The organism is Arthrobacter sp. AZCC_0090, assembly GCF_014207375.1.
Lineage (GTDB): Bacteria > Actinomycetota > Actinomycetes > Actinomycetales > Micrococcaceae > Arthrobacter.
Map to the genome: position 1 here is coordinate 1 of NZ_JACHEE010000006.1, position 57,671 is coordinate 57,671.

Here is a 57,671-nt window from a genome sequence, read left to right on the forward strand (position 1 = left end):
TGGTAGCGGCGGGTCCATTCGGGGTCTTCCACGGTGGTGACCTTGTGCCAGAGTTCCACGGTGTCCGGGCGTGCGGCGCGTTCGGGTGCGTAGGAGTCGACGTGGTGCCAGGTGCCGTCCTGGAGGGCGACGGTGAAGATGTACGGGATGGAGTGGTCCAGGGTCTCGCGCGAAGCGGTGGGGGAGTATTTCTGGGGGTCGTTGGCGCCGGAGCCGATCACGTAGTGGGTGTGGTGGCTGGTCTTGATCAGGACGGATTCCACGTTGGCCGGATCGGCGGTTTCGGGGTGTTCCTTGTGGAGTTTGCGGGCGAGGTCGATCCAGGCCTGGGCCTGGTATTCGGCGGAGTGTTCCTTGGTGTAGGTGTCCAGGATGGCGCGCTTGGGCTCCCCGGCTTCGGGCAGCGGGACCTCGTAGGAGGCGTCCGGGCCGTCCAGCATCCAGGCGATGACGCCGTCTTCGCCTTCGTAGATGGGCACGGGGGAGGTCTGGCCGCGCATGGCCCGGTCGGCTGCTTCGACGGCCATTTTGCCGGCGAACGCGGGGGCGTGGGCCTTCCAGGTGGAGATTTCGCCCTTGCGGGACTGCCGCGTGGCGGTGGTGGTGTGCAGGGCCTGGCCGACGGACTGGAAGATCGTTTCGACGTCCAGGCCCAGGAGGGTGCCGATCCCGGCGGCGGCGGAGGGGCCGAGGTGGGCCACGTGGTCGATCTTGTGCTGGTGCAGGCAGATGGCCTTGACCAGGTTCACCTGGATCTCATAACCGGTGGCGATACCGCGGATCAGGTCCTTGCCGCCGGCACCGGTGTGCTGGGCAACGGCGAGGATCGGGGGAATGTTGTCTCCCGGGTGGGAGTAGTCCGCGGCCAGGAAGGTGTCGTGGTAGTCGAGTTCACGCACGGCGACGCCGTTGGCCCAGGCTGCCCATTCGGGGGAGACCTTGTCGCTGATTCCGAAGACGGAGGAGCCTTTGCCGTTGGTGGTCGGGGCGTGGGTCAGGGCCTGGGCCCGGGCGGCGATGATCGGGGCCCGGTTCAATGACGCGACGGCAACGGAGGCATTGTCGATGATCCGGTTGATGATCATCTCCGTGACCTCGGGGGTCACCTCGACGGGGTCGGCGGCAACCGTGGCGATCTTATGCGCCAGCTGCTCTTCGCGGGCAAGGTTCTCTTCGCTCTTGCAGACGCGGACGTGGTTGTTCTTCACCATGGTGCTCCTTCAGTGAGGTGTGTGGGTGGCTTTGACGTGGGAAAGACTGCGGTGCAGATGGAGGGTGGTGGCGGCTTCGGCGAGCCTGGGGTTGCCTGCCGCGATGGCTTCGGCGATCGCGGCGTGCTCGGCCGCGGCAGCATGGAGGCGTTCGGCGTCGTCGGCAGCGAGGCGGCGGACCCGCACCAGGTGGACGCGCAGGCTGCGCATGGCCTGGGCGAGGTAGGAATTGGAGATGGCTTCGTCGATCGCTTCGTCGAGCCTTCCCACCAAGGCGTAGTAGTCGTGCCGGGCGGGATCGCTGTCGTTGAGCAACTCCGGAGCCCGGAGGAGTTCGGCGTGGAGTTGGGCGAACACCGGGCGTTCGCCGCGTTCCGCGGCGAGGGCGGCGGCTTTGCCTTCCAGGGTTTCGCGCAGCTCGAACAGTTCGTCAATGTCGTCGAGGGAGATGTCGGTGACGACGACGCCGCGGCCGCCTGCCGCCGTCGTCAGCCCTTCCGCGTTGAGCCGGCTCAGCGCCTCCCGGACGGGCGTGCGGGACACGCCCAGGCGTTCGGATTGTTCCACTTCCGCGAGGACGGTGCCGGGGGCGAGCCGCCACTCAATGATGTCTTCACGCAGGGCCGCATAGGCTCTGTCGCTGGCACGCATGGGCCCTCCTTCGCTGGGCGGATGTCCTCAGTGTATACATAAACTGCGATCAAGCCTAGCTTTACTTGATTAATAGGCTAAATGTTCGATCTGTGTATACATCGCGCTCATTGCACGCCCTGCGGGTGGGGGGCTAGCTCCGGTTCCAGCGGTACTCATTTTCGGGTCGTCCTGGAGTGCCGTAGCGCGGATTCCTGGTCACCAACCCGGCGTCGGCCAAGTACTCGAGGTAGCGGCGCACAGTGACCCGGGACATACCAAGGGCTTCTGTTGCCTCACTGGCGGAGACGGCGCGGCCGAGGCCCGCCAGAAGGTCTTTGACGGAGTCCAGGCTGTGGGCGGAAAGACCTTTGGGCAATGGGAGCTCGGTGGGTGCGCGGAGGCTCGCGAACGCCTGGTCAACATCGCTTTGCGACGCTCCACTGGCACGCGCACCCGACGCCGGCGCCGCAAGTTGCTCGCGGAACGTGCGGTAGCTGGCGAGCTTGTCCGCAAACGTTGCGAAGGTGAACGGCTTGATCAGGTATTGCACCACGCCGATCGACACGGCGCTGCGGACAATGTTCACTTCCCGGACGGCGGTGATGGCGATGATGTCGGCAAGCAGCCCCGAAGCGCGCATCCGGCGCGCAACATCCAGTCCGTGGAGGTCCGGTAGGTTCATGTCGAGTAGCACAAGATCCACCGGCTGTCCGGCGGCGGCGAAATCGTTGAGTAGCCGCAGTGCCGATTGCCCGTCCAGGGCTGTTCCAACGACCGTGAAGCCGTCAATTCGGCCGACGTAGACGCCATGGGCATCGGCGGCGATGGGTTCGTCCTCGACAACGAGGACGCGGATATCGGTCATTCGGCTTCTTTCCTGGAGTCCGGCGCGGGGAGCACCACACGGAACAACGCACCGCCCAATGCGCTGGTGGATTCGCTGATGGACAGCGTACCGCCCAGCCGCTGCACCGCTTGCCGCACCAGGGCCAGGCCAACGCCGCGGGAAGGAGCTCCCGGTCCCGCGCTTTGTCCAATTCCGGCTGCTTTGGTGCTGTATCCGTACTGCCAGACGTCGTCCACGATGCCAGGATCGATGCCGTGGCCGGAATCGACAACCGTGAACGTGGTTCCTCCAGGTCCGGACTCGATGCCCAGTTCCACTTTCCGCGGCGGGGGAGCAGCGGCCGCGGCATCGAGCGCGTTGTCCAACAGATTGCCCAAGATCGTCACCAAGTCTTGGACGGCCAAGCCCTGAAGGCCGTCCCCGCCGGACACCGTGACCGTGAGCTCGGCTCCGCGTTCGTGTGCCTCGGCAGACTTCCCCATGATGAGTGCACTCAGGACAGGTTCGTCCACTGATGCCACCAGATGGTCGGTCAACTGTTGGCTTAGCTCGAGATCCTTGGTAGCAAAGTCCAAGGCGTCAGTGGTGCGCCCGAGCTCCATCAGGGAAACGATCGTGTGCAACCGGTTGGCGTGTTCATGGGTCTGGGCCCGCAAGGCGTCGGACAAGGTCTTCATGGTCTCCAGTTCACTGCCCAAGGACTCGATTTCCGTGCGGTCCCGGAGCGTGGCTACGGTACCGAACACCGCAGGGCGCTGCCGGCCCCTCATGCTCGGCGGCCCCACCGCTGGCGCCTGGTTGACCACCAGGATTCGTGAGCCAGTGAGGTGGATTTCGTCGTGCGCCGTGCGGCCGGATTCGAAGAGACCGTGGAGGCTGGCATCCAGGGGCAGATCGGAAAGCCGAGGGGCGGCCCCCGCGGCGGGATCGACGTCGGACCGTTCCAGTCCCAGCAGCTCCGCGGCCTGGTCGTTGTACATGACCACCCTGCCGCCCGTGTCGATCAGCACTACACCTTCGCGGACCGAATGCAGAACGGACTCGTAGTACGCGAACAGCTGTGCCAATTGCTCGGGTCCCCAACCTCGCGTGACCGAACGCAGGTAGCGGCCCAGCAACCAGGAGGCCAGGGAGCCCCCTCCGAGCATGGCGAGGGAGATGGCGATGATTGCCGTGAGTCGCGCTGAGACGGCGATGTCCACCGTTCGCACCGTGACACCTGCGGCCACGAGGGCCCGGACTGTTCCGGATGAATCCTCCACGGGGACGATGGTGCGTACCGACGGGCCGAGGGTGCCGGCGGTGACTTCGGTGAAGGTTTGGCCGTGCAATGCCGGGTCAATGGTGCCGATGTAGGGTTTGCCGATTTCGTCGGGGTTCGCGTGGGTCCAGCGGGTCCGATCCGGCGCCATGATGGTGATGAAGTCGGCATGGGCATTGGCCATCACCAGCAGGGCGTATGGCTGCAGGGTAGCGGACGGGTTCGGAGTGCCGGCGGCTTGAAGCACGAGGGGATTGGCTGCAATCGCGGCGGCCACGGCCTGCATACGCTGCCCGGCGTCGTTGTAGGCACGGTCCCTGGCGTCCACGAATGCCGCCGTCCCAACGATCGCGGTGAGCGCAAGGACAAACAGAAGGTTTGCCACAAAGAGCCGCCGGGCAATGCTCCAGCGTCGGATCACGCGCCCCTCCTTTTGACTAGTCCTGCGACCAATATGAACGCAACAGTGATACATGTCACTCTGCCCCTAATGATGGATATCACAGCAGAGCGACGCAGGGACATTGCAGGAACCACGGCGCTTTCCAGAGTATCTAAAAGGAGCAAAGCCATGACCTCTCAAAGAGGAGAGATTGCACCCGCGAAGGCCGGGCGCAAAGGGCTGGACAAGTCGCATTACCTCTACATCGCCGTGATCGCCGCAGTTGTGCTGGGCGCCATCGTCGGCCTGCTTTTCCCCGAAGTCGGTAAGTCCCTCAAGCCCTTGGGTGACGGATTCATCAAGCTCATCAAGATGATGATCGCCCCGGTCATCTTCTGCACCATCGTCTTGGGGATCGGATCGATTGCCAAGGCGGCTACCGTTGGCAAGGTCGGCGGGCTTGCCTTGATCTACTTCTTGGTCATGTCTACCTTCGCGCTCGCCATCGGTTTGGTAGTGGGCAATATCATCCATCCGGGCGAGGGCCTGAAGTTGATCCCCTACGACCCCAACGCGAAAGCTGCCACGAACAGCACCGCTGACTTCCTGCTGGGCATCATCCCCGGCGACATCCCCGTCCTGCCGACGCTCCTGGCCGCCATCCTGGTGGGCTTCGCGTTGCAGCGCATGGGTTCTCAGGGCCAGCCGGTACTCAAGGCCATCCAGCATGGACAGGCCCTCGTCTTCCGCATCCTCATCATGATCATGTGGTTGGCACCCGTCGGCGCCTTCGGTGCAATCGCCGCCGTGGTTGGCGCCACCGGAGTGAAGGCTATCTTCGGCATGGTCACCCTGATGGTCGCGTTCTACATCACGTGTGCGTTGTTCATCGTCGTTGTGCTCGGCACCCTGCTCCGGGTTGTGGCAGGCGTCAGCATTTTCCAGTTGATGAAGTACCTCGCCCGTGAGTACCTGCTCATCTTCTCCACGTCCTCCTCCGAAGCGGCGCTGCCAAGGCTCATCGCCAAGATGGAACACCTAGGTGTTTCCAAGCCGGTTGTCGGTGTCACGGTGCCCACGGGTTACTCCTTCAACCTGGATGGAACCGCGATCTACCTGACCATGGCCTCGCTGTTCGTCGCCAACGCCATGGGAATCCCGCTGGACCTCGGCGCCCAGGTATCGCTGCTGGTCTTTATGATCATCGCGTCCAAGGGAGCGGCAGGCGTTTCCGGTGCCGGCTTGGCCACACTCGCAGCAGGCCTTCAGGCGCACCGGCCCGAACTGCTGGGTGGTGTCGGCATGATCGTGGGTATCGACCGCTTTATGTCCGAGGCCCGCGCGCTCACCAACTTCACAGGTAATGCTGTTGCCACCGTGCTAATCGGCACCTGGGTCAAGGAAATCGACCGCAGCCAGGTCACTAACGTCCTGTCCGGCGCGATCCCGTTCGACGAGCTGACCATGATCAGCAACCATGGCGAAGTCGAGGCGAAGGAGCCCGTGGCGGCATAGCGAGACGCGCAGTCTGGAAGCATCAACGCAGGCAAGGCAGGCCCCTCCAGCGGGACCTGCCTTGCCTGCGTTCTGGTGGGGCGGGAGGCCAACCTTATACCTCAGCTAGAAGGTAAAGGCTCAAATTGCGGACAATGTCAAGTTCCGAAGAATGCCGTGTCGGGCGCTGTAGCCTAGGTGGGGAGCAGTGCTTCGCTGGAGACAGCCGCAGGAAATGACCGTCGTGGAGAGAGTGGATAAATACGTGAGCAGCGAACGGGGAGCAACTACGCTGGAGGGCACGGATTTCGATCTGGAAGACGCTGTCATGGGGCCAACGGGCCGCCCGTACCGCGACTTCCCCGAGCCCGCGCCACTGGCCTCCCACGGTCCGGCCCGGGTCATCGCCATGGTCAACCAAAAGGGCGGCGTGGGCAAGACCACGTCAACCATTAACCTTGCCGCTGCGCTCGCAGAGTTCGGCCGGCGCGTCCTGCTCGTTGACTTCGATCCGCAGGGAGCTCTTTCCGCGGGCCTCGGCGCGAACCCCCACGAGCTTGACCTCACCGTTTATAACGTCCTGATGGACCGCAAAGTGGACATCCGCGACGCCATCCAGCAGACCGGCGTCGAAGGCATCGATCTCCTGCCGGCAAACATCGACCTTTCCGCCGCCGAAGTCCAATTGGTCAACGAGGTGGCCCGCGAGCAAGTACTGGACCGCGCGCTCAAAAGCGTCGAGGACGACTACGACGTTGTCCTTATCGACTGCCAGCCGTCCCTGGGCCTCCTGACAGTCAATGCCCTGACGGCCGCACACGGAGTCATCATTCCGCTGATCTGCGAATTCTTTGCCCTCCGCGCCGTGGCCTTGCTCGTCGAAACGATCGAAAAGGTCCAGGACCGGCTGAACCCACGCCTGCAGGTGGACGGCGTGCTTGCCACGATGTACGACGCCCGCACCCTGCACAGCCGTGAAGTCATCTCGCGGCTCGTGGAGGCGTTCGGAGACAAAGTCTTCGAAACCGTCATCAAGCGATCCATCAAGTTCGCCGACGCCACGGTTGCCGCTGAACCCATCACCAGCTATGCCGGAAACCACATCGGTGCCGATGCCTACCGTCGTTTGGCCAAGGAACTGATCTCGCGCGGCGGCGCACCCTAGCCAGCGTGGCAGAGCCACTCGCTCCTTTGGACGGATTAGTCGCGCCCGTCCTGATCGCTCCGTTCGACCCGCCCGGTGACGCCCCGTCGTCGTCCCCTACTGCAAGCGGCGCGGACGACGGCGGTGCCTCGCCCTCCGCGCGGAAGCCCGGCTTCGAGGTCCGGCTAGCGAACTTCACCGGGCCTTTCGATCTCCTGCTCGGCTTGATTTCGAAGCACAAGCTGGACATCACCGAAGTTGCGCTCGCTACCGTCACCGACGAGTTCATCAAGTACATCCGGCGCCTGCAGGAACTGGGGGAGGACTGGGCACTGGACGAAGCCAGCGAATTTCTGGTCATCGCCGCGACCCTGCTGGACCTCAAAGCCGCGAGGCTCCTGCCAGCAGGCGAAGTCGAGGACGCTGAGGATATCGCCTTGCTGGAAGCCCGGGATCTCCTCTTCGCCAGACTCCTGCAGTACAAGGCTTTCAAGCAGGTGGCCGCTATTATGTCCGGCACCTTGGAATCCGAAGCCCGACGCTTCCCGCGGCAAGTCGCCCTGGAAGGGCATTTCGCGGCGATGCTACCCGAACTGATCTGGCGTCACACGCCCGAACAGTTCGCGGCCTTGGCGGCCAAGACCCTGGCGCCGAAGGACAAGACTCCAGAGGAAGTCGGGCTCGACCACCTCCATGGAACCCCTGTCAGTGTCAAGGAACAGGCCGAGATCATTGGGTACCGCCTGCAGCGGGGCCTGCCGCAGTCCTTCCGGGCGCTCATTGCGGACGCGGAATCCACACTGGTTGTCGTGGCCCGGTTCCTGGCGCTCTTGGAACTGTTCCGGGACCGAGTGGTGGCTTTCGAACAGCCTGGGCCTCTCGCCGAACTGACGGTGCGATGGACCGGACGCCCAGAAGGCTGGAGCAGCGACAACCTGAGAGACGAGTACGAGTCCGTCGCTGTCCCCGCTGAAACAGACACCGACAAGATCGACAAGGCAGAGGAGTCGCTGTGAGCGAGCAGGAAACTGACGGGGACGGCCTCGCCGAGCTTGAGGCCTTACCCGGTGGCGCCCGTGCGGCTCTCGAAGCCGTCCTCATGGTGATCGACGAACCGGCCACCGCCGAAGAGCTCGCTGCCGGGCTCAACGTGACGGTCGCCGTCGTCGAGGATTTGCTGGCGGGACTGCGGCAGGAGTATAGCGGCTATACTGTTAAAGCCCCGGGCAGGGACGCTGATGACTTGCATGGTGAATTGAACATTGATGCAAGCGCCAGCGCTGCACCCCGGGGTTTTGAGTTGCGGAACGTTGCCGGAGGGTGGCGAATCTATTCACGGGCGGAATTTGCCGACGTCGTGGGCAGGTTCGTTCTCGAAGGCCAGACCGCGCGGCTGACGCAGGCAGCCCTTGAAACCATGGCGGTCATCGCGTACCGCCAGCCGGTCTCCAGGGCCAGGGTGTCGGCTATCCGCGGCGTCAATGTCGATTCGGTCGTCCGGACCCTTGTCCAACGCGGTCTGATCGAGAACTCAGGTACCGATTCTGAATCGGGGGCTGTCCTTTACCGGACTACCTCGTACTTCCTGGAGCGCATGGGCATTGGCTCGGTGGCGGAACTGCCTCAATTGTCCCCACACCTTCCGGGGCTGGAGGGGATCGAGGAGTTCTTGGACGCCGAACGCATGTAATCGCGGGACACGGACAGTGCCGCAGGCATGGCGAAACAACTCAATATTGCAAGGATCTACAAAACGCCCGGCTAGTAGCGGGCAGAGTTCACACAGGGCAGATATCCTCTGCCCGGCTGGCTAATGTTGAGAAAGAACAAGCCGGCCACCATAACAAAAGGACGGGTCATGACACAGGCGGGACGCCAGGGTTCACCACGTAACAGTTCGGGACGAAACGGTTCCGGACGCAACGAGTCGCAAGACTCAGGCCGCAGCAATGCAGGCCGTAGCGGCGCTGGCCGGACAGGAGGCAGCGGCTTCGGCGCCGGCCGCGGAGGCGCAAGCCGTGCAGGCGGCGCCTCCGGAGGCAGCAAGCGCAGCTTCTCCCCGGGCGGAGACCGCCCCTTCAAGCCAACCCGTCCGCGTGAAGAGCGCCCCTTCGATCCGGACAACCCCACCACGGCGGGCGGCTACGGGCGTCGTGAAGACACTGGCCGCCAAGATCCCAGGCCGGCGAAGGCGCCCCGCAAGCCCGGTTCCAACAAGCCCGGCTTCGGTAAGGCCCCGGGCACGCCCGGCGCTTTGAAGCCCAAGGCCAGCAACAAGAAACAGTACGCTTCCCGCGCCTTCGGCAGTGAGCGCTTCGGCCAGAACCTTGGCCCGATCCGCAAGCCCCGAGGACGCCGCGGAGAAGTGGCGCAGTCCGAGCAGCACGATGCCGATGGCGTGCGACTGCAGAAGGTCATGGCCCAGGCCGGCGTGGCTTCCCGCCGCGTGTGCGAGGAAATGATCCAGGAAGGCCGCGTCGAGGTCAACGGCCAGCTCACCACCGAGCTTGGCATGCGCGTGGACCCCACGTCGGCTGTGATCCACGTCGACGGCATCCGCATCCAGCTCGATGACACCATGCTCTACATGGTGTTCAACAAGCCCAAGGGCGTTGTCTCCACGATGGAGGATCCCGAGGGCCGTCCCTGCATTAGCGACTTCCTCAAGTCCGCCAAGAACAAGGGCGAGCGTCTCTTCCACGTCGGCCGTCTTGACGTCGCCACCGAGGGCCTGCTTCTGCTGACCAACGACGGCGAACTCGCCAACCGCTTGACGCACCCTTCCTATGAGGTGCCCAAGACGTACCTGGTACAGGTACGCGGTCCGTTCCCGCAGGGCGTCGGCGCGCAGTTGAAGGCCGGCATCGAGCTCGAAGACGGCATCGCTTCTGTCGACTCCTTCAAGCTCGTGGATTCCACTCCAGGCCACGTGCTGATCGAGGTTGTGCTGCACTCCGGCAAGAACCGTATTGTCCGCCGCTTGTTCGAAGCCGTCGGTTTCCCCGTGCTGCGCCTCGTGCGCGTCAAGATCGGTCCCATCGGCCTGGGTGACCAGCGCCAGGGCAGCATCCGCAACCTCGGGAAGCAGGAAGTCGGACACCTCCTGGCCTCCGTAGGACTGTAGGGCATGTCGGCATTCCACTCGCACGGCCGGGGCCACCTTGACGGCCCGGTGGTCGTTTTCGGCACCGGCCTGCTCGGCGCCAGCATCGGTCTCGGCCTGCGTGGCCGGGGTGTCTCCGTGTTCCTTTCAGACCCCTCGCCGACCAACCAGGCCGTGGCCGTGGATATCGGTGCGGGCCGGCCTCTGTCCGAGCTCGAGGGCTCTCCCCAGCTGGTGGTTGTTGCCGCGCCGCCGGACGTAACGGCCGACGTCGTTCAGCGTGCCCTGGGTGAATACCCAGAGGCCGTTGTAGTGGATATTGCCAGCGTCAAGCTGGCAATCCAGGCTGATCTCCGGGGTCGTGGAGTGGACATGTCCCGTTACGTCGGGACACACCCGATGGCGGGGCGCGAGAAGTCGGGGCCAGTTGCGGCCCGTGGCGAGCTCTTCACGTCCATGCCCTGGGTCCTGTGTCCGTCCGAGGAGACCAGCGCCGACGCGCTTCAGACCGCACGTTCCCTCGCCGGTGATCTAGGGGCAATAGTCTCCCAATTTACGGCGGAGGAGCACGATGAAGCCGTTGCTTTGGTATCGCATTTGCCGCAGGTGATGTCGTCGCTTCTCGCCAGCCGTCTGCAGGGAACGCCGCTTCACGCGCTGTCCCTGGCCGGCAACGGGCTGCGGGACACCACCAGGATTGCTGCCAGCGATCCCACCCTCTGGGTGCAGATCCTAGGCAACAACGCGGCCAAGATGGTGGACATCCTCCATGGGGTCCGCGAGGACCTCAACCGTTTGATCGGTACCTTGGAAGATCCCAGCGCCCCGGGTGCCCGCCTGGACCTTGCCCAGCTCATCAGCGAGGGCAACGCCGGGCAGGCCAGGATCCCGGGCAAGCATGGCGGACCCCCGCAGGCATATTCATGGCTTACAGTTCTGGTAGACGACAGGCCCGGGCAGATCGCTAGGCTACTGACGGAGATCGGTGAGATCGGCGTCAATGTCGAAGACCTCCGCCTGGATCACTCGTCCGGGCAGAACGTTGGCATGGTGGAACTTTCCGTTATGCCCAACAAGCATGACCTCCTTGTTGAAGCCTTGACCGACCGTGGATGGCGGGTACTCCAGTAATGACACGTGACCTCTTCGGCCCGGAGACCGTAGTACGCCCGGGCAAGCCACTCGTGGTCGCCATCGACGGGCCGTCCGGCTCCGGCAAATCCAGCGTCAGCAAGGAAGTTGCCCGACGCTTGAAACTCGCCTATCTGGACACGGGCGCGATGTACCGTGCGTTGACCTGGTATTGCCTCAAGACCGGCATCGACCTCACGGACGGTGCCGCCGTCGAGCAAGCCTCAAAGGACCTGCCGCTGGAACTTAGCACCAGTTCCAACGCCGAATACGTGAGCGTGGCCGGCGTGGACATCACGGAGGAAATCCGCGAGCCCAGGATTTCGTCGTCCGTTAGTGCAGTGGCCACCACCTTGGGTGCTCGCAACGAACTGATTCGTCGCCAGCGCCAGCTGATCGAACAGCACCACCGCCGCATGGTGGTGGAAGGCCGGGACATCACCACCGTCGTCGCGCCCAATGCGGAGGTCCGCATGCTGCTGACCGCCAGCGAGGAAGCCCGGCTGCGGCGCCGCGGCCTCCAGCTCGGCGGAACGCAGAGCAAAGAGCAATTGGCGGCCCAAGTGATCCACCGCGACGCCAAGGACTCAACTGTGGTGAACTTCACCCAAGCGGCCGACGGCGTCGTCACTCTGGATTCCTCTTATCTTGACTTCGAGGAAACGGTCGAAACGGCCCTGAGCATTGTGGGCAAGGTCATCTACGGTGACTGAAACCCGACTCCCGGCACGGTGGACCAAAATCTGGAGCCGGCCAGTTGGCTGGCTGTTGGACCATGTCCTGTACCGGACTGCGGTAACCGGGCGCTCCAACGTTCCTAAGTCGGGTCCGGTCATTTTCGCGGGCAACCACATCAGCTTCCTGGATGGGCCGGTGATGTTCGGCGCTGCTCCGCGGCCCATGCACATCCTGGTCAAGAAGGAGATGTTCAAGGGATTCCTGGGGCGGGTGCTTCGTGCATCGGGGCAGATTTCCGTCGACCGTTCCGGCGACCGTGCGGCGCTCCAGCTCGGAAAGCAAGTGCTCGACGCCGGCCGTTGCGTCGGGATTCTCCCTGAAGGAACGCGGGGGAGCGGCACAGCCGGCACCATCAGTAACGGAGTAGCGTGGCTCGCGCTGATGTCCGGAGCCACGGTCATTCCCGTGGCAATCCTCGGAACCCGGATCGGAGACGAACACCGCGACTCCATCCCGAGGCTGCGCCGCCGTCTGCACGTCAGTTTCGGGGCTCCCTTCAATGTGACCCGCAGAAATGGCGAGTCGGGGCGTGTTTCAATGGACAGGGCGGCTGCGGAGATCCGCGCTGCGCTGGCTGGACACGTCCAGGATGCCGTCAAGACCACCGGTCAGTCCCTTCCGGGGGACTAATACACCGGCCCACAGCCAATGCAGCACCGCCAAGAAGAAGTAGCCGGGACGCCGGCAGATCACCACTAAGGAAAGTGCAATGAGCGATACGACTCAAAAATCCGGCAACATCGGAGCCGGCGACGACGAATACACGCCCACCGGCACCGACCAGGTGGCTGAAAACCTCGCCGCCCTGGACGACGATGAAGCCGAACTCCGCGCGGCCTCCCTCCGGGCAGGCCTGGAAGACTACGATCTCGACGAGGACGACGCCGCCCTGCTGAGCGGGCTCTACGACGATGAAGGCGAAGACGGTCCGCTCAAGCTGGACCCGGTGCTGGCCATCATTGGTCGACCCAACGTCGGCAAGTCCACACTGGTGAACCGAATCCTCGGACGCCGCGAGGCCGTCGTCGAGGACACCCCGGGCGTTACCCGTGACCGTGTCATGTACTCGGCACACTGGAACGGCCGCAACTTCACGCTGGTGGACACCGGCGGCTGGGAGCACGACGCCAGGGGCATTCACGCCCGTGTCGCAGAGCAGGCCGAGATGGCCGTGGAACTCGCTGACGCCGTGCTCTTCGTGGTGGACTCCGCCGTCGGCGCCACTGCCACGGACGAAGGCGTCATGAAGATGCTGCGCAGGTCCAAGAAGCCGGTCATCATGGTGGCCAACAAGGTGGATGACTTTGCGCAGGAAGCCGACTCGGCTGCGCTCTGGGGCCTTGGCTTCGGCGAACCGTACCCGGTGTCCGCCCTGCACGGCCGTGGCGTTGCCGACCTCCTGGACCACGTCATGGACACCCTGCCCGAGTTTTCCACGGTAGAAGGTGTTGAGCGCTCCGGCGGCCCCCGCCGCATTGCCCTCATCGGGCGTCCGAACGTCGGCAAGTCCTCCTTGCTGAACAAGCTGGCGGGCTCTGAGCGCGTTGTGGTGGATACTCTCGCCGGGACCACCCGCGACCCCGTGGACGAGTTCATCGAACTCGGTGGCCGTACGTGGCGCTTCGTGGACACCGCAGGCATCCGCCGACGCCAGCACATGGCCCAGGGCGCAGACTTCTACGCCTCCCTGCGTACGCAGGCCGCGCTCGAAAAAGCGGAGGTCGCCGTCGTGCTCCTCGCCGTCGACGAGGTCCTGAGTGAGCAGGACGTCCGCATCCTGCAGCTCGCCATTGAGTCGGGACGCGCGCTGGTGCTCGCGTTTAACAAGTGGGATCTGCTCGACGACGAACGTCGCCGGTACCTTGAACGTGAAATCGAGCAGGACCTGGCCCACGTGGAGTGGGCGCCGCGCGTCAACATCTCCGCCAAAACCGGTTGGCACAAGGACCGTCTGGTGCCCGCTCTGGATCTTGCTTTGGAGAGCTGGGACAAGCGCATCCCCACGGGACGCCTCAACGCGTTCCTGGGCGAGCTCGTGGCTGCCCACCCGCACCCGGTCCGCGGCGGCAAGCAGCCCCGCATCCTGTTCGGCACCCAGGCATCCAGCCGTCCGCCGAAGTTCGTGCTGTTCACTACGGGCTTCCTGGACCCCGGATACCGCCGATTCATCACTCGCCGCCTGCGCGAGACCTTTGGCTTCGATGGCACCCCTATCGAGGTCAACATGCGCGTCCGTGAAAAGCGCGGCAAGAAGCGCTAATTGAGACGCGCATCACACTCGATGCCAGCCAAGGTGTCATTGAGAACCTCGAACATCGTGTAAGCTTTTTGAGGTGGTTCGGCCGGACTGCTTAGGTGAAAATCTAGGCGGAGAACGGCAGAACTGACGGGCTGTAGCGCAGCTTGGTAGCGCACTTGACTGGGGGTCAAGGGGTCGCAGGTTCAAATCCTGTCAGCCCGACCGCAAGGTATCGATAACGAAGTCCCGGGAACCTAAGGGTTCCCGGGACTTCTGCGTTTAAGGGGGCCCGACCGCGCCGTCCTGACCTTGTTTGAAGGGCCAGAGCTTTGAAACGACGTGACTCGCCGTGTCGTGAGCGACTTCCCAACCAAAGAACGTCAGGACCGTGCATGCATCGGGCCGCACGCGATTCTGCTGGATCATCTGCTTTGGCAAGTCCCGGCACACCGGAATCACGCGGTGAGCGCCGTCGGGGAGCGGAATGATCCAGCAGAATCGACGTCGTCTGAGGAAGAAACACTCACTTCCAGAGCCAGCGCCAGAGCCAGAGCCAGAGCCAGAGACACCTAATTTGCACCCCCAACTGCACCTATTGGGCAATTCCGAGGGGATATGACGGCAGGCTGTTAGTTGCACCTGGTATATCGGAGGTTGAGTAAGCGTAGGGTATGGCCGGCACAGACGGCGATGGTCTTGTCGGCCGTCATTCCTGGCTATTAGGTGCTCATGCCGTCTTCATCGTTTTGTTGGAGGCTTGTGCGGAGGTTTGGTAGATCCTTCGATGCCAGGAAGTTGGCTCCCTTCATGTTGTTCGCCCATGCTGCTCCGTCGACGCTCTGATCTTTCCAGACACGGTCATCGGGTTCGCTGTGACTCACGTTCACGTGTTCAGGGATGCCACAGTGCCGTATTCACGCCTCGCATTGTTTCTCATCCAAATTGGAACCGTGCGTTGATCGGCTGCGATTCTGTCCGGGATAAATTACGTTTCCATTCGAAAGCGGTCCAAGCTGAAGCTGGCAGCCTCAGCTTGGCCCTGTCATGCGCCGAATGCCTACGAAAAGGATCAGCGTCAGGTAAATCCAGATAGAAGAGAAGACGGTCAACCCGTCCTGTTGACTTGCCGTCAATTGCAAGGGTTCAGCGAAAAGTGTCGACGCTGCACGAGCTGCTAGCCCAGGTAGGGCGCAGGCTGTCATCAGTGCGAAAAGCTTGAGCGAGCGAAGATATATGCTGACGACCAGCCATCCTAGGATGAGGCCCCATGTGGGCAACTGCACGGTTCATGCACCAACTTTCGATTTCTTAGGCATCAGTTCCGTCCTCGAAGGCTGTCTGAAACTGGAAGCAGGCGAAGCCATAGCCATCCGATCGCCGGGACGACCAAAAGCAGGAACACAAGGGAGGCATAGTCGAGCAACGACAATTCCGCGGCGACTGGGTTAGCTCGCAAGAGACACAGACCTGCGATTGTGGCTCCGGTGCCTCCGAAAATGGCCGGTCCCCAGACAGTCACGGCCGACTCAATGACCAGCATTACCGCCAGTTGTGGTTCCTTCAGCCCGAGAACCCGATAGAGAGCAAAATCTTGCTTGCGTGCCCCCCACCGCCCGAGTGCAAGCGACAACAAGAGCGCGAATCCTAAATAGGGGCCGATCTTGGACGGACGGCTATCGAGTTCTTGCTGGGGAGTCAGTTGCAATTGGTCGAGGGAATAGAAGGGTCGCACGAAAACCGGCGACGGGCTAAACCAGCTCGCTAGGACGGAACGCACCTTCTCGACCGCGCCGGATTCGCTCTCAACGAGACACTCTGCAACAGTCTCGGTCGGGGAGGCAGCGTAGACGGCAGCTGATTCGAACCGGTCGCTCCGAGGCGATACGGGCAAGACCTGCTGAATTTCCAGGTTCGCGCTCGGATTGTGACTTGAGCTGGCTGGCACTAAGGGGACCGTTGACCCTCTAACAAGTCCAAGTCGAGAAGCCAGCGCATTGCCAATGGCTACACCTGTGAGCTTCGGACTGTCTGGCCAAACGATTTGAAGCCAAGACGGACTGGCGGACAGAAGAAGCAGGTTGTTTCGGGGATCCAGCGAAGTATGGATAATTTCTGATGAGGCCACTCCGCCGGCCCGGAGTACACCTTCGACGCTGGCTAGCCGCTCGCACGCCTGTGAAGACATTGGCGATCGGTCCTGAGTCGTGACCACCAGGACGTTCACCCCACGAAGAAGTTGTCTGCTGGCGCGTTCTGATATTCCAGTGACGTCTAAGTGAGTAGCCAGGACGACGGACCCTCCGACCAGAAGGCTCACGACGACCGAGACTACTGCTCGAAGCCGGGGACCGAGGGAATTTGCTATTGATTCCGTTGAGACTGAGCGGGCGGAGAAACCTGACCGGTGCGGAGGCCAGTTTTTTCGTGGCCTAGTTGACATCGTGCACTGCTGGCTGGAGGGTGATGACCAGGTCGGCCCTAGCTGAGACGTACTCGTCGTGGGTGGCCACAACGACAAGGGAACCGCTAGATACGGCAGCTCGAAGTCCATCGCACACGGCCCCTCGCGCATGTGCATCGAGCGCTGCGGTTGGCTCGTCGGCTAACACGAGTTCGCCGGCGCACGCAATTGAACGGGCCACAGCAACCCTTTGGCGCTCACCACCTGAAAGCGAAAACCCACGTTTGCGCATCAGATGGCCGATCCCGAGCGAATGCGCGGCACCAAGACTTACGCGCATTGACGACGTCGCATCCAATCCTTTTGACAAAGGACCCAGCATGATGTTTGCGCTTACGGTTCGATGAGCCAGTATTGGTGCCGATTGAACGATCCAGTCGACGCTCATCCTGTCGGAAAAGCCAGACATTGCAAAACTGCCATCAGTCGGCTCTATTTGCCCTGCCAGTATGGAAAGGAGGGTGGTCTTCCCAGCTCCCGAGGGACCCCTGACGGCAATGAAGCCGGGGCCTACCAGCGAGGCATCAATCCCCGCCAGCACCTGCCTTGAACCATAGGATTTGGACACCCTGATGAGATCTATTCGCACGATCTGTCTCCAATACTTGGCGAGATTTCGACGTACTGGCCCGGCGATATATCCGCCGTGATGACCGTCTGCCCAGCAGAGGATGAGATGATCGCAACCCGTTTGGATCTCTTCGTCCCATCAAGTTCCCGCGATATTACGCAAGTCTTGTCTGTTTTCGAGGCAAACACTGCTGCCGACGGTACGCGGAGACTACCCTTGACGGACGGCGCTTTCAGCCTTGCATCGGTTGCCCGGGCCCCTTCCTGAACGAGGGTCCTTAGAGTTGTTTTGCCTGAGTTCGAAAGCTGTTGACGGTCGGCGTTCAGTTCGAGTTCTATCTCGCCTAAGAACAGGCGCTCCTGTGGGAGAGCTTCAAGTTTGGGGGTCTGAGGGATGGGAGGCGTCTTCGAGGTTTCGGCGCCTGGTTCCGTTGCGTCAGTTGCCGGCTTCGAGACAGTACCTGGCATCACGAGAACTGCATTAGAGACCTGCTTCAATTCCGACGCAACTTCAGCCCCAAACGTCGGCGCCATTGTGCCCTGAATCAGGTGGGTGCTCCCAACGCTTACGGCTTCGCTAGGCAGGAAGACAAACCAAGACGATGAGAATGTTTCTCCGCTGGCGGGCCTCACACCTAGCTTGATCTGGAGCTGCCTAACAAAGGCAGCTGTCGAGGAACTATAGCGATCTCCAACCGGATTGCCAAAGCCTAAGCGCGTGAGAACGGCATTTAGCTTACTTACTTCTGGACCTACATCGCCCACCCTTAGCTCGCCGAAGAAAGGTGTTTCGGTATGTACGGCTAAGCGTGATATGCCATTGACCACGGCAACCTTGTCGCCATCGTTGATGGCTTCCCCGGTCCTTAGATGCACCGCTTGTACCACTCCGTCCCACGCGGGCGCATACAGCTTGGAACCATCTTGCCAGTCCATCGATATTTGAACTTCGCGCGAAGTCTCCGCATCACTGGCTTGCGCGGGGGACCAAACTTCCTCTCTCAGCCTTTCTATTCGGACGGCCGCCGCGTTCTGCGTCACAACCCACACCGCTGCCGCTGGGGCGAGGAGCCATGTTGCAACTCCTATTCCCAGCAGGCAGCGGCGGGCTATCTTGCTAGCACGCATTTCAAAAGCTCACGTCGACAGTTGCAAGCTTTGGGTAGAGCCTCATTGCATTCTCTTCGACGCAGGAGGTAGCGGCTTTCGCTTGGGGCGAGAGGACTCCGTCACCACCGACTGGCTTTTCGCCCACCAGGTCCACGAGCAAACCTGGCTTTGAAGGAGCCTCAAAGCCAGCAGCCGCAATGCAGTCCTTGGTGGCAGCCCACAATGCTGAATCCATCACCTTTTTAGACGTGTTTTCGAAGACAGCTGCAACCATGGACCAGTGTTGTTCTTTGCAACTTGAATAGTCGGCAGCTGCCTTCTCGGGGTTTCGGCCGTGGAGCTTCAACACAAAGGAATAAGTGACCCCGTTTAAGGGATTCGTCTGAGGTTCCGACAGGGAGTAACCCTTCTCCTCCACGCAATCCCGCAGGTTCATAAACGCGCCCTCATACTGTGGAAAGCTCACCGACCCTTGCTCCAGGATGTCGGCTTGCCTAACTTTTCCCTCTGTTCGCAGCTGGCGGCCTATTTCTTTTACCTGCTCTGAGCTAATTGTCGGGCCAGAGGTAAGTGAAGCCTGCGTCGGCTTCTCAGAGCAGGCCGTCAGCAATGCGATCAAAGGAAGAAGGAGGGCAAGAGAAACACATTTCCTGCTATGCATTGGGACAATTTCCTAGGATTCGAACGAAGACCCGTCGACGCCGTGCGTCCCGGTTACTGTCCTCCAAGTCGAGATGGTCGTCGCGATGTAGCTCGCTGAAATGAGCGAGTTGTCACTGATCGACGATCCGTCGGTGACCATCACCTTGAGGGTGTTATATGGATTCCAGCACCAGCCGTCCTTAGCCGTGGACGCCTTTCCTGTGCCACTGGCCGTCCAGCTGTTTCCGACAAGCTTTATGGTTCCGCAGTTCCACGTCGTGACAGTCCGAACTTGGCAGCTGGCGGCTTGCGCTGGCGAGCTCAGGAAAGTCAGGACCAATACAGCTGCGCCCGCGATCAGGACACGAATGAAGTTTTTCATGGCTGTTCCCTTCTACTGTTTTGGCACAGAACTGCTTGTTCCATGACCAGATTGGCGTCTGGCAATGAATATGGTCGCGATCCGGACTGTCCGGAGCCGGCTATGCCCATCCCCATCGGCAATCTAAGGCCGGCTTTCGCCATCTGGGTGGTCAAACCCAAGAAATAGGTGGTCCACGCGGACTGTCTAGGTGTGCAATTCCGCGCGATCTAGCGGTTCCTGCTGCGCGTCTAGGTGTGCAGTCGTCTCCGTCTAGGTGCAGGGCTGCCCCGTCTATCATTGGACGGTGAGTGAAACCCTGCCCCCTTGCCCTGAATGCGCCAGCGAATACACCTACGAGATGGGTGCTTTGCTCGTCTGCCCCGAGTGTGCCCACGAATGGTCGCCAGCCGTGTCCGATGAAGATGACGCGGGAGCCGAGTCAACAGAGATCAAGGACGCCGTCGGCAACGTGCTCGCAGACGGCGATACGGTCACAGTGATCAAGGACCTCAAGGTCAAAGGCAGCGCCACGGCCATCAAGGTCGGCACCAAGGTCCGCAACATTCGCCTGGTGAACGGCGTGGGCGACCACGACATCGACTGCAAAGTGGACGGCTTCGGCCCCATGCAGCTCAAATCCAGCGTCGTCAAGAAAGTCTGACGCGCGGCCAAGACAACACCAAAGAAACAAACGAACCCCGCCGTTCCACTAAGGAGCGGCGGGGTTCGTCGTTTAGGCACGCGGCCCCGCAAGCACGACACGCACCTCGTGCGTGAAACAACAGACCCTCAGGCCCCCTGAAGTGCCCCCAGTGCCCCCAGCGCCTTGACCAGCGGCTCAAGTTCCGGCACGGACTCAGCGGCAGCGAGAGACTCCGCCAGGGTTTCGTCGTGCACCGGCCGGGCGGCCAGCAACAGCTTCTGGCCAGCCTCGGTAAGTTCCGTGTAGATTCCGCGGCGATCGTCGGCGCATAGGATCCTGGTCAGCAGCGCGCGGTCCTCGAGTCGGTTCACCAACCGTGTGGTGGCGCTGCTGGAAAGCGCTGTAGCCCTGGCCAGCTGCTGCATCCGCATGTGCCAGCCGTCCTGGCGGCTCAAGGCGTCCAGCACTGTGTACTCGACCACCGAGAGATCTGCAGCTGACTGCAACGCCTTCTCCAATGCTGCCTCGATGTTGCCGTGCAGCGCCGCGAGAGTCCGCCACCCCTGCGCCCGCACCTCAACGGCGTCGTCCTTGATGCCCATGTCTCCCGTAACTCCTGCCGATCGATGAAGAAACCTGACGCACGCAAAGTAGTTGTTTGCGCAATTACATGGCGTGTGCAACTATATATGCAGCGTCTGCAACTAATATTCTACGGTTCTCGACGACGCACTTCCAGTCTCACGGGAATCCATCCCCACAAAGGAGCACAACATGCCTGCAGGGTTGATCGCCCTTGCCCTGGGCGGATTCGGCATTGGGTTGACCGAGTTCGTCATCATGGGCCTCTTACCCGAGATCGCCAGCGATTTCGGAGTCAGCGAAGCATCCGCCGGTTGGTTCATCACCGGCTACGCGCTCAGCGTGGTTGTCGGCGCCCTCTTGGTCACAGCAGCCGTCACCCGCTTGCCCCGGAAGCCCGTGCTGATCGGACTCTTGGTCTTGTTCATTGCCGGTAACTTCCTCTCCGCCATTGCGGACAGCTATCCGGCCATGCTCATCGGACGCATTGTTGCCGCGCTCTGTCACGGAGCCTTCTTCGGCATTGGCTCAGTCGTCGCAGCCAGCTTGGTCCCGGCCAACAAGAAGGCCGGAGCCATCGCCATCATGTTTACTGGCCTCACCGCCGCCAACGTACTGGGAGTGCCTTTCGGAACCTTCCTTGGCCAGAACCTCGGCTGGCGATCCACCTTCTGGGCCATTACCTTCATTGGCGTCGTCGCCCTCGTCGGCATCGCCCTCATGGTCCCTCGCACCAAGGACGACGCCGTTACCAGCAACCTCCGCACCGAGCTTGGCGCTTTCGCATCCGGCCAAGTGTGGCTCTCCATCATCGTCACCATCCTTGGCTTCGGCGGAATGTTCGGCGCCTTCACCTACATCGCCTTCACCCTAACCGAGGTCTCCGGATTCGATCCCCATGCCGTGCCGTGGCTCCTGGTCCTGTTTGGCGGCGGCTTGTTCGTCGGTAACATTGCCGGCGGCAAAGCGGCCGACAAGTCCATTGACAAAACCCTCGTGGTGATCCTTGCGGGCCTGGTGCTGGTGCTCGTGTTCTTCGCCGTCACCGCCACGAGCCCCGTGGCCACCCTGTTCTCGCTGGCACTCATGGGCGGCTTCGGCTTCGCCACCGTGCCGGGCCTGCAGATGCGCGTCATGCACTTTGCCACCACAGCGCCTGCCCTCGCCTCCGGTGCGAATATCGGCGCCTTTAACCTAGGCAACGCCCTGGGAGCATGGTTGGGCGGCGTCACCATCAGCTGGGGCTTGGGCTACACCTCGCCCATCTGGGCCGGGGCCGTCATTACCATCGCCGCCCTGATCGTCCTGATCGCCGCCGCGGCAGCAGCCCGGCGTGGGGGAGCGGCGCAGCCGGCTTCCGCCCCGCAAGGAGCCCCCGACGTCGTACGCGAACCAGAGGGATCACCGGTCGCCTGAGCGCAACACAAGAGAGCCCGCCGCAGGATTGTTGGTTTCAAAGGACAGCGGCGGGCTCTCCGTGAATCAAGCGTCGTCGCCGCTGCCGCGTTTGGCCAGGATCTCGCCATTGGTCTGGCACGTCGGGCAGTACTGGAGCGAGGTCCCCACAAAGGTAACCTCCCGCACGGTGTCTCCACAGACCGGGCAAGCTTCTCCCGTCCGGCCGTGCACGCGCATGGAGGCTTTCTTGGCTGGCTTCAGCTCGCTCGGCTTTTTGCCCGTGAACTCCCGGACGGCGCCTTCGAGGATCTCCTTCATTGTTGTGAAAAGGCGCTCCACCGCGTGAGAGTCCAGCGAGGAAGCGGTGGCGACGGGAGAAAGCTTCGCTGTGTGGAGGATTTCGTCGCTGTAGGCGTTCCCGATACCCGCCATGAGTTTTTGGTTCTTCAGGATTCCTTTGATCTGCTGCCTGTGCGTGAAAAGCCGGCTGAACTCGTCCAGGCCGAAGCCGGTGTCGAGAGGATCCGGACCAAGCTCCGCTATGCCATGGACCTCCGCCGGGGCCCGAACGATGAAGATGGCCAATCCCTTCCACGTTCCCGCATCCGTAAGGGTCACGCCGTAATCGTGGCCGTCGTTCGAAAAGCCCATCTGCGCGGCGAAGTAGCCACCCGCCGCGGTGGATTCGGCAGCCGGCTGTTTATCTGAGAATTTGAGCCAGCCTGCCTTTGCGAAATTGACGATCAAGTACAGGGGCCCTGTTGAGCCTCCTCCCTTGGCCGCATCGGCGGAAGGAGCGATCTTGAAAGCCAGGAATTTTCCCTGCCGCCCGACGGAATCGATTGTCCCCCCGATCAGCGATTCATAGGGAACGTCAGCAACCTTCAAGGCGAACGCCGATGGCATCAGCAATTGGGTGAGCTGCGCTCCGGATAGCCGCTCGTCCAGAAAATCGGTGAGGGCAGTGAGTTCGGGCAGTTCCGGCATGATCGCGCTCCTTCGACGGCGTTGCAGGACTGTGCGGCTCGAGTCTGGTTCCAATCATCCCAGACACCTGTGGGGAGGAGGGGTGGATGTGCTTATACTTTCAGCGGTGGCCGGAAGTCCGGGCCGCCGTCGTGGTCCGTAACGTCCCGATGAAAGGCGACTCATGAGCAACATTCCTGCCGATCTTTCCTACACCGCCGAACATGAATGGGTCAGCGCCCCGAATGCAGACGGCGTCGTGCGCGTCGGCATCACGGACTTCGCCCAGGACGCACTCGGCGATGTTGTCTACGCCCAGCTGCCAGAGCCCGGCACCACGGTGAAGGGTAACGACGTCGTGGGTGAGGTCGAGTCCACGAAGAGCGTGAGCGACATTTACGCCCCCGTCAGCGGCGAAATTGTCTCCCGCAATGAGGCCCTCGATAGTGACTCTGCCCTGATCAACTCGGATCCCTACGGTGACGGTTGGCTGTTCGAGGTAAAGCTTTCGGAAGCTGACGCCATCGAGACCCTGCTCAGTGCATCAGAGTACGAACAACAGGTAGGCTAAAAGGTATCTGGCCCGCCAAGTCGGTTCTCCTCAAAACAGGGGACCGGTTGCGGCGGGCCAGCGACCCGTTTGGCCCGGCGGAACCGGGCAGATGCGTAACCGGCAGTTGGCAACAATTGCTGGCGGATGAGGAGGATTTCCATGGTTGGCGGCAAGCGGAACCAAGCCCGGGACGAGCACGGTGCAGTAGAACAGCCAACGTCGGAAACCACGTCAATCCAGCTCACGCCTGTGCGCCACCACGAGCAGGATGTCCGCCCGTCCTTGGCAGCTGAGGAGCGCGCGGCGGTGCAGGCTTTGCCCCCGGGCTCGGCGTTGCTGATTGCCCACACCGGCCCCAACGCCGGTGCGCGGTTCCTTCTGGACTCGGACACCACTACGGCCGGTCGCCACCCGGATGCGGACATCTTCCTGGACGACGTGACGGTTTCGCGTAAGCATGTCGAGTTCGTGCGCACACCCGAGGGCTTCGAAGTAGTGGACACCGGAAGCCTCAACGGCACCTATGTCAACCAAGACCGGGTAGACAACGTCCTGCTCAAGAACGGCAGCGAGGTCCAGATTGGCAAGTTCCGCCTCACCTACTACCTGAGCCCTGCCCGCGCCGCAGGCCAAGACTGATTCCGGGTACGCCTGTGGCAATGGCCCAGCCGGAACGGCGCGGACCGCAGGTCCTCAACATTGGAGAGGTCCTCGCACAGCTCAGCGACGACTTTCCCACCATGACGGCGTCCAAGATCCGTTTTCTTGAGGAAAAGGGACTGATCAATCCGAAGCGGACTCCTGCCGGATACCGCCAGTATGCCGAGAGCGACGTCGAGCGTTTGCGCTTCGTGTTGGCGCTCCAGCGCGACCAGTACCTGCCGCTCAAAGTCATCAAGGATTACCTGGACGCGATCGACCGCGGCGAACGTCCGGAAAACCTTCCGCCCGGCGTGTCGGTTTCCCCGCGAATAGTCTCGGACGAATTGGCCGCTGAATTGCAGGGCCACGCGCGCGCCTTGAGTGAGGAACAACTTCGGACGGAATCCGGCGCCAGCGTCCCGCTTTTGCAGTCCCTTCTCAGCTTCGGGCTCATCAGTCACGTCAATGGAAAATTCGACGAACACGCCCTTCAAGTGGCGCGGGCATGCGTCCAGCTTGAAAGCCATGGACTTGAGCCCAGGCACCTGCGGCCCTTCCAAGCCGCAGCCGAACGTGAATTCGGCCTGGTGGAGCGGGTTGTTGCGCCGCTGACGTCCCGCAAGGATGCGGCATCGCAGTCGCGGGCAGCCGAAGCCGCCCGGGAAATCAGCGAACTCTGCCTCAGCCTGCACCGTGCCTTGGTGCAGGACCGTATCTCCCGTATGGACGCATGATGATCGAGGTCGAGATTGTTGGAGTGCGGATTGAACTGCCTTCAAACCAGCCTCTGGTTCTCCTGCGTGAGATGCACGGGGAACGCCATGTTCCCATCTGGATCGGCACGCCCGAGGCCAGCGCCATCGCCTTGGCCCAGCAGGGTGTAGTGCCGCCCCGGCCCATGACCCACGATCTCCTGATCGACGTCGTCGAGGCGCTCGGCCACACGATCATCAGTGTGAATATCGTGGCGGTTGAGGACAATATCTTCTACGGTCAACTCCAATTCGACGATGGCACAGTGGTCAGTTCCCGGGCGTCTGATGCGCTGGCGCTTGCCTTGCGGGCGAAATGCCGCATCTGGTGTGCCGATGCCGTGATGGATGAAGCAGGCGTCCGGATCACCGAACACGATGAAGGCGAAGATACCGAGCCCGGCCCCGAAGTCGACGAAGAACGCGAATTGCGCCGTTTCCGGGAGTTCCTGGATGACGTGGAACCTGAGGACTTCGAAGGCTGACGCCTGCTTAAGGTTAAAGTTGAGGGTGAAAGTTTCGACACGACGTGAAATTGGTCCGGACGTCTTTGACCTGAGGCCCCTGCGCGCCTAACGTCGAAGGTATCAAGTTCCCGTTGCATACAGGACCCGCGCAAGTCACACTGAAAGGTGCGGACGCGTTGAAATTACACGACTGCATTTCCCTTTCGTGTTGGCCGCCGTATGCAGCCTCCCCAAGGGAACTTCTGACAAGGAGGGTCACGTGAGTCCCAAAGGCGAAGCAGGCGAGCTAAAGCAGGCCTCAGCAGGCATTGCTGTACCCGCAAGCGGTGCCCAGGGTCTGCTCTTCACCGAGGACCTTCCGGTCCTGGATGAAGATGCCGGCTACCGCGGTCCCACCGCGTGCAAGGCAGCAGGGATCACCTACCGCCAACTGGACTACTGGGCGCGTACCGGACTGGTCGAACCCGCTGTCCGTGGCGCAGCTGGCTCTGGGTCGCAGCGGCTCTACGGTTTCCGGGACATTCTGGTCCTCAAAGTCGTCAAGCGCCTCCTGGACACAGGGGTGTCCCTCCAGCAGATCCGCACTGCCGTTGAGCACTTGCGCGAGCGCGGAGTGGAAGACCTGGCCCAAATCACACTGATGAGCGACGGCGCGAGTGTCTATGAATGCACTTCTGCGGACGAAGTCATTGATCTGGTCCAGGGAGGCCAGGGCGTATTCGGCATCGCAGTTGGCCGCGTCTGGCGTGAAGTCGAAGGCAGTCTCGCTGCCCTCCCGAGCGAGCATGCCGCAGAGCAGTCCTTTCCGGACGACGAACTGAGCAAACGCCGTTCCGCGCGCCGCACGGGCTAGACGGACGCCGCACAGGCTGACCCGCCGTCGGGATCGCCCCAACGGCCATCTGAAGACCGATGAAGCCGCCTTCCAACCGGAAGGCGGCTTCATCGCATTTCTCGTCAGTGACGCACGTTTGCGGCGCAGGCGCCGGCCTTTGTCAGCGCTGGCGGCGTTCCCGCGTACCGTTCTGTGAGGACAGCATGTTCTCCAGGAGAGTGTCAAACAGCTTGGCCGTGTTCTTGGCGGAATCGCCGGGCCAGTGATGTACAGCGTGCGCGGCACCCTGGATTTGCTGCCAGTTCGCCTGCTCCGGAATATGTGGCGCGAGCAAGAGCTCGCCGAACATCGACTCCATCTCGGCGAGCCGGAAAGTGTGCTCGGACGAAGCGGGGCGGACCCGGTTGGCTACGATCCCGGCGGGCGCCAGTTGGGGAGCGAATTCCTGGCGGAATAGTTGTATTGCACGCATGGTGCGTTCCGTGCCGGCCACTGAGAAGAGCCCGGGTTCGGCAACAAGCACGACGCGGTCACTCGCGCTCCAGGCCATGCGGGTGAGTCCGTTGAGCGATGGGGGACAATCCACAAGGACCAGCTCATATTTTTCGGCTGCGGCAAGGACTGAAGTGAGCCGGCGGAGATCGCGACGTCCGAGGTCTGGCCGATCGTAGATTCCGGTGTAGGCGGATCCGACGGCGACATCGAGGGCAGTCCCTCCGCCATGACGGCGTGCCTGTTCAACCCAGCCACTGCTGACCACGTTGTCCAAGAGCCTGGCCTTGCGGGGATTCTTCAGCATGCGGCCAATGTCGAGCTGTTCGCCGGCCTGGACGCCGAGGGCGGTGGTGGCGTCGGCGTGGGGATCCAGGTCCACAACAAGGGTGGGGATGCCTGCTGCCAGTGCGGCCGAGGCCAACCCAGTGGTTACGGATGTCTTTCCCACGCCGCCCTTAAGGCTGCTGATGCTGACTACTTGCACTTGAAAACCCAAAACCTAACGCCGGTTGCCGTGTCGCGGTGCTTGTATTCCGGCTTACCGGAACCGGGGCTCTGCCGCCGCCCTTCAACATCATATGTTGAGTGGCCACTGTTTCCTGCCTTATCAGCCCTGAACAGCTTGGATGGCTTGTTACTTCTCTGGTCTTTAGCACGCGAATCGGTATCGTGCGCGAAGGTACACTGCTCGTGACGAATCCCGATGTGACTGTCACCACAAAGATTTGTGTTTGGGTATGGAGGTCTTACACACTGTGACCACCGACCGTTACACCCGCAATGATGCAGGAGAAGCATGTTTTCCAAGATTCTGGTGGCTAATCGCGGCGAAATCGCGATCAGGGCCTTCCGCGCTGGCTACGAACTCGGCGCCAAGACCGTAGCGGTCTTCCCGTATGAGGATCGCAACTCGATCCACCGGCAGAAGGCTGATGAGGCCTATCTGATTGGGCAGGAGGGCCATCCGGTCCGTGCCTACCTTGACGTGGCCGAAATCGTCCGTGTCGCCAAAGAGGCCGGGGCTGACGCGATCTACCCGGGCTACGGATTCCTGTCCGAGAACCCTGATCTCGCACGGGCAGCCAAGGATGCAGGCATCACCTTTGTCGGCCCGCCGGCGGAAGTGCTCGAGCTGGCCGGCAACAAGGTCGCCGCCCTCGAGGCCGCCCGCAAGGCCGGCGTGCCGGTGTTGAAGTCCAGCGCGCCTTCCCGCGACATCGCCGAGCTCATCGCCGCAGCCGACCAGATTGGCTTCCCGATCTTCGCCAAGGCTGTCGCCGGCGGTGGTGGCCGCGGCATGCGGCGGGTTGAGACCCGCGAGGACCTCCCTGAAGCCCTCCAGTCGGCCATGCGCGAAGCCGACGCCGCCTTCGGCGATCCCACCATGTTTTTGGAACAAGCCGTGCTGCGTCCGCGTCACATAGAGGTCCAGATCCTGGCCGATGGCGAGGGCAATGTCATGCACCTCTTCGAGCGCGACTGCTCCTTGCAGCGCCGCCACCAGAAGGTCGTGGAAATCGCTCCGGCTCCCAACCTGGACGAGTCCATTCGCCAGGCCCTGTACCGGGATGCCGTGGCCTTCGCCAAGGCACTGAACTACGTCAACGCAGGAACGGTCGAATTCCTCGTGGACACCGAGGGCGAACGCGCCGGCCAGCACGTCTTCATCGAGATGAACCCGCGCATCCAGGTGGAGCACACGGTCACCGAGGAAATCACCGACGTCGACCTCGTTCAGGCACAGATGCGCATCGCATCCGGTGAGACCCTTGCAGACCTCGGCCTGAGCCAGGAGTCGGTATCCATCAAGGGTGCCGCCCTGCAGTGCCGCATCACCACGGAAGATCCCGCCAACGGCTTCCGCCCCGACGTCGGAAAGATCACCGGCTACCGTTCCGCAGGCGGCGCGGGTGTGCGTCTCGACGGCGGTACGGTCTACTCGGGCGCCGAGATCAGTCCGCACTTCGACTCCATGCTGGTCAAGCTCACCTGCCGCGGCCGCGACTATCCGGCCGCCGTGGCCCGTGCTCGGCGCGGCCTCGCCGAGTTCCGGATCCGTGGCGTATCCACCAACATCCCTTTCCTCCAGGCAGTTCTAGCCGATCCGGACTTCATTGCTGGAAACGTTGCCACCGACTTCATCGACAAGCGCCCCGAGCTGCTGAAGTCCCACGTCTCCGCGGACCGCGGAACCAAGCTGCTGACGTGGCTCGCCGACGTCACGGTCAACAAGCCCAACGGGGAGCTCAAGGTCCACACGGACCCGGCCGCCAAGCTCCCTTCGGTTGCAGGGGTCGTCGCACCTGCCGGATCCCGCCAGAGGCTTCAGGAATTGGGTCCGGAAGGATTCGCCAAGGCCCTGCGCGAGCAGACCGCCGTTGCGGTCACGGACACCACATTCCGTGACGCACACCAGTCGCTCCTTGCCACGCGCGTCCGTACCCGCGATCTCGTCGCAGCCGGCCCTGCAGTGTCCGCCCTGCTGCCCGAACTGCTGTCGGTCGAGGCCTGGGGCGGTGCCACCTACGACGTCGCGCTGCGCTTCCTCGGCGAAGATCCTTGGGACCGGCTCGCCGCTTTGCGCAAGGCCCTGCCCAACGTCTGTATCCAGATGCTGCTTCGTGGCCGCAACACCGTTGGTTACACGCCGTACCCGGAAGAAGTCACCGAGGCATTCGTCAACGAGGCCGCAGCAACGGGCATCGATATCTTCCGCATCTTCGACGCCCTCAACGACGTCAACCAGATGGCTCCGGCCATCCGTGCGGTACGTGCCACCGGCACCGCCGTAGCCGAAGTCGCGCTCTGCTACACCGGTGACCTCCTCGACCCGAACGAGAAGCTGTACACGCTCGACTACTATCTGGACCTTGCCCAGAAGATCGTCGACGCCGGTGCACACATCCTGGCCATCAAGGACATGGCCGGGCTGCTTCGCCCTGCGGCGGCTGCCAAGCTCGTCAGCGCCCTGCGAGAGCGTTTCGACCTCCCGGTCCACTTGCACACCCACGACACCGCAGGCGGCCAGCTGGCCACCCTGCTGGCAGCCGTGGACGCCGGCGTGGACGCCGTCGACGTCGCGTCTGCGTCCCTGGCCGGCACGACGAGCCAGCCCTCGGCGTCGGCCCTTGTAGCCGCCCTGGCACACACCCCGCGGGATACTGGCCTCAGCCTTGCGAGCGTCAGCGCGCTGGAGCCCTACTGGGAAGCTGTCCGGCGCGTCTACGCACCGTTCGAATCCGGGCTTCCGGGTCCCACGGGCCGGGTTTACCAGCACGAGATCCCGGGTGGGCAGCTGTCCAACCTGCGCCAGCAGGCCATGGCGTTGGGGCTTGGCGAGCGTTTTGAAGCCATCGAGGACATGTACACCGCAGCGGACCGCATTCTGGGCCGCCTGGTGAAGGTGACGCCGTCTTCCAAGGTGGTGGGCGACCTCGCGCTGCACCTGGTGGGAATCAATGCGGATCCGGCGGACTTCAACGAGAACCCGCAGAACTACGACATCCCGGATTCCGTCATCGGATTCCTGTCCGGTGAACTGGGAGATCCTCCCGGAGGATGGCCGGAGCCGTTCCGCACCAAGGCACTCCAGGGCCGCAGCATCAAGGTCCGCGACGTCGAACTGAGCGCCGAAGACAGTGCGGCCCTCAAGGGCGATTCCAAGACCCGCCAAAGGACCCTGAACCGGCTGCTCTTCGACGGTCCCACGAAGGACTACCTCAAGAGCGTCGACACCTACGGCAACCTGTCAGTCCTAGACACCCGCGACTACCTTTATGGTCTTCAGCTCGGCGCTGAACACGTCATGGAGCTCGAAAAGGGCGTCCGCCTGATCGCTTCCTTGGAAGCAGTCTCGGAGCCGGACGAAAAGGGCATGCGCACCGTCATGTGCAAGCTCAACGGCCAGTCCCGCCCCGTGGTGGTTCGCGACAAGTCAGTGGTGAGCAACGTGAAGGCTGCGGAGAAGGCAGATGCTTCCCAGCCAGGCCAGGTCGCAGCGCCGTTCGCCGGTGCCGTGACCCTGACCGTCAAAGCGGGCGACGCCGTGAAGGCGGGCGACACCATCGCCACCATCGAGGCGATGAAGATGGAAGCGTCCATCACGACGCCGGTTGCCGGCACCGTCTCGCGCATCGCCATCAACAAGGTGGAGCAGGTTCAGGGCGGCGATTTGTTGATCGTCGTCGAATAACCCGCACGCTGCTCCGTTGAGGGCATGAAGGAAGGTCCCGGGCTCAATGAGCCCGGGACCTTCGCTTTATTCTGTTTTCGGCTGCGTCACGAAGCCGCGTCAGGACGCCTTGGGCGCCGAATACATTTCCTCGATCACGGCGTCGAAGTCTTTCATGACCTGGGCGCGCTTGACCTTCAAAGAGGGTGTGAGGTGGCCGGATGCCTCGGTAAAGTCGGACGGCACAATCCTGAACGACTTGATCGCCTCCGCATGGGAGACGGATTGGTTCGCGTGGCTGATCAGTTCCTGGACGGCCGCCCGGACCATGGTGTTGTCCGCGGCGTCCGCCGGAGTGGTGGATGTTGGAAGGCCATGCCGTTCCAACCAGCCGGGGAGTGCTTCCTCGTCGAGGGTGACCAGCGCGCCGATGAAGGGCCGGTTGTCGCCGATCACCAAGACCTGGGACACCAGCGCGTCCGCCCGGATTTGGTCCTCGAGGAGGGCCGGCACCACGTTCTTGCCGCTGGCCGTGACGATGATTTCCTTCTTGCGCCCGGTGATCTTCAGGAAACCCTGTTCATCCAGTTCACCGATATCACCTGTACGGAACCAACCGTCCACGAAGGTGTCTGCGGCGAGGTCATCCCGCTTGTAATAGCCCTTCATGACGCAGACGCCCTTGGCGAGGATTTCGCCGTCGTCGGCGATCTTGACGGCATTGCCCGGGAGCGGTGCCCCTACCGTGCCGATCTTGATCAGGGACGGGGTGTTTACTGAAATGGGTGCCGTGGTCTCGGTCAAGCCGTACCCTTCCAGGATCTGCAAGCCGATACCGTGGAAGAAATGGCCCAGCCGTTCGCCGAGGGGGCCGCCGCCGGAGACGGCGTGGCTCACGTGGCCACCCATGGCTGCGCGGAGCTTCCCGTACACCAAACGGTCGAATACGCCGTGCTTGAGCCTCAGCACCAGCCCGACGGAGCCCGACTGCTGCGCCTTGGAGTAGGCGATCGCCGTGTCCACGGCTTTGTGGAAAATGGCGCCCTTGCCACCGTCCTCTGCCTTGGTGAGCGCCGAGTTGAAGACCTTCTCGAAGACGCGGGGAACGGCGAGTATGAATGACGGCTGGAAACTTTGCAGGTCACCGAGAAGATTCTTGATATCAGGAGTGTGGGCCACTTGGGAGCCGGCTGCCACGGCCAGGACCGAGATAAAGCGGGCAAAGACGTGGGCCAACGGGAGGAACATGATGGTCTTGGCATCCTCGTTGACGACGTCACCGAGGGAAGCCAGGGCGTTCTCCGAAAGTTCCACGAAGTTGCCGTGGGTGAGTTCGCAACCCTTGGGACGGCCCGTGGTGCCGGAGGTGTAGATGATAGTGGCGACGTCGGCAAGCACGGCACTGCTGCGGCGGGACTCAAGTTCCTCGTCGCTGACGCCGCTACCCGCGCTGCGGAGGACATCAAGGCCGCCGCCTTCGAGCTGCCAGACGTGGGCGACTGAGCTGAGGCCTTCAGCCGTGACTGCTTGGCGGATAATGTCCTCGTGGTGTGCAGACTCGGCGAATGCCGCAACTGCGCCCGAGTCACCCAGGTTCCAGGCCACCTGCGACGGCGATGACGTTTCGTAGATCGGCACCGAGATGCCTCCCGCAAACCAGATGGCGAAGTCCACGAGGGACCATTCGTACCGTGTCCTGGACATGATGCCCACGCGGTCGCCTAGGCCGACACCGCTGGCGATCAAGCCTTTTGCCAGCGCCGAGACGTCTTTGAGGAACTCCGTTGCCCGGATGTGCTGCCATTGGCCAGCGCCGTTGAGCTTGGCAAACAGTGCGGGGTCGGATGGTTTGGCAGCCTGGCGAACCGCGAGGTCCGTGATGTTGGTTTCGGGGGCAACATTCACCAGGGGCGGAACACTGAATTCACGCACGATAGCTCCTTTGATATCAACAGACCATTGCGGGGCTGCTCTAACTCTATACGGCCCAGTAATGGGTGTGTCGCAATTCACCAATTTCAAGTTACTGATGAGTAACTTTACTTGACGCGTGCCAATCATCCAACGCGGCCGGGCATGGCGCCTGTTCATGCGGGTGCCATGTCCGTACATATGCGGCACTCGGAATAGGATGGCGGCATGCCTCTGAATTCATCCAACGACCAGACCGCGGCACGTGTTCGGAAGACTTCCTGGTCCGGTTCGACCGCAACGGCCCGGCACCCCGGCTCCACAGGCGGCGGCGCGCGATGGGAGTCGGTTCCCTGGGCTGCCCGCCGCTCCCATCTTGGTCGTAGGGGACTGGCTATCGGGATCGACATTGGCGGCACGAAGGTTGCTGCGGGCGTTGTGGATCCCTCGGGCAACGTGGTCGAGGAAGCGCGGCGCTCAACTCCTGGCAATGACGCCAGGGCCGTGGAGCAGGTAATCGTCGAGCTTGTCCAGGAGCTGGGCAGAAGCCATCGCATTGCCTCTGTGGGGATCGGTGCGGCTGGCTGGATGGATCTCGACGGCGGCACGGTGCTCTTCAGCCCGCATCTCGCCTGGCGCAACGAACCACTGCGTGAAAACCTGCAGAGCTTGCTGAGGCGCCCGGTACTGGTCACCAACGACGCCGACGCTGCCGCTTGGGCTGAATGGCGCTTCGGCGCAGGGCAAGGGGAAAGCAGACTCGTCTGCATCACGCTCGGCACCGGTATCGGTGGTGCCATGGTCATGGACAGCCGCGTGGAACGTGGGAGGTTCGGGGTAGCGGGGGAGTTTGGCCACCAGATCGTCGTGCCCGGCGGGCATCGCTGCGAATGCGGAAACCGAGGCTGCTGGGAGCAATATGCGTCCGGGAACGCGCTCGGCAGGGAAGCCCGGGAGCTCGCCCTCCGGAATTCCCCGGTTGCCTACGAATTGCTGAAAGCCGCCGGAGGAACCGCGGAAAACATTACAGGCGTCACCGTGACCGAGCGGGCAAAAGCCGGAGACTCGGCCTCGAGGGAGCTCCTGGAAGAGGTGGGGCACTGGCTCGGACTCGGCCTCGCGAACCTCGCGGCCGCTCTGGATCCGGGGACGTTTGTTATCGGAGGCGGACTGTGCGACGCCGGAGAGCTATTGGTCGGCCCCGCCCGGACCGCGTTCACCCGGAACCTCACGGGCCGCGGTTTCCGCCCTGCAGCCGCCATCAAGCTTGCCGCACTGGGACCACGGGCAGGGATGATCGGCGCCGCCGATCTGTCCCGGGTCAGCGGCAGGGCGCACGGCTAGCACAAGCTCCGCCGCGCGGTAATCAGCGGTGCGGCACCCCCTTAGACGCGGGCGCCGTCGTCGTTCTCGTCTTTTTCCTGGGGCAGCTTCATGATGAGATACACCACCGATGCCAGAAACGCGGTCAAGATCCCCATGACAGCCAAGAGGGGCGCCGAGCGCCAAAACATTGCCGTAAACAGCAGGGCAATCGGGCCGCCCACTGCTCCGAGCCAAGCGAGCATGGTCAGCGGTTCCGTGCCGGCCAGGCTCGGCGGGTCCTCGGGCACAAACCCGTCCTCGTCCCCGACCTCGTAGTCGCGCGGACCGTTCGCGCCTTCGCCTTCGCCTTCGCGCGCCTCGCTCTCATCGCGAGCATCCCTCCTGGCCAATCCAAGGGGATCGAAGTCTTGGAAAGAGCGGGACGTGGACGTGCCAGGAACCGAGTCCGGCCCTGAACCCGATTCTGTTCCTGGATCCTTGTGGAGCTCTTCCGCCAGCCGCGGTTCATCCAGCGCCGAGGAAGGCATCGACTCAAGCCGGGCCACCAGATCCAGCCAGACGGCATCGTCGTCCTTGTTGGCGCTTTGGTCCGGCGAGTCCGGTCCCGGCCTATTCATGGGGTAAGTCCCGGAGTTCGGCGCCGGACGGGCGGGCAGGGGCGGAACCGTTGATCAATCCAGCCATCGTTTTCCGGATGAACTCGGCCGAGCCGCGGAAGATCTCCAGGGCATCGTTGTCCAGGGTGGCCACGTGGTAGCTGTTCTCCAAGGTGCTGAACTCCATCGAAGCGGTGACGCGCTCCCTTAGCTGTTTGATGCTTGCGTCCGAAACCACGTGGTCCACGGAGGAGCGGAAGACGCGCACGGGCGCGGAAATCCGGGGGAGAAGACTGATGGTGTCCTTGTACATCTTCTTCAACTCATGGGCGGCCGCGACTGGAGTCCTCGGGTAGGCCCCCTCGTCCATGCCTGGTTTGAGGATGTCGTTGGCAATGGCCGGGGTGGATCTCAGGACGTACTTGAGGAGGCCAACCACTGCAGCGCGGGGGTCATCGATCACTAGTCCCGGGTTGACGACGACGGTGCCGGCTACGGGGCGAGTAGCCGCGATCCGGAGAGCTAGAGCCCCGCCCATCGACAATCCGGCGGCGAAGACGAAGTCGCACTCGGCCTGGAGCTTGAGATACGCCGCATCCACCGCGTGGTGCCACTCTTGCCAGTGCCGTGTTGCCATGTCCTGCCACGTGGTCCCGTGGCCTGGAAGCAGAGGGAGGCGGACTGCGTAGCCTTCCGCGGCGAGGTACTCGGCCCAGGGGCGCATGCTGTGGGGACTGCCAGTGAAGCCGTGGCTCATCACGACGCCGATGCTGGGTCCACTACCGGTGAAGTCGCTGGCGTACGGCGAGGGATCGGGGAGAGTGTTCATGATGACTCCGAGGCTACTCTGTTGGCGGCATGCTGCAGGAAAAAGGTGGTCGATTCCTCAAGTATTGTCGCCGCATCAACGTCGAGAGTGGCCACATGGCCGCTGTGTGGCAGCGGGATCACACGGAACTCCCGCGAGCCCAGGCGACGGCGGATCATCTCCAGCGAGCTTGGCGGCACGACGGCGTCCTTCAGGGACGCGAACACCAGCGCCGGTGCCGAAACAGCGGGCAAAGATCGATAGCTTGAACGGAAGAGCTTCTTGAGTTCGTGCACGGCTGACAACGGCGTCCGTGAGTAGTCGCCGTCGTCCGTGGGCGTCGCCGTCGGGTCTTGCTCCTCGATGGGAGCGGTGGAGCGCATGAAGTGCTTGAGGGCGCCAATGTAGCGGACGCGGCGATCATAAAAGCTCAGCCCCGGGTTGACCACGGCCACACCAGCTACAGGCTGCCGTGAAGCCACCCTGAGCGCCACTGCACCGCCCATGGACAATCCGGCAACATAGCAAGAGCTTGTACGGGCAGAAAGATCAAGGTAGCTGGCTTCAAAGGCGCCGTACCAATCGTGCCAACTGGTCCGCGAGAGTTCTCGCCAGTCCGTACCGTGGCCCGGCAGCAGGGGCACCGTCACGGCAAACCCCTGGGCGGCCAAGTGTTCGGCCCACGGCAGGATACTGAGCGGGCTGCCCGTGAAGCCATGGCAAATGGCTACCCCGGTGCCGGCGTTTGGACCGTGGCCGGGGTAGTGCAAAGGGCCGATGACGCCCGGAACACTGCTTTCCGTCATGAGTCCATCGTGTCACTGTTCGGGACATTTCTCACTGGAGTAGGGTGGCTTCTGAGTGCCGGCCGGGACCCTCCGGACGACTCGCAGACGCCGCCCCGGAGAGGAACCAAAGTGTTCTATTGGGTCATGAAGCGGATCTTCTTGGGTCCGGTTCTCAAATTGCTGTTCCGCCCCTGGGTCAAGGGCCTCGATAACGTTCCCCACGATGGTGCCGCGATTCTCGCTTCCAACCATTTGTCCTTTTCCGACTCAATCTTCATGCCGCTGATGGTTCCCCGGCCTGTCATCTTCCTTGCCAAGTCTGAGTACTTCACGGGCACGGGGCTCAAAGGCAGGCTCACGGCGATGTTCTTCCGGCTCACGAACCAGTTGCCCATGGACCGTTCGGGCGGGGCCGCATCCGAGCTGTCCTTGCAGGCAGGCAAGGACGTACTGGCTGGTGGTGGCCTGCTGGGCATTTACCCCGAAGGCACCCGTAGTCCGGATGCCAAGCTGTACCGGGGCAAAGTGGGAGTGGCCAAACTTGCCCTCCAAACCCGGGTCCGCGTTGTTCCCGTTGCCATGATCGGTACCGAAAAGGTCCAGCCCATCGGCAAGCGTTTGCCCAACATCCGCCGCATCGGGATCATTTTCGGCCAGCCACTGGACTTCAGCCAGTACTACGGCCAAGAGGAAGACCGCACCGTTCAACGCGCCGTGACCGATGAAATCATGTACGAACTCATGCGGCTCTCGGGACAGGAATACGTGGACGAATACGCCGCCGTCGTCAAGCAGAGACTGGCCGGGCAGCTTCCAGACCCGGAGAGCGGTAGCGAATCATCTGGAAAAGTGTGACGGCCGGCGAATAACGGTTACGGAAGCCGTGCCCCGAACAACGGGCAAGGCAACTAGTCTTGGAGAGTGACTGAGCTATCCGCGAAACCCGCACCGCCCGTGACCAGCCCGCTGGGCAGCCATTTGACCAGCACCGCGCAAAGTGGCGCGGCGAACTATCCCGGCTTGGACGACTGGCGGCAGCTGCCGATCTCGCAGCAACCCACCTGGTCCGACAGGGGCGTCTTCGACGCTTCCGTCAAAGAACTCTCCGTGCTTCCACCGCTGGTTTTCGCCGGCGAAGTGGACGTGCTGCGTGAGCGCTTGGCCGCTGCAGCCCAGGGCAAGGCTTTCCTGCTTCAAGGCGGCGACTGCGCCGAGACTTTCGAGGACGCCACAGCTGACAAGATCAGCGCCCGCGTCCGCACCATCCTGCAGATGGCCGTTGTCCTCACCTATGGTGCGGCTATGCCCGTCATCAAAATGGGTCGCATGGCTGGCCAATTCGCCAAGCCGCGATCGTCGAACGAGGAAACCCGCGACGGCGTGACGTTGCCGGCGTACCGTGGCGACATCGTCAATGGCTACGACTTCACCCCGGAGTCCCGCGCCCACGACGCCAGCCGCATGCTGAAGGCCTACCACACCTCGGCTTCCACGCTGAACCTCATCCGCGCCTTCACGCAAGGCGGCTTTGCGGATCTTCGCCTGGTGCACCTCTGGAACAAGGGCTTCACTGAGAACCCTGCCCACGCCCGCTACGAGTCCTTGGCCAGGGATATCGATCGCGCCATCAAGTTCATGGATTCCTGTGGCGCCGACTTCGAAGCCCTCAAGCGCGTGGAGTTCTTCGCGAGCCACGAGGCTTTGCTCTTGGACTACGAGCGCGCCCTCACGCGCATCGATTCCCGCACCGGGCTTCCGTACGATACCTCCGGGCACTTCCTCTGGATCGGCGAGCGTACGCGTGAGCTCGATCATGCGCACGTGGACTTCTTGTCCCGCGTCCGCAATCCCATCGGCGTCAAGCTAGGTCCCGGAACCACTGGGGACGACGCGCTGCGGCTTATCGACAAGCTGGATCCAAACCGGGAGCCGGGCCGCCTCACCTTCATCACCCGGATGGGTTCCAAGAACGTCCGCGAGAAGCTGCCCGCCGTCGTCGAGAAGGTCACAGCCTCCGGCGCCCAGGTTCTCTGGGTCACGGACCCCATGCACGGGAACACGGTCACCTCGCCCAACGGGTACAAGACCCGTAACTTCGACGACGTCGTGGACGAAGTCCGCGGGTTCTTCGAGGTTCACCATGCCCTGGGCACAGTACCGGGTGGTTTGCACATGGAAATGACCGGCGACGATGTCGCGGAGTGCCTTGGCGGTGCCGATCCCATTGACCAGGACGCTTTCCTGGACCGCTATGAATCCGTGTGCGATCCCCGCCTGAACCACATGCAGTCCCTTGAGATGGCATTCCTCGTAGCCGGGGCGCTCACAAAGCGATAGATCAGCCCTCCAGCGAACGGACGGCGAATAAGACACAAGAGGGGCGATCCGGAACATTCCGGACCGCCCCTCTTGTTTTGTGCGGCCTACACCACGGTCAAGGTGATGACGGAGCCCTCCGGGGCATCGCTGTCCACGGGGTTCTGGTCACGGACAGTGCCGAAGAAGCCACCCAGGATGTTGTTGATCTTGACGTCGAATCCGAACTGCTCCAAGGCTTTGCGGGCAGCGTCCGCCTGCTTGCCGATGAAGTTGGGAACGTGCACCATTTTCGGCCCCTTGGACAGGGTCAACGTGACGGAGTCGCCGCGGATCAAGGTGCCACTCGCAGGGGTCTGGCTGACAACGGCCCCAGCAGGAACTTTCTTGTCATTGATAGGTTCAGGCGCAATTTTCGCCACCAATCCGGCGTCGCTGATCGCTTTGACCGCAGCTTGCTGGGTCATGCCGCGGACATCGGGTACGGGCAGGGGCTGCGGTCCCTTGGAAACCACCAATGCCACCGGGGTGCCGTGGCGGACTGTAGTGTCCTGGGCCGGGGACTGCGAGATCACCGAGCCTGAAGGTACTTTGTCGTCATACTGCTCAGTCACCTTGCCGAGCGCCATCCCGGCCGTGCCGAGGGCATTCTTGGCCTGGTCCAGTGTCAGGCCAGCCATCGCGGGGAGCGGAAACAACTGTGGACCCTTCGAAACGAAGAGCGACACGGCTTGGAACTTCCGGACCACCTGGCCAGACGCGGGTTCCGTTCCAACCGCCAACCCTGCCGAGACTTCGTCGTCGAACACGTCTTTCGGCTCAGATTGGAAGCCAGCGGTTCTCAGCAGTTGCTGGGCCTCAGCAACCGTCTTGTTCCTGGTGTCCGGAATGGTTCCGGGCGAGCCGGGCCCCATGCCGAAGAACCAGCCGGCGGCCGTGGCGAGGATTGCCAGGACAATCACGACAACTGTCCAGATCACCGCCCGGCGGCGCGGATTGCCTTCCCGCAAAGAGCGCGAAGGCGTGGCCGCCGCACGGGCGCGGTCCTTTTCTTCCTGGCGCGCCATTCTTTTGATGTCGCGCTTACTCGCCGGGACAGTCCTCTCCGAGGGCAATATGGCTTGACCCGTCGCGCCGGGGGAGGAGCCCGACGGCGGCAGCACAGTGGTCGGATTGCGTTGGCTTGAGATAATCTCCGTCGGGCGGCCGATCCTTTCCAACGTTTCGGTGCGCTCGGCGTGGAAAGGGGTGACCACTGCTGTTGCCCCGGCCTCTTGTCCGCTTTCCGCCGCTGCGGCACGCGCCTTCGCGGCCGGTGGGCTGATGTCCAGTTGCGCGTCGCTCAGGGTTGTCCGGATATGCCGCAGTTCCGACAAGAGCGCAGAACCGTCCACAGGACGCTCTTCAGGTTCCTTTGCCGTGCACCATTGGACGAGTTCGTCGACGTCCGCGGAGAGTCCGGGAACAGCGAGCGACGGCGGCACGACCCTCGCGTTGACGTGCTGGTAAGCAACCTGGATGGGGACGTCGCCGGAATAGGGTTGCTCGCCGGTAAGCATCTCGTAAAGCATGATGCCGACAGAATAGATGTCGCTCCGCGCGTCGGCGGGCTTGCCTAGGACCAGTTCGGGAGCCAAATAGGCAACCGTGCCGATCAGGGCGCCAGTGCTCGTGGTCGCCGTCACCGCCCGGGCCAAGCCGAAATCGCCTACCTTGATGCGGCCGTCGTCGGCGATCAGCACGTTCTCCGGCTTGACGTCGCGGTGTATCAGCCCCGCTGCGTGGGCGGCAGCGAGTCCTTCGATGACGGGGTCTATCAGTGCAAAGGCCAATCGGGGCGGAAGCGCAGTCTTTTCGTTGAGGACATCGCGGAGTGTGTGCCCCTTGATGTACTCCATGACGATGTATGCAATGTGGCCGTCCTGTCCCTGGTCGAGAACTCCGACGACATGCGGGTGGGACAGGCTGGCGGCCGCCCGTGCCTCGCGCTGAAGGCGGTCAAGGAAGTTTTGGTCGTTGGCCAGATGCGGGTGCAGCACTTTGAGCGCCACGTCGCGGTCGAGTCGCTCGTCCGTGGCAAGGTAGACGGTGGACATGCCGCCGCCTGCGAGGCGCGATCGGACGAAGTAGCGCCCGTCCACTAGGGATCCAAGGAGATGGTCCGAAACTTGTTCCTGCACCCTACGATCCTAGTTGAGCAAAAACACGGGCCCGAATCGGCATGCGATCCGGGCCCGTGTTTGCGGTGTGGTTCAGCTGAAGTTCTTCTTGTGAGCCAGGATTGCGGCGACGTAGGCCTTGGTGTCGTCGTACATGCCGTACTTGCTCACTGAGTACTGGCCCTGGTAGTAACCTGCGATGGCCGTGTTGACGTCCTTGCTCGTGTTCACCAGCGCCCGAATGATCGCGACGCCGGCGGTGACGTTGTCGTACGGGTCAAGAAGGTTGAGCTTGCGTCCTACCAGCTGGGAAGCCCATTCGCCGGAGGAGGGAATAACCTGCATGGTGCCGATGGCGTTGGCGGGTGAAACCGCACGCTGGTTGAAGCCGGATTCCTGGAAGGCGAAGGCCAAAGCCAGGGAGGGGTCCACGCCCATGCGGCGTGCCGTGTCGGCTACGATCCCCTTCATCTGGGTGGTGCTGGGAACCGGAGAAGCATTGAGCAGCGCCTTGTTCGCGTTGGCTGAACTGACGACGGCCGGCGGATAGGTGTAGCCCAGGAAAGTGCTCGGAACCAGAGGGGTGGTGACGGGAGACGGCGCGGCAGGAGCGCCGGGAATGGCAAGCTTCTGGCCCGGGTAAATGATGGTGCTCATGGACAGCTTGTTGGCCGAGAGCAGCGAGGAAAGGGAGACTCTGAGTCGGGACGCGATGCCGCCCAAAGTGTCACCGGACTTGATCGTGTAAGAGCCGGTGTTGGCAACTGCCGGCGCAGCTGGTGCGGGGGCAGGTGCCGGCGCCGCAGGAACTGGTGCATTCGTTCCGGGACCGACCTTGAGTTTCTGTCCCGGGTAGATGATGGACCGGCCGTTGAGACCGTTCCAGCTGAAGACGTCTGACAGGGCCACGCCGTTGCGGGCGGCAATGCCGCCCAAGGTATCGCCGGGCTTGACGGTGTAAGTCGCCGACGAAGACGACGACGGACTGGGTGCGGGGCTTGGTGCGGCTGGTGCAGGAGTTGGTGCAGCAGTCCCGGAACCGGACAGCTTGATCTGCTGTCCCGGGTAGATGATGGTGTTGGCCGAGAGCTTGTTGAGCTGCAGCACCGTGTTGGTGTTCAGCCCGTAGCGGGCCGCGATGCCGCTGATGGTATCGCCGCGGACGATCGTGTACGTGGCCGGGACCGCCGGTGCCATGGGCTGCATGGCAGCCGGGATGGTGGCGGCAACCGCGGATGCCGGAATGACATTCGCCGCCACAACCGAAGCCTGGGCCTGCATGGCCGCGGCCAGAGTGGCCGGGATCCTCTGAGTCTGCACCGCCGGTATCGCAGTTGCCGGTTGGGCGAGGGCGAGCGAAGAGAGCATGACGGCGGGCAGGGCCGCTGTGGTGGCCGCAAATATGGGCGTGCTCGTTGTCTTCTTGGGCGAGCGGGGCGTCGTCATGGGAGCAATCCTCATCTCAGCAGCGGAGATTTTGCGAATCCCGCTGCTGCCAGTGATACCAGTGTTACTAAAGTGAGTAGTGATGCAAATGTGATCAATGTGAATCTCTCACATTTTTCGATTCCGCACAAGAAATCGCAGGCTATTCGATTCTTGGGCAATTCAGGACCACAAATCCTGTCCGTGCCGCCGGGCTGGCTAGGCGCAAAGTGCACGGGCGTGGCAATCTTGATCCGTGAGTAATGTAGAAAGCCTCGTTTCCGATTGGCTGCCGCTGCCCGATGTCGCAGAGCTGCTGAACGTTTCAATCACCAAAGTCCACGGTCTTCTGGATGAGCGCGCAGTTGTGGCTGTGAGGGTGGGCGAACGGAACATCCGTTCGATTCCCGCCCTCTTCATCCAGGACGGTCATGTGGTGGACAGCCTGAAGGGCACCATTGCAGTGCTTGGCGATGCCGGGTACACGGATGAGGAGCTCATCGCATGGCTCTTCACTCCGGACGAGTCCCTGCGTGGCCGCCCTGTCGACGCGCTGCGCGAAGGACGCAAGACTGAAATTCGCCGCCGGGCACAATCGCTGGCCTGGTAAGGGACCCGCCTTTAATGCAGTGGTGGTGGCAGGAAACTGCCACCACCACTGCATTAGGCCGTATATTCAGCCTGCTTTTCGCTTGGATTTAAGCAAGAGTTCACGCTGCCCGGCTGACGGCGGCTTCGGCCAGCTGCCGGAGTGCGGTGATTGGGAGTTCAGCTAAGGGGAGACGTTCCAACGCGTCGAAAGCCTCGTTACTGAGTTCTTCGATCATGGACTCCGTAGCTTCGAGCGCTCCGCAGTCCACGATGATCCGCCTGATCTCGGCAACCTCCGCTTCCCCGAGGTCCTGCCTGCCGAGCATGGTGTCGATGTAGGCGGAATCGGCCGCCCCGGCTTGGTTGATGGCGATGCCGACCAGCACGGTTCGTTTGCCCTCGCGCAGGTCATCGCCGGCTGGCTTTCCAGTGGTCCCGGGGTCGCCGAACACGCCCAAGACGTCGTCGCGCAGTTGGAATGCTTCACCGAGCGGCAGCGCGAAGGCGGAATAACCTTGCAGGAGCTCTTTGCTGGCGCCGGCCAAGGCGCCCCCAAGCGCCAGGGGGTGTTCTGTTGAATACTTTGCCGACTTGAAACGGATGATGGACTGGGCGCGCTTGACGGCGTCCGCGCGGTCCCGTACCGGACCTGCTACTTCCTCCAGGATGTCCAGGTACTGCCCCGCCATGACCTCGGCGCGCATCAGGTTGAAGATCCGCCGCGCAGACGTCCCGGAAGCAGCCCTCGGGCCGATCTGCGTGAACGCCTCTTCACTGAAGGACAGGCACAGGTCGCCAGTGAGAATAGCGGCCGCATGCCCGAAACGTTCGCTGTCGAGCGCCCAGCCCTCGCGCTCATGGAGTTGGCTGAACCGCTTGTGCACACTGGGACCCCCTCGCCTGGTATCAGAGCGGTCGATGATGTCGTCGTGGATCAGGGCCGCCGCTTGAAAGAGTTCCAAAGCGCAGCCGGCCGTGATGATGTCTGGATGCGCGGACTCACCTCCTGCGCCTCGCCACCCCCAATAGCACATCAAGGCCCGGAGACGCTTCCCGCCCGTCACAAGGTTTGTGATGGAGCCCATGAGGGGAGTGACATCGGAGGATATGGTCGCCATGGTCTCTTGCTGCGCGCCAAGGAAGCCATTGAGCTTGGCGGCGACGTCGGCAATAAAACGGCCCTGTTCCGCGCCGAGGCTTTCCGGGGTCACTTGATGGACCCGGCGGCCACGTTGGCGCCGATGGTGAACGTGGATTTGCCCGCGTTTTCCACTACCGAGATGTTTACTGTTTCATTGTCCCCGCGCAGGAAGTCTTTTGATTTGATACTTCCCACAGTGTTCCCGGGAACTTCCTTGAAACCCTGTGCCGTCAGCGAGGACGTGTAGAAAGCCACCACGGTGTCGGCCGGCGACGCAATGGTGCCGACCAAGGCTACCGAAGCCGGGGAGGTGTTCTTGTCGAAACTGCTGGACTCCACGGCTGCGTGGGGCATTAGTGGAATAAGTTGCTGCGGGAACCCTGGAACGAGGGCGCCAACGGTCGCAGACGCTCCGGGCGTAGCCGTGGATGAGGTGCTCGGCGCCGGGCTTGCCGAAACTGCCGCCTGCCTGGACGATGTTTGCGCCGGCCCTTGGGATGCCGTGCTTGCAGGAGACGATCCGCAAGCCGAAATGGTCAACGCGACACCCGTGGCCAACAGGGCCAGACTGACGGGTTGAGGCTTTCCAAAGAGCTTCACAGGGATTTCCTCCTGGGGACGACGCCGGATGGTGCTTCCAGCTTAGGGTGCCGGATGCTGCCTCCAGTTTAACCAGTAGCGCGGCATAGGATTTCCTTGTGAGACCACATGCAGAGGACCCCGGGCAAGGATTCACCCCGGATCCCGCTGCTTTGCGGGAGTTGAGGCGCACCAGCATCCTCCACGTCGACATGGATGCCTTCTTTGTCTCGGTGGAACTGCGCACCCGCCCTGAACTCCGAGGAAAACCCGTCATTGTGGGCTTCCCGGTGGATCGCTCGGTTGTACTGTCGGCCTCCTACGAAGCGCGCGCCTTGGGAGTAAGGTCGGCGATGCCCATGGCCAACGCCATGCGCATGTGTCCCAAAGCGGTCATCATCGAACCCCGCCACAGCCTCTACTACGCGGTCTCGCGGCAGTTGATGGGAGTCTTTGAATCAATAACTGATCTCGTCGAGCCCCTGAGCGTCGACGAAGCTTTCCTCGATGTTGGTGGAGCAATCAGGAGATTAGGTCCGCCTCTTCAGATCGGCCATTTGATCCGGAGCCGTGTCGCTTCCGAACTCGGAATCACTGCGTCGGTGGGGATCGCAGCAAACAAGTTCGTCGCAAAAATCGCTTCCACTCGCTGCAAGCCAGACGGCCTTCTGCTCATTCAGGCGGACCAGACCGTAGCTTACCTGCACAGTCTTCCGGTGAACGCCTTGTGGGGAGTCGGGTCCAAGACTGCCGATGTCCTTGCCAGGCTGGGCATCCGCACCGTGGCCGATGTTGCGGCGACACCGCTTTCTTCCTTGAAGAAGGTCCTCGGAGCTTCGGGGGAGCACGTCCACCGATTGTCCATGGGTTTGGATCCCCGGCCGGTCACGCCTACACGCCTGGAAAAGAGCATTGGCTCCGAGGAGACTTTCGCGGTCGACACGCCGGACGATGCACTCCTGCACCGCGAGCTGCTGAGGCTCTCCCATCGCACCGCTTCGCGGCTACGGACTGCCGGCATGCTGGCGCGGACAATCGCGCTGAAACTGCGCTATGCCGATTTTTCGACGATCAGTCGCAGCAAGACGATGCATACGCCGGTAGATAGCGCGCAGCTGATCTATCAGGTGGCGAGCCAATTGCTGGCATCCTTGGGGGAGCGGCCCATGAGCGTGCGTCTTGTGGGTGTACGGGCCGAGCAGCTCGAACCGGCCGAGCATGCCTCGCTTCAGTTGAGCCTGGATCGTAGGGACGACAACTGGCGCGCAGCTGAGCAAGCGCTCGACCGTGTGACCGAGCGATTCGGCAGCAAGACGGTCCTTCCGGCCAGGCTTCTGGAACCGCATGCTGAGGTCGATGAGCAGGACTCTCTTTAAGTGCCGAAGAGCCGCTCGTGTGCCTTCGGAGTGTCTTTCAGAACAGCGGCCAACAAACTATCCTAGAGATACACAGATTTAGACCGTCTGGATAAATTGCTCTGTTGTGTCTGTTCCGTGAGACCGTGTTCACAAGACCCGGTCTTCGGGAACCCTTTTTTGGGTTCGTCCGTTCAAGGGAAAAGAGGCAACGGCCGCGGAATATTCAGACGCTGGCCGACTAAAGGAGGTCGCGATGCCCCTCTCGGAGCACGAACAGAAGCTCCTCGAGCAACTCGAGAAGCAACTGCATGAGGACGATCCAAAGTTTGCCAATTCAATGGGCTCTGACCCCATTCGTTCATGGTCGACCAGGCACATCGTTATTGGCGTTCTAGGCACTATTGCCGGGATCCTCTTGTTGTTGGTAGGTGTGTCGTTGCAGAACATCTTCCTTGGTGTGTTGGGCTTCATTGTCATGGGCGCCGGCGTTTACTTTGCGACCCTGCGAAGGGCTATCGGCGGCAAGGCGAAGAGTGCCAAACCGGGTAAAGCCAGGAACTCATTCATGAGCAACCTGGAGGAGCGCTGGGACGAGCGTCGCCGCGGCGAAGAGTAGCTGGGCGACCCCCTTTTAGGGCTTGTCTTCCCCAGGAGGCCAAGTCCTCCACATTGCACCACCAGGCGCCGGCCTGAATGCGAAAAGACCCGAATTTCGGGTCTTTTCGCATTTAACGCGGGGTTCGCCGCATCCCAGGAGGGCGTGAGCGTGACTTTGGCTCCGCCGTCGCGCGCCTCCGCAGAATCCGCTCCACTTTCCACCACGCACGAAATCCCTGTGTTTTCAGGCATCCTCAGCCGAAAGTGGGGCAGAAACACGCCGGATTGCGTTGACTGTGGGTGCTTGTGGAGTAAAGTGGAGTAAGTAAGAGGGTAGTGGCGGCGTGGGGCAGGTACGGGCACCTTTGACAGATGGGGCGGTGGGCCAGTGTTTCTTGGCACGCATTCGCCGCGTCTGGACGAAAAGGGCCGGATCATCCTTCCCGCCAAGTTCCGCGAGGAACTTGCTGACGGCTTGGTGCTCACAAGAGGCCAGGAACGTTGCATCTACGTCTTCAGCCAGCGGGAATTCGAACGTATTCACGAGTCCATGCGGGAGGCCCCCATCTCCTCCAAGCAGTCGCGTGACTACATCCGGGTTTTCCTGTCCGGAGCCTCTGACGAGGTACCTGACAAGCAGGGGCGCGTCACGATTCCGCAGGCGCTCCGGAGCTACGCAGGTCTCGATCGGGAATTGGCGGTCATCGGCGCCGGAACCCGAGCGGAGATCTGGGATGCCCAAGCTTGGGATGAATACCTGGCCGAGAAGGAAGCCGCCTTCTCGGAAACCGACGACGACAACCTCCCCGGGTTCATTTAGAGACCGGGCCAGAAAGCACCAAGGCTTCTTGGATGGGATCTCCAGCCGCCCATCACATTGTTTTCCTGACTCACCTTCCCCGGAGTCAGGCGGACACTGCGATAGGCGCGGATGGGGATCCGACCCAAGAAGCAACCAACTGACCGGCAGATGCACCGAACAATTCAGCACTGAGGAGGCCGCATGGAGGAGCAAGACGCGCCAAAACCGACCTCGGAGCGCCATGTGCCGGTCCTGAAGGACCGGTGCATCAATTTGTTGGCCCCTGGTTTTGAGGCGGCCCGCAGCCGTGGAGAAACGCCCGTGGCCATCGACGCCACGTTGGGAATGGGCGGCCACTCCGAAGCGATGCTGCAACGGTTCCCCGATCTGCACCTGGTTGGCATAGACCGGGACGAAGAGGCCTTGGCCTTGGCCGGAGCGCGCCTGCAACCATTCGGGGCCCGCACCGATCTGGTACACGCTGTCTATGACGAGATTGAGGATGTCCTTGCGGAGCTAGGCATCCCCGAGGTCCATGGCATCCTCATGGACCTCGGTGTGTCTTCCCTTCAGCTGGACGAGCGGGAACGCGGCTTTGCGTACTCCTACGATGCACCCCTTGACATGCGCATGGACACGAGCCGAGGCCAGACCGCTGCTGACGTTGTCAATAACTACTCCGAAGAAGACCTGGTGCGGATCATCCGCAAGTGGGGCGAAGAGAAGTTCGCCGGCAGGATCGCCAATCGCATCGTTGCGGCAAGGGCCAGCAAGCCCTTTGCCACCACGGGAGAACTGGTGGAGCAGATTCGCGGGGTGGTTCCTGCATCGGCAGCAAAGTCCGGAGGGCATCCTGCAAAGCGGACTTTCCAGGCTTTGCGGATTGAAGTCAACGAGGAACTCGACGTCCTGGAAAGGGCGGTACCGGCTGCTCTCTCGGTCTCAGCCATGGGCGGACGCGTTGTGGTGATGTCCTACCACTCGCTCGAAGACAAGATCGTCAAATCAGTATTCCAATCACGGTCCAAGTCATCAGCTCCGCTCGGTTTCCCCGTGGAGCTCGAGGAACACAAGCCGGAATTCAAGACCTTGACCAAGGGCACGGAAGTGCCGACGCCCGAAGAAATCGCCGAAAACCCGCGTGCGGCATCCGCCCGACTGCGGGCCGTGGAACGCATCAAAGCGAGGAGAACAGCATGAGCACCGCCGCCGCGAAGATCCTGCCCACCACGGTGGGCAACACCGCGCGTGCCCTGCCCGTCCGCGGCCCGGAGCGCGACGCCCCCCGCAGGGCGCGGACGCCGCTCTCGCTCGTTCAGAGCGTTCCTGGAAGACGACGCACTCCGTTCGTCGTCTTTTGCTTTGGGGTGCTCGCGGCAGCACTGCTGACAGTCCTCGTGCTCAACATTTCGGTGTCCACGGCTCAATACGACCTCGTGAAGCTCAGGAACGATGCCGCATCCCTGAACAAGCAGAACCAGGATCTGACACAGCAGGTCCAGAACTTCGAAGCTCCGCAGAATCTGGCCGCCAAGGCTGCAGAATTGGGGATGGTAGCTTCCACCGCCACGGGCCAAATCGATCTGGACAACCTGACGGTCACAGGTAAGGCGACGCCAGCAGTCAAGGGACAGAATCCCGGTGCTGTCATCGCTGCTCCTGCGGTTGCGGGCCAGCTCAGCATCGTGCCTCCTGCAACCACCAAGGATCCATTGGAAAACCGCAAACCGACAGGAACTGCAGACTCCACCCCGGCCAAGCCGGAGGCGCCCGCGGCTCCCGTGGCACCCAAGCCGCCGGTTGTGGATCTCCACGGTGGTTCGGTCCCCGCTCCACAGCAGAAGGTACCCGGGCAGTAGCGTCCAGCCGACCTGATTTCAGGTAAACAGCAAGGCAATCAGCAAGGAATCGACGTGGTGCAGAAAACCGGCAAATCGAAGAACAAGAGAACGCCGGCGGCGAAGAAGCGCCTGCGCATCGGCCTCGGAATCATGCTGACGCTGCTGCTTGTGGTTGGGGGCAAATTGTTCCTCGTCCAGGGACTGGATGTCGGGGGCATGGCCGAGGCCGCGTATAACAACCGGCTGAAATCCACGATTCTTCCTGCTGAACGCGGCAAGATCCTTGATGCCAACGGGACGGTGCTCGCCAGCAGCGTGATTCGCTACAACATTGTGGTGGACCAAACGGTCAACACCGCCAGCAATGAGTTTTCGCGCTACAACACCAAGACCCAGGGCGTCGACAAGATCTCCCGGAACCAGGGCATAGCTGAGCTTGCCAGTGCCCTGGGGATGGATGTCAACCAGGTCACGCAAGCAGTGACCGGTGAGAAAAAGTACAACATCGTGGCCAAGGAAGTGAAGCCCGAGGTTGAAGACCAGGTCTCCCAGTTGCACATTCCGGGTGTCGGATCAGAAGGCATCAGCAAACGCGTCTACCCCAACGGGAGTGTTGCCGGCGGCGTCATCGGATTCCTCAGGGACGGCACCACGGGCCAGGCGGGACTTGAACAGACTCAAGACGAACTCCTCCGTGGGAAAGACGGAAAGAGGGTCTTCGAGATCGGGGCCGACGGTCTTCGCATCCCCGTGGCAACCGATCTCCTGACCCCGGCCGTCAACGGCAAAGACGTCAAGCTGACGCTGAACACGGACATCCAATACTTTGCGCAGCAGGCCATTCAGACACAGGTCAATCAGCTCAACGCCCAGTGGGGATCGATCGTTGTTGAGGACATTAAGACCGGGAACATCATCGCGATGGCGGACACCAATGCCCCGGACCCCAACGACCCTGGCAAGGTTGCGGCCGCGGACCGCGGCGTGCGGTCAGTGACCGCCGCCTACGAGCCCGGGTCGGTGGAGAAAATGATCACCGCATCGGCCGCGATCAATGAAGGAAAGTCCAACCCGCTGGACACCTTCACCATTCCGCCAGCCGTAACCATTGACGGTCAGACGTTCACGGATGCTTTCACGCACGGTACCGAGCAGAGAACCCTCGCCGGCATCCTCGGATATTCGATGAACACCGGTACCGTGATGGTCGGCAGCCGCCTGACCAAGCAACAGCGTTACGACTACCTCAAGCGGTTCGGCATTGGCGAAGCTCCGGACATTGGCCTTCCCGCCGAAGCCACGGGCATCCTCGCAAAGCCTGAGCAATGGGACGACCGGCAGCAGTACACCGTGCTGTTCGGCCAAGGTGTTTCCCAGTCCACCCTCCAGACGGTCCGGGCGTACCAAAGCGTGGCCAACGGCGGCGTGATGCTGCAGCCACGACTCATCGACGGGTACGTGGGCGCTGATGGAGTCGAGGCGAAGGTTCCGGCCAAGGATCCCAGGCAAGTCGTTTCCAAAGAGACGGCCCAACAGGTCCGCGACATCCTTGAGAGCAACGTCACCATGGGCGAAGTGAAAGACGCCGGCATCGACGGATACCGGGTGGGTGCCAAGACAGGAACCTCCGAGGCACCCCGTGAAGACGGGCTGCCTGGTTTCGATGGGTTCACCGCTTCCATCATTGGAATGGCGCCCATGGAAAATCCACGGTTCATCGTCGAGGTGGTTGTCCAGCGCCCGAAAGGGAACATCTACGGCATCACCCAAGGACCGATTTTCCGCTCGGTCATGGGGCAGGTCCTGCGCACCTACAACGTCCCCCCGTCCACCGGCACTCCGGCGCAGTTCCCGCAGTACGCCAAGTAAGTCATTTTCGCCAAGTAAGCTTGTTGGGCATCTGTCCGGCCATATTACGATCCACCCATGCCGATTCCGGGAGCCCCATGGTTCGCGCGCGGCCAGTTTTACGAGTACCAACGGAGACCCATTTGTCAGAGCAGAATGACGCCGTATCGATCCCCGCAGGGAATCCGCCGGCTACGGACAAACCCGGCTTCCGTCCCGCCGTCGTGACCGCGGTCCCTCTTGAGACGATTGCCGCGTCCCTGGGAATCGTGCTTCCTCCGGAATCCGGCGCGACGTCTGTGACTGGTGTGTCCCTCAACTCGCGCACCATTGAGCCAGGAGACCTTTACTTGGCCCTGCCAGGGGCGACACGCCACGGGGCCGAATTTGTCCCCCAGGCCGTGGCCGCTGGCGCAGTAGCCGTCGTGAGCGATGAAGACGGCGCCCGCCAATTGGCGCTCGGCGACGATCTCGCTGTTCCTGTGCTGATCGTCGGCAGTCCCCGCACCGCCGTCGGGCCCCTCGCTGCACTCATTTATCGCAGCCAACCCCACGACGAGGATTCGCCGACACTTTTCGGCGTCACCGGTACCAACGGCAAGACCACCACCACCTACTTCATCAACTCCCTTCTCCGGGCGCTGGGCAAGAATCCTGGCCTGATTGGGACGATCGAAATCCTTGCCGGAGGCGAAGCCATCCCGAGCCTGCTGACGACGCCGGAGTCGACGGATGTGCATGCCCTGCTTGCCCTCATGCGTGAACGCGGGCTGGACGCGGCTTCCATGGAGGTCTCCTCCCACGCCCTTTCCTTCCACCGGGTCGACTCGGTCGTGTTCGACGTAGCCGGCTTCACCAACCTGACCCAGGACCACCTGGATCTCCACGGAAGCATGGATGAGTACTTCCGGACCAAGGCGGAACTCTTCACCACGGCCCGCGCGCGCCGGGGAGTGGTGACCGTGGACGATGAGTGGGGCCGGTTGTTGGCCCAAGAGGCCGAGATTCCCGTGACAAACTTGTCCGCGGTACCGGGCACGGACGCTGACTGGACCGTGGCCTCCACCACCCAACGCGGGCTTGGAACCGACTTCGAGCTGCACCACCGTGACGGAACAGTCCTGCGCATCCACACAGGATTGCCCGGCGACTTCAACGTCGCCAACGCGGCCCTCGCGGCCGTTATGGTGCTGGCTTCCGGCATCGATCCGCAGGCATTGCAGGCCGCGCTGGACAGGCACGATCCCTTTACTGTCTCTGTACCGGGCCGGATGCAGCTGATCTCGGATGCCCCGGCCTCCGTGGTTGATTTTGCGCACAACCCGGACGCGCTGGCGAGGGCCCTGACGGCTGTACGCTCGCAGGAACCCGGATCCCGGGTGATCGTCGTTTTCGGTGCCACAGGCCAGCGTGACCAGGGCAAGAGGCCGACCATGGGCGCCATCGCGGCCCGGCTCGCCGACGTCGTGATTGTCAGCGACGACGACCCCCACGACGAAGACGCCGCGACCATCCGCTCGGAAGTCATCGCCGGTGCCCGCGAAGCCCGCGAGTCCGAGCAGCTCGACTGCGAGATTCTGGAAGCCTATCCCCGGGATGTTGCCATTCGTCAGGCCGTGGAATTGGCCACTGAAAGGGACACCATCCTGATTGCCGGCCGCGGCCATGAAGTTTGGCAGGAAGTGAACGGTGTCAACCTTGCGCTCGATGACCGGGTAGAACTGCGGGCTGCCTTGACATCTAGGGGATTCAGACTTTCCACGGACGAACGGATAGAGTCCTAGACCGAGATGATTGCACTTACTGCGGCGGAAATCGCCGATATCACCAACGGCCGATTGGCGGCGGACCCGGGCATTGTCCCGTCGTCCATTGTTACCGATTCCCGTGAGGTGGCTGACGGATCGATGTACGTGGCCAAGCCCGGAGAGAACGCGGACGGCCATGCTTTTGTGGGCGCGGCATTTGAGCGCGGCGCCGTTCTGGCCTTGACCGAGCGCGACGTTTCCGACGACGACGGCCGGGCTTACCCCGCCGTCGTCGTCGATGACGCCGTGCTCGCCATGGGTGCGCTGGCGGCCGAGTCGGTGCGCCGCATCCGCGCTGCCCGCGCGGCGCAGGGAGAGCCTTTTACCGTTATTGGCATCACAGGCTCGGCAGGCAAGACCACTACCAAGGACCTGCTGGCCGGGATTCTTTCCCGGGCCGGGGCCACCATAGCTCCGCAGGGTTCCTACAACGGTGAAGTCGGTGTACCGCTCACTGTCTTCGGGGCCGATGCCGGCACCCGCTATCTCGTGATCGAAATGGGTGCCACCGGAGTGGGCCACATCAAGTACCTCGCGGAGATGGTCCAACCGGACATCGGCGTCGTTCTTGTCGTCGGCACCGCGCACGCCGGAGAGTTCGGTGGCGTGGAGAACATTGCCAAGGCCAAGGGTGAACTCGTCGAGGCGCTGGGGCAGGACGGAACAGCAGTCATCAACCTCGATGACGCCCGGGTCGCGGCGATGGTTTCCCGCACCCAGGCCAAGGTGCTCGGAACCACGGCTACGGGCGCTTCCGGCTCGGCCGTCGAAGCCCGGAATGCCGATATCGACGACGGCGGCCACCCGGAATTCGAACTCACCCTGCCCGACGGCGGGGCCTCCCACGCGGTCCACAGCAAGCTCATCGGTGCACACCACATCACCAACCTGCTTGCCGCCGCGGCCGCCGCATTTGCGGCAGGCGTCCCTGCGGCCGACATTGCCGCCTCCCTGAGCGCGCAGTCGCCGGCCAGCCGGTGGCGGATGGAACGCACAGAGCGGGCAGATGGCGTCACCATCATCAACGACGCGTACAACGCGAATCCTGAATCGATGCGTGCCGCCTTGCGCACGCTTGCCGACCTCGGCCAGGGACGTCGCACCTGGGCTGTCCTGGGCGCGATGCTGGAACTTGGCGAAGATTCCATCCGTGAACACACCGCCGTGGGGACCCAAGTGGTTCGCTTGAACATTTCCCGTCTGGTGGTGGTTGGCCGCGAAGCGCGGGCGCTCTACATTTCCGCGATCCAGGAAGGTTCCTGGGGTGATGAGTGCAGTTTCGCCGAGACAGCCGACGAGGCCTATGAACTCCTGCAGGCCGAGCTTGAGTCAGGCGATCTGGTGCTGTTCAAATCCTCGAACGGGGTGGGCCTCCGGCATTTGGGGGATCGGATAGCATTACCCCCACAGGCCGGAACGAGTGCGAACACCGCGGCTGTAACCGCCGCCGATGAAGGGAACGAGCTCCTGTGATTGCACTGTTGATCGGCGCTGGCGTCGCCCTCCTGGTGGCTTTGATCGGGACGCCACTCTTCATCCGCTTCCTCGTGACCAAAGGCTATGGCCAGTTCATCCGGGACGACGGACCCACGTCCCACCACACCAAGCGCGGTACTCCCACCATGGGCGGCGCTGTGGTGGTGGCCGCCGTGCTCATCAGCTACGGGCTGACCCACCTGATCATGTGGATGATGAATCCGCGTTCACCGGGCCCGTCCGCCTCGGGCCTGCTTTTGTTGTTCCTCATGGTCGGTATGGGATTCGTTGGCTTCCTCGACGATTTCATCAAGATTTCCAAGCAACGCAGCCTAGGGCTCAACGCCAAAGCCAAGCTGATCCTTCAAGCTTTCGTAGGTATTGTTTTCGCCGTGCTGGTGCTGAACTTCCCTGACGCGGATGGCATCACTCCGGCATCGACGCATATTTCCCTTGTCCGGGACATTCCCTGGCTGAACCTGGCCTTCGGGGGCACCGTCCTCGGAGCCATCTTGTTCGTCATCTGGTCGAACCTGATCGTCACTGCGGCAACCAACGGCGTCAACCTGACGGATGGACTGGACGGCTTGGCCGCGGGCGCTTCCATCATGGTCTTCGGCGCGTACACCCTGATGGGAATCTGGCAGAACAACCAGGCCTGCGGTTCGCCGCGTGAGGCCGGCAGCGGCTGCTATTCGGTCCGTGACCCGCTCGATCTTGCGCTCTTGGCGGCCATTTGCAGCGCTGCGCTGGTGGGCTTCCTCTGGTGGAACACGTCTCCGGCGAAGATCTTCATGGGGGACACGGGTTCGCTGGCGATCGGCGGTGCGGTGGCCGGCTTTGCGATCCTCTCCCGCACCGAACTGCTGTTGGGCATCATCGGCGGGCTCTTCGTCCTCATCACGCTGTCGGTCATCATCCAGGTGGGCTATTTCAAGGCCACCAAGGGCAAGAGGGTCTTCAAGATGGCACCCTTGCAGCATCATTTTGAACTCAAGGGCTGGGCCGAGATCACGGTGGTTGTCCGATTCTGGATTCTCTGCGGTCTGTTCGTCGCCGCGGGCCTTGGTATTTTCTATGCTGAATGGGTGGTGCTGCTGTGAGCTCAAGTCCTCAAACCAAGCCTTCGGCCATTGACCGGCTCCGGAATCTGGTCAGTTGGGATTCCGACTGGAAGGGCCTGCGCGTCGTTGTGACCGGGATTGGCGTGTCCGGTTTCGCTGCCGCCGACACCTTGATCGAACTCGGCGCGCGGGTGGTGGTGGTTGACGCCGCCACGAGCGCCAAAGCCCTCGCCCAGGCGGACACCTTGAAGATCGTCGGCGCTGCCGACGTCCTCCTTGGCCAGGACGCCGTCAAGACTCTGCCTTTGGTGGACGGGGAGAAGGCCGAACTAGTGGTGACGTCCCCGGGCTGGCGCCCGGACCAGTCCCTCCTGGCAGTTGCCAAACGCACCCATGTACCGGTGTGGGGCGACGTCGAACTCGCTTGGCGGGTGCGCGAACGCGAGGGCCGCAAGACCGCGGACTGGCTCACAATCACCGGTACTAACGGCAAGACCACCACTGTGGGCATGACAGAGGCCATGCTGCAGGCGGCGGGCCTCAAAGCGATTGCGGTCGGGAACGTGGGGACTCCGATCCTCGACGCCCTCCGGGACCCGGTGGAATACGATGCTTTCGCGGTTGAACTCTCGAGCTTCCAGCTGCATTGGAGTGAGTCGCTCTCCCCGGTGGCGAGTGTCTGCCTGAACGTGGCCGAAGACCACGTTGACTGGCACGGCTCGTACGAGTCTTACCTCGCGGACAAGGCAAAGATCTTCGAGCACACGCAGAAGGCGTGTATCTACAACGCGGAGCAGATCGAGACCGAACGCATGGTGGAGAACGCCGACGTCGTGGAGGGCTGCAGGGCGATCGGGTTCACCACCTTGACCCCTGCTGTCAGCATGCTTGGCGTCGTCGAGGGGTTGCTCGTGGACCGTGCGTTCATTGAAGAACGCAGGAGCTCAGCCGAAGAGCTTGCGTCCCTGGCGGATCTCGGCCCGGCTGCTCCCCGACACATGGTCGCCAACGCCTTGGCTGCTGCGGCATTGGTGCGAGCCTACGGCGTCGATTCCGCAGCAGTGCGCGAGGGACTCAGGAACTACCTCCCGGGCGATCACCGCATCCAGCCCGTGGCCAAGCGGAACGGCGTGCTCTGGGTCAACGACTCCAAGGCCACCAATCCGCATGCCGCGTCGGCGGCGTTGTCGGCGTTCGGGAACGTCGTCTGGATCGCTGGCGGCTTGTCCAAGGGCGTCAACTATGACGAACTGGTTAAGAGCAACGCGGGCAGGCTCAAGGCCGTGGTGTTGATCGGAACCGACACCGCGGACCTGGAGGCCTCCCTCAAGCGACACGCAGCGGATGTGCCCGTAATCGGGCAGCCCAAGGGCGACACTGAAATGGTGCAGTCCGCCGATTCAGCTGGTGCCGCCGCGGAACCGTCGCCGATCTTCGGCGACACCGTCATGGCCCATGCTGTCGAGTCGGCAGCAAGTATCGCCGAGCCCGGCGACACCGTGCTGATGGCCCCGGCGGCTGCCTCCATGGACCAGTTCACTTCCTACGCTCACCGTGGCGATGCTTTCATCCGGGCAGTTCGCGAGCTAGTGGAAGGCCAGGCACAGACCACCGAGGAGTAACAATGGTCAGCACGCCCACGCGCACCGGGCCCGGGCGGACCCGGGCCGGCAAGGCAGGAGCCCCCGCTGGACGTGCGGCCGGCGATGCTCGACCCTCGCTGCCGTCGCGCATTCGTTCCGGGATGGCCGGTTTCTGGTCAACGCTTGAGGGAAGCGGTAAATCGAGAAGCGGATCCACGTACTACCTCATCCTCGGCGCATCACTTGCGCTGACGGCCATCGGGATCATCATGGTCTTGTCCGCTTCCAGTGTCGAATCGATTGCGGCCGGCGAATCTCCCTACTCGATCGCCACCAAGCAAGGCATTTTCGCGGGTATCGGCATTGTCTTGATGCTGGTGCTTTCGCGGGTCAATGTCCTTTGGCTTAAGCGATTCGCGTGGCCCGCCATCGTACTTGCGGTCGCCTTGCTGGTGTTGGTTCTCGTGATCGGCAAGCGGGTCCTGGGTAACCAGAACTGGATCGAGATTGGCGGCTTCACTTTCCAGCCTTCGGAATATGCCAAATTCGCCCTGGTGCTCTGGATGGCCACGGTCCTTTCCGTCAAGGCAAAGCTCCTCGACAAGTGGACGCACGCCCTCATTCCGATCGTCCCGGTCTCCGGCATCATCATTACCTTGATCGTCCTGGGACACGACCTCGGAACCTCGCTGGTGGTCATGCTCATCATGGCCGCGGGCTTGTTTTTCGGCGGCGTCAATCTGAAGCTCTTCGCTGCGGCCGGCGGTGTTGCTGGCGCCGCGGCACTGATTTTGGCGTTGACCAGCGGCAACAGGATGTG

49 protein-coding genes, 1 tRNA gene and 2 pseudogenes (1 of these 52 running past the window's edge) are annotated in these 57,671 nt (G+C 62.5%); 33 read left to right on the plus strand and 19 right to left on the minus strand.

Going from position 1 to position 57,671, the window contains the following annotated elements; all coding sequences use genetic code 11:
• The 4 genes and pseudogenes from HNP00_RS10855 to HNP00_RS10870 form a co-directional block, all read right to left on the minus strand.
• A partial coding sequence (locus tag HNP00_RS10855; protein ID WP_184738899.1) for an MmgE/PrpD family protein occupies positions 1 to 1,211 on the minus strand: 1,211 nt, incomplete at its 3' end.
• Positions 1,207 to 1,862, minus strand: a pseudogene (locus tag HNP00_RS10860) (GntR family transcriptional regulator); the annotation flags it as partial. The gene HNP00_RS10855 and the pseudogene HNP00_RS10860, both read right to left, overlap by 5 nt.
• A 133-nt stretch (positions 1,863 to 1,995) precedes the next feature.
• A complete protein-coding gene (locus tag HNP00_RS10865; RefSeq protein ID WP_184738904.1) occupies positions 1,996 to 2,709 on the minus strand; it encodes a response regulator in 714 nt (237 codons plus the stop codon).
• On the minus strand, positions 2,706 to 4,373 hold the full coding sequence (locus tag HNP00_RS10870) for an ATP-binding protein (RefSeq protein ID WP_184738906.1): 1,668 nt from the start codon (positions 4,371 to 4,373) through the stop codon (positions 2,706 to 2,708). The genes HNP00_RS10865 and HNP00_RS10870 overlap by 4 nt, the downstream gene beginning before the upstream one ends.
• Before the next feature lie 150 nt (positions 4,374 to 4,523).
• Between HNP00_RS10870 and HNP00_RS10875 the strand changes: the two genes are divergently transcribed.
• The 10 genes and pseudogenes from HNP00_RS10875 (at position 4,524) to HNP00_RS10920 (ending at position 14,405) form a co-directional block, all read left to right on the plus strand.
• Positions 4,524 to 5,849: a cation:dicarboxylate symporter family transporter gene (locus HNP00_RS10875; protein WP_184738908.1), complete on the plus strand. Its 1,326-nt coding sequence runs from the start codon at positions 4,524 to 4,526 to the stop codon at positions 5,847 to 5,849.
• 244 nt (positions 5,850 to 6,093) lie between these two features.
• On the plus strand, positions 6,094 to 6,993 hold the full coding sequence (locus HNP00_RS10880) for a ParA family protein (RefSeq protein ID WP_184738910.1): 900 nt from the start codon (positions 6,094 to 6,096) through the stop codon (positions 6,991 to 6,993).
• A 50-nt stretch (positions 6,994 to 7,043) separates the two neighbouring features.
• Positions 7,044 to 7,988: a ScpA family protein gene (locus HNP00_RS10885; RefSeq protein WP_221451429.1), complete on the plus strand. Its 945-nt coding sequence runs from the start codon at positions 7,044 to 7,046 to the stop codon at positions 7,986 to 7,988.
• Complete coding sequence (locus tag HNP00_RS10890) at positions 7,985 to 8,662, plus strand: SMC-Scp complex subunit ScpB (protein WP_184738912.1); 678 nt, start codon at positions 7,985 to 7,987, stop codon at positions 8,660 to 8,662. The genes HNP00_RS10885 and HNP00_RS10890 overlap by 4 nt, the downstream gene beginning before the upstream one ends.
• Before the next feature lie 168 nt (positions 8,663 to 8,830).
• Positions 8,831 to 10,096: a pseudouridine synthase gene (locus HNP00_RS10895; RefSeq protein ID WP_184738914.1), complete on the plus strand. Its 1,266-nt coding sequence runs from the start codon at positions 8,831 to 8,833 to the stop codon at positions 10,094 to 10,096.
• Positions 10,097 to 10,099: 3 nt separating this feature from the next.
• Positions 10,100 to 11,206 carry a prephenate dehydrogenase gene (locus tag HNP00_RS10900; protein ID WP_184738916.1) on the plus strand — a complete coding sequence of 369 codons (1,107 nt, stop codon included), beginning with the start codon at positions 10,100 to 10,102 and terminating at the stop codon, positions 11,204 to 11,206.
• A complete protein-coding gene (cmk, locus tag HNP00_RS10905) occupies positions 11,206 to 11,919 on the plus strand; it encodes a (d)CMP kinase (protein WP_184738918.1) in 714 nt (237 codons plus the stop codon). Before HNP00_RS10900 ends, cmk begins: the two co-directional genes overlap by 1 nt.
• Positions 11,920 to 11,947: 28 nt before the next feature.
• Positions 11,948 to 12,643: pseudogene (locus HNP00_RS10910) on the plus strand (lysophospholipid acyltransferase family protein).
• A 10-nt stretch (positions 12,644 to 12,653) separates the two neighbouring features.
• Positions 12,654 to 14,204, plus strand: coding sequence for a ribosome biogenesis GTPase Der (gene der, locus HNP00_RS10915; protein ID WP_184738923.1), 1,551 nt, complete (start codon positions 12,654 to 12,656; stop codon positions 14,202 to 14,204).
• 127 nt (positions 14,205 to 14,331) lie between these two features.
• A tRNA-Pro gene (locus HNP00_RS10920) sits at positions 14,332 to 14,405 on the plus strand.
• Positions 14,406 to 16,612: 2,207 nt separating this feature from the next.
• On the opposite strand, the gene HNP00_RS10925 is transcribed toward HNP00_RS10920, so the two are convergent.
• From HNP00_RS10925 to HNP00_RS10940, 4 genes are read right to left on the minus strand one after another with little or no spacing between them, the layout of a single operon-like run.
• Positions 16,613 to 17,233, minus strand: coding sequence for an ATP-binding cassette domain-containing protein (locus HNP00_RS10925; protein WP_184738925.1), 621 nt, complete (start codon positions 17,231 to 17,233; stop codon positions 16,613 to 16,615).
• The gene (locus tag HNP00_RS10930; protein ID WP_184738927.1) at positions 17,224 to 18,342 is read right to left on the minus strand and encodes a hypothetical protein; all 1,119 of its coding nucleotides are present in this window, start codon (positions 18,340 to 18,342) and stop codon (positions 17,224 to 17,226) included. The genes HNP00_RS10925 and HNP00_RS10930 overlap by 10 nt, the downstream gene beginning before the upstream one ends.
• 1 nt (position 18,343) lies before the next feature.
• Entirely contained in the window at positions 18,344 to 18,985 is a 642-nt protein-coding gene (locus tag HNP00_RS10935) for a hypothetical protein (protein WP_184738929.1), read from the minus strand.
• 12 nt (positions 18,986 to 18,997) lie between these two features.
• Positions 18,998 to 19,348, minus strand: coding sequence for a hypothetical protein (locus HNP00_RS10940; RefSeq protein WP_184738931.1), 351 nt, complete (start codon positions 19,346 to 19,348; stop codon positions 18,998 to 19,000).
• A gap of 286 nt (positions 19,349 to 19,634) precedes the next feature.
• Between HNP00_RS10940 and HNP00_RS10945 the strand changes: the two genes are divergently transcribed.
• A complete protein-coding gene (locus HNP00_RS10945; protein WP_184738933.1) occupies positions 19,635 to 19,991 on the plus strand; it encodes a zinc ribbon domain-containing protein YjdM in 357 nt (118 codons plus the stop codon).
• Between the two features lie 128 nt (positions 19,992 to 20,119).
• Here HNP00_RS10945 and HNP00_RS10950 read toward each other — a convergent pair whose 3' ends face one another.
• A complete protein-coding gene (locus tag HNP00_RS10950) occupies positions 20,120 to 20,575 on the minus strand; it encodes a MarR family winged helix-turn-helix transcriptional regulator (protein ID WP_184738936.1) in 456 nt (151 codons plus the stop codon).
• 172 nt (positions 20,576 to 20,747) lie between these two features.
• Here HNP00_RS10950 and HNP00_RS10955 point away from each other — a divergent pair, with 172 nt between their 5' ends.
• A complete protein-coding gene (locus tag HNP00_RS10955) occupies positions 20,748 to 21,971 on the plus strand; it encodes an MFS transporter (protein ID WP_184738938.1) in 1,224 nt (407 codons plus the stop codon).
• A gap of 66 nt (positions 21,972 to 22,037) precedes the next feature.
• Here HNP00_RS10955 and HNP00_RS10960 read toward each other — a convergent pair whose 3' ends face one another.
• A complete protein-coding gene (locus HNP00_RS10960) occupies positions 22,038 to 22,940 on the minus strand; it encodes a DNA-formamidopyrimidine glycosylase family protein (RefSeq protein ID WP_184738940.1) in 903 nt (300 codons plus the stop codon).
• A gap of 163 nt (positions 22,941 to 23,103) precedes the next feature.
• Between HNP00_RS10960 and gcvH the strand changes: the two genes are divergently transcribed.
• The 5 genes from gcvH (at position 23,104) to HNP00_RS10985 (ending at position 26,186) form a co-directional block, all read left to right on the plus strand.
• The gene (gene gcvH / locus HNP00_RS10965) at positions 23,104 to 23,490 is read left to right on the plus strand and encodes a glycine cleavage system protein GcvH (RefSeq protein ID WP_184738942.1); all 387 of its coding nucleotides are present in this window, start codon (positions 23,104 to 23,106) and stop codon (positions 23,488 to 23,490) included.
• Between the two features lie 141 nt (positions 23,491 to 23,631).
• Positions 23,632 to 24,111, plus strand: coding sequence for an FHA domain-containing protein (locus HNP00_RS10970; protein WP_184738944.1), 480 nt, complete (start codon positions 23,632 to 23,634; stop codon positions 24,109 to 24,111).
• Between the two features lie 20 nt (positions 24,112 to 24,131).
• Positions 24,132 to 24,848, plus strand: a complete 717-nt coding sequence (locus HNP00_RS10975) for a MerR family transcriptional regulator (protein WP_184738946.1) — start codon at positions 24,132 to 24,134, stop codon at positions 24,846 to 24,848.
• Positions 24,848 to 25,351: a bifunctional nuclease family protein gene (locus tag HNP00_RS10980; protein ID WP_184739384.1), complete on the plus strand. Its 504-nt coding sequence runs from the start codon at positions 24,848 to 24,850 to the stop codon at positions 25,349 to 25,351. Before HNP00_RS10975 ends, HNP00_RS10980 begins: the two co-directional genes overlap by 1 nt.
• A 241-nt stretch (positions 25,352 to 25,592) precedes the next feature.
• Positions 25,593 to 26,186 (plus strand): MerR family transcriptional regulator, encoded by a 594-nt coding sequence (locus HNP00_RS10985; RefSeq protein WP_184738948.1) that lies wholly within the window; start codon positions 25,593 to 25,595, stop codon positions 26,184 to 26,186.
• A gap of 142 nt (positions 26,187 to 26,328) precedes the next feature.
• Here HNP00_RS10985 and HNP00_RS10990 read toward each other — a convergent pair whose 3' ends face one another.
• A complete protein-coding gene (locus tag HNP00_RS10990) occupies positions 26,329 to 27,147 on the minus strand; it encodes a ParA family protein (protein WP_184738950.1) in 819 nt (272 codons plus the stop codon).
• Between the two features lie 312 nt (positions 27,148 to 27,459).
• Between HNP00_RS10990 and HNP00_RS10995 the strand changes: the two genes are divergently transcribed.
• Positions 27,460 to 30,855, plus strand: coding sequence for a pyruvate carboxylase (locus HNP00_RS10995; RefSeq protein ID WP_184738952.1), 3,396 nt, complete (start codon positions 27,460 to 27,462; stop codon positions 30,853 to 30,855).
• Positions 30,856 to 30,954: 99 nt separating this feature from the next.
• Here the strand turns inward: HNP00_RS10995 and HNP00_RS11000 are convergent, their stop codons facing one another.
• Positions 30,955 to 32,766, minus strand: a complete 1,812-nt coding sequence (locus HNP00_RS11000; protein WP_184738954.1) for a long-chain fatty acid--CoA ligase — start codon at positions 32,764 to 32,766, stop codon at positions 30,955 to 30,957.
• A 207-nt stretch (positions 32,767 to 32,973) separates the two neighbouring features.
• Here HNP00_RS11000 and HNP00_RS11005 point away from each other — a divergent pair, with 207 nt between their 5' ends.
• Positions 32,974 to 34,089 carry an ROK family glucokinase gene (locus HNP00_RS11005; RefSeq protein ID WP_184738956.1) on the plus strand — a complete coding sequence of 372 codons (1,116 nt, stop codon included), beginning with the start codon at positions 32,974 to 32,976 and terminating at the stop codon, positions 34,087 to 34,089.
• A gap of 41 nt (positions 34,090 to 34,130) precedes the next feature.
• On the opposite strand, the gene HNP00_RS11010 is transcribed toward HNP00_RS11005, so the two are convergent.
• From HNP00_RS11010 to HNP00_RS11020, 3 genes are read right to left on the minus strand one after another with little or no spacing between them, the layout of a single operon-like run.
• Positions 34,131 to 34,688, minus strand: a complete 558-nt coding sequence (locus HNP00_RS11010; protein ID WP_184738958.1) for a hypothetical protein — start codon at positions 34,686 to 34,688, stop codon at positions 34,131 to 34,133.
• Positions 34,681 to 35,496: a carboxylesterase gene (locus HNP00_RS11015; protein ID WP_184738960.1), complete on the minus strand. Its 816-nt coding sequence runs from the start codon at positions 35,494 to 35,496 to the stop codon at positions 34,681 to 34,683. The genes HNP00_RS11010 and HNP00_RS11015 overlap by 8 nt, the downstream gene beginning before the upstream one ends.
• Positions 35,493 to 36,281 (minus strand): carboxylesterase, encoded by a 789-nt coding sequence (locus tag HNP00_RS11020; RefSeq protein WP_184738962.1) that lies wholly within the window; start codon positions 36,279 to 36,281, stop codon positions 35,493 to 35,495. The genes HNP00_RS11015 and HNP00_RS11020 overlap by 4 nt, the downstream gene beginning before the upstream one ends.
• A 111-nt stretch (positions 36,282 to 36,392) precedes the next feature.
• Here HNP00_RS11020 and HNP00_RS11025 point away from each other — a divergent pair, with 111 nt between their 5' ends.
• The gene (locus tag HNP00_RS11025) at positions 36,393 to 37,118 is read left to right on the plus strand and encodes a 1-acyl-sn-glycerol-3-phosphate acyltransferase (RefSeq protein WP_184738964.1); all 726 of its coding nucleotides are present in this window, start codon (positions 36,393 to 36,395) and stop codon (positions 37,116 to 37,118) included.
• A 66-nt stretch (positions 37,119 to 37,184) separates the two neighbouring features.
• Positions 37,185 to 38,600: a class II 3-deoxy-7-phosphoheptulonate synthase gene (locus HNP00_RS11030; RefSeq protein ID WP_395893815.1), complete on the plus strand. Its 1,416-nt coding sequence runs from the start codon at positions 37,185 to 37,187 to the stop codon at positions 38,598 to 38,600.
• A gap of 86 nt (positions 38,601 to 38,686) precedes the next feature.
• Here the strand turns inward: HNP00_RS11030 and pknB are convergent, their stop codons facing one another.
• Both pknB and HNP00_RS11040 read right to left on the minus strand, forming a co-directional pair.
• On the minus strand, positions 38,687 to 40,759 hold the full coding sequence (gene pknB / locus HNP00_RS11035; protein ID WP_184738966.1) for a Stk1 family PASTA domain-containing Ser/Thr kinase: 2,073 nt from the start codon (positions 40,757 to 40,759) through the stop codon (positions 38,687 to 38,689).
• Between the two features lie 72 nt (positions 40,760 to 40,831).
• Complete coding sequence (locus tag HNP00_RS11040; RefSeq protein WP_184738968.1) at positions 40,832 to 42,184, minus strand: lytic transglycosylase domain-containing protein; 1,353 nt, start codon at positions 42,182 to 42,184, stop codon at positions 40,832 to 40,834.
• A 235-nt stretch (positions 42,185 to 42,419) separates the two neighbouring features.
• On the opposite strand from HNP00_RS11040, the gene HNP00_RS11045 reads away from it, so the two are divergent.
• A complete protein-coding gene (locus HNP00_RS11045; RefSeq protein ID WP_028266705.1) occupies positions 42,420 to 42,773 on the plus strand; it encodes an Rv2175c family DNA-binding protein in 354 nt (117 codons plus the stop codon).
• Positions 42,774 to 42,873: 100 nt separating this feature from the next.
• Here the strand turns inward: HNP00_RS11045 and HNP00_RS11050 are convergent, their stop codons facing one another.
• Both HNP00_RS11050 and HNP00_RS23635 read right to left on the minus strand, forming a co-directional pair.
• Positions 42,874 to 43,965 carry a polyprenyl synthetase family protein gene (locus HNP00_RS11050; protein ID WP_311770559.1) on the minus strand — a complete coding sequence of 364 codons (1,092 nt, stop codon included), beginning with the start codon at positions 43,963 to 43,965 and terminating at the stop codon, positions 42,874 to 42,876.
• Entirely contained in the window at positions 43,962 to 44,249 is a 288-nt protein-coding gene (locus HNP00_RS23635) for a hypothetical protein (RefSeq protein WP_311770560.1), read from the minus strand. The genes HNP00_RS11050 and HNP00_RS23635 overlap by 4 nt, the downstream gene beginning before the upstream one ends.
• Before the next feature lie 344 nt (positions 44,250 to 44,593).
• Between HNP00_RS23635 and dinB the strand changes: the two genes are divergently transcribed.
• From dinB to ftsW, 11 genes are all read left to right on the plus strand, one after another.
• Positions 44,594 to 45,850: a DNA polymerase IV gene (gene dinB, locus HNP00_RS11060; protein ID WP_395893816.1), complete on the plus strand. Its 1,257-nt coding sequence runs from the start codon at positions 44,594 to 44,596 to the stop codon at positions 45,848 to 45,850.
• Between the two features lie 235 nt (positions 45,851 to 46,085).
• A complete protein-coding gene (locus HNP00_RS11065; RefSeq protein ID WP_184738972.1) occupies positions 46,086 to 46,448 on the plus strand; it encodes a DUF3040 domain-containing protein in 363 nt (120 codons plus the stop codon).
• 369 nt (positions 46,449 to 46,817) lie between these two features.
• Positions 46,818 to 47,249, plus strand: coding sequence for a division/cell wall cluster transcriptional repressor MraZ (mraZ, locus tag HNP00_RS11070; protein WP_184738974.1), 432 nt, complete (start codon positions 46,818 to 46,820; stop codon positions 47,247 to 47,249).
• A 183-nt stretch (positions 47,250 to 47,432) separates the two neighbouring features.
• The gene (rsmH, locus tag HNP00_RS11075) at positions 47,433 to 48,431 is read left to right on the plus strand and encodes a 16S rRNA (cytosine(1402)-N(4))-methyltransferase RsmH (protein WP_184738976.1); all 999 of its coding nucleotides are present in this window, start codon (positions 47,433 to 47,435) and stop codon (positions 48,429 to 48,431) included.
• Positions 48,428 to 49,090: a hypothetical protein gene (locus HNP00_RS11080; RefSeq protein ID WP_184738978.1), complete on the plus strand. Its 663-nt coding sequence runs from the start codon at positions 48,428 to 48,430 to the stop codon at positions 49,088 to 49,090. Before rsmH ends, HNP00_RS11080 begins: the two co-directional genes overlap by 4 nt.
• A gap of 54 nt (positions 49,091 to 49,144) precedes the next feature.
• Positions 49,145 to 50,941 carry a penicillin-binding protein 2 gene (locus HNP00_RS11085; protein ID WP_311770561.1) on the plus strand — a complete coding sequence of 599 codons (1,797 nt, stop codon included), beginning with the start codon at positions 49,145 to 49,147 and terminating at the stop codon, positions 50,939 to 50,941.
• A 122-nt stretch (positions 50,942 to 51,063) separates the two neighbouring features.
• On the plus strand, positions 51,064 to 52,704 hold the full coding sequence (locus tag HNP00_RS11090; protein ID WP_260404913.1) for a UDP-N-acetylmuramoyl-L-alanyl-D-glutamate--2,6-diaminopimelate ligase: 1,641 nt from the start codon (positions 51,064 to 51,066) through the stop codon (positions 52,702 to 52,704).
• A 6-nt stretch (positions 52,705 to 52,710) separates the two neighbouring features.
• Positions 52,711 to 54,201: a UDP-N-acetylmuramoyl-tripeptide--D-alanyl-D-alanine ligase gene (gene murF / locus HNP00_RS11095; protein WP_184738982.1), complete on the plus strand. Its 1,491-nt coding sequence runs from the start codon at positions 52,711 to 52,713 to the stop codon at positions 54,199 to 54,201.
• Positions 54,198 to 55,307, plus strand: coding sequence for a phospho-N-acetylmuramoyl-pentapeptide-transferase (gene mraY, locus HNP00_RS11100; RefSeq protein WP_184738984.1), 1,110 nt, complete (start codon positions 54,198 to 54,200; stop codon positions 55,305 to 55,307). The genes murF and mraY overlap by 4 nt, the downstream gene beginning before the upstream one ends.
• The gene (gene murD / locus HNP00_RS11105) at positions 55,289 to 56,890 is read left to right on the plus strand and encodes a UDP-N-acetylmuramoyl-L-alanine--D-glutamate ligase (protein WP_184738987.1); all 1,602 of its coding nucleotides are present in this window, start codon (positions 55,289 to 55,291) and stop codon (positions 56,888 to 56,890) included. The genes mraY and murD overlap by 19 nt, the downstream gene beginning before the upstream one ends.
• Positions 56,891 to 56,892: 2 nt before the next feature.
• Positions 56,893 to 57,671, plus strand: partial view of a putative lipid II flippase FtsW gene (gene ftsW, locus HNP00_RS11110; RefSeq protein WP_184738989.1) — the 5' portion only. 529 nt of this gene lie beyond the right edge of the window; 779 of the gene's 1,308 nt are visible here — the first part of the coding sequence; the start codon lies at positions 56,893 to 56,895; its stop codon lies beyond the right edge, outside the window.

Excerpts from the sequence above, each read along its gene's own strand:
- HNP00_RS11015 (WP_184738960.1), bottom strand. The coding sequence starts at position 35,496 with ATGAACACTCTCCCCGATCCCTCGCCGTACGCCAGCGACTTCACCGGT.
- HNP00_RS10975 (WP_184738946.1), top strand. The coding sequence starts at position 24,132 with ATGGCCCAGCCGGAACGGCGCGGACCGCAGGTCCTCAACATTGGAGAG.
- HNP00_RS10950 (WP_184738936.1), bottom strand. The coding sequence starts at position 20,575 with ATGGGCATCAAGGACGACGCCGTTGAGGTGCGGGCGCAGGGGTGGCGG.
- HNP00_RS10875 (WP_184738908.1), top strand. The coding sequence starts at position 4,524 with ATGACCTCTCAAAGAGGAGAGATTGCACCCGCGAAGGCCGGGCGCAAA.
- der (WP_184738923.1), top strand. The coding sequence starts at position 12,654 with ATGAGCGATACGACTCAAAAATCCGGCAACATCGGAGCCGGCGACGAC.
- HNP00_RS10865 (WP_184738904.1), bottom strand. The coding sequence starts at position 2,709 with ATGACCGATATCCGCGTCCTCGTTGTCGAGGACGAACCCATCGCCGCC.
- HNP00_RS10995 (WP_184738952.1), top strand. The coding sequence starts at position 27,460 with ATGTTTTCCAAGATTCTGGTGGCTAATCGCGGCGAAATCGCGATCAGG.
- cmk (WP_184738918.1), top strand. The coding sequence starts at position 11,206 with ATGACACGTGACCTCTTCGGCCCGGAGACCGTAGTACGCCCGGGCAAG.
- HNP00_RS10970 (WP_184738944.1), top strand. The coding sequence starts at position 23,632 with ATGGTTGGCGGCAAGCGGAACCAAGCCCGGGACGAGCACGGTGCAGTA.
- HNP00_RS11010 (WP_184738958.1), bottom strand. The coding sequence starts at position 34,688 with ATGAATAGGCCGGGACCGGACTCGCCGGACCAAAGCGCCAACAAGGAC.
- HNP00_RS10930 (WP_184738927.1), bottom strand. The coding sequence starts at position 18,342 with ATGCGTGCTAGCAAGATAGCCCGCCGCTGCCTGCTGGGAATAGGAGTT.
- HNP00_RS23635 (WP_311770560.1), bottom strand. The coding sequence starts at position 44,249 with ATGCCCCACGCAGCCGTGGAGTCCAGCAGTTTCGACAAGAACACCTCC.
- HNP00_RS11080 (WP_184738978.1), top strand. The coding sequence starts at position 48,428 with ATGAGCACCGCCGCCGCGAAGATCCTGCCCACCACGGTGGGCAACACC.
- HNP00_RS11020 (WP_184738962.1), bottom strand. The coding sequence starts at position 36,281 with ATGACGGAAAGCAGTGTTCCGGGCGTCATCGGCCCTTTGCACTACCCC.
- murF (WP_184738982.1), top strand. The coding sequence starts at position 52,711 with ATGATTGCACTTACTGCGGCGGAAATCGCCGATATCACCAACGGCCGA.
- HNP00_RS11065 (WP_184738972.1), top strand. The coding sequence starts at position 46,086 with ATGCCCCTCTCGGAGCACGAACAGAAGCTCCTCGAGCAACTCGAGAAG.
- rsmH (WP_184738976.1), top strand. The coding sequence starts at position 47,433 with ATGGAGGAGCAAGACGCGCCAAAACCGACCTCGGAGCGCCATGTGCCG.
- gcvH (WP_184738942.1), top strand. The coding sequence starts at position 23,104 with ATGAGCAACATTCCTGCCGATCTTTCCTACACCGCCGAACATGAATGG.
- HNP00_RS10900 (WP_184738916.1), top strand. The coding sequence starts at position 10,100 with ATGTCGGCATTCCACTCGCACGGCCGGGGCCACCTTGACGGCCCGGTG.
- HNP00_RS10940 (WP_184738931.1), bottom strand. The coding sequence starts at position 19,348 with ATGAAAAACTTCATTCGTGTCCTGATCGCGGGCGCAGCTGTATTGGTC.
- HNP00_RS10980 (WP_184739384.1), top strand. The coding sequence starts at position 24,848 with ATGATCGAGGTCGAGATTGTTGGAGTGCGGATTGAACTGCCTTCAAAC.
- HNP00_RS11005 (WP_184738956.1), top strand. The coding sequence starts at position 32,974 with ATGCCTCTGAATTCATCCAACGACCAGACCGCGGCACGTGTTCGGAAG.
- HNP00_RS10895 (WP_184738914.1), top strand. The coding sequence starts at position 8,831 with ATGACACAGGCGGGACGCCAGGGTTCACCACGTAACAGTTCGGGACGA.
- HNP00_RS11040 (WP_184738968.1), bottom strand. The coding sequence starts at position 42,184 with ATGACGACGCCCCGCTCGCCCAAGAAGACAACGAGCACGCCCATATTT.
- HNP00_RS10955 (WP_184738938.1), top strand. The coding sequence starts at position 20,748 with ATGCCTGCAGGGTTGATCGCCCTTGCCCTGGGCGGATTCGGCATTGGG.
- HNP00_RS10935 (WP_184738929.1), bottom strand. The coding sequence starts at position 18,985 with ATGCATAGCAGGAAATGTGTTTCTCTTGCCCTCCTTCTTCCTTTGATC.
- murD (WP_184738987.1), top strand. The coding sequence starts at position 55,289 with ATGGGTGGTGCTGCTGTGAGCTCAAGTCCTCAAACCAAGCCTTCGGCC.
- HNP00_RS10960 (WP_184738940.1), bottom strand. The coding sequence starts at position 22,940 with ATGCCGGAACTGCCCGAACTCACTGCCCTCACCGATTTTCTGGACGAG.